At 23.7% G+C, this 57,295-nt stretch carries 68 protein-coding genes and 5 tRNA genes (1 of these 73 cut by a window edge); 67 read left to right on the top strand and 6 right to left on the bottom strand.

Going from position 1 to position 57,295, the window contains the following annotated elements:
* From rpoC to M8044_RS01050, 13 genes are all read left to right on the top strand, one after another.
* On the top strand, positions 1-4,119 hold the 3' portion of the coding sequence (gene rpoC, locus M8044_RS01110; RefSeq protein WP_273585232.1) for a DNA-directed RNA polymerase subunit beta'. It extends 27 nt beyond the left edge of the window; the window shows 4,119 of its 4,146 coding nt (coding positions 28-4,146); the start codon falls outside the window, past its left edge; the stop codon is at positions 4,117-4,119.
* A gap of 156 nt (positions 4,120-4,275) precedes the next feature.
* Positions 4,276-4,695: a 30S ribosomal protein S12 gene (gene rpsL, locus M8044_RS01105; RefSeq protein WP_273585231.1), complete on the top strand. Its 420-nt coding sequence runs from the start codon at positions 4,276-4,278 to the stop codon at positions 4,693-4,695.
* Between the two features lie 44 nt (positions 4,696-4,739).
* A complete protein-coding gene (gene rpsG, locus M8044_RS01100; protein ID WP_273585230.1) occupies positions 4,740-5,210 on the top strand; it encodes a 30S ribosomal protein S7 in 471 nt (156 codons plus the stop codon).
* A 30-nt stretch (positions 5,211-5,240) separates the two neighbouring features.
* Positions 5,241-7,313 carry an elongation factor G gene (fusA, locus tag M8044_RS01095; RefSeq protein WP_273585229.1) on the top strand — a complete coding sequence of 691 codons (2,073 nt, stop codon included), beginning with the start codon at positions 5,241-5,243 and terminating at the stop codon, positions 7,311-7,313.
* Positions 7,314-7,356: 43 nt separating this feature from the next.
* Entirely contained in the window at positions 7,357-8,547 is a 1,191-nt protein-coding gene (gene tuf, locus M8044_RS01090) for an elongation factor Tu (protein ID WP_273585228.1), read from the top strand.
* 346 nt (positions 8,548-8,893) lie between these two features.
* On the top strand, positions 8,894-10,081 hold the full coding sequence (locus M8044_RS01085; protein WP_273585227.1) for an acetate kinase: 1,188 nt from the start codon (positions 8,894-8,896) through the stop codon (positions 10,079-10,081).
* Positions 10,082-10,167: 86 nt separating this feature from the next.
* Positions 10,168-10,256: transfer RNA gene (locus tag M8044_RS01080), tRNA-Ser, on the top strand.
* A gap of 87 nt (positions 10,257-10,343) precedes the next feature.
* The gene (locus M8044_RS01075; protein WP_273585226.1) at positions 10,344-11,210 is read left to right on the top strand and encodes a thymidylate synthase; all 867 of its coding nucleotides are present in this window, start codon (positions 10,344-10,346) and stop codon (positions 11,208-11,210) included.
* Complete coding sequence (locus tag M8044_RS01070) at positions 11,207-11,701, top strand: dihydrofolate reductase (RefSeq protein ID WP_273585225.1); 495 nt, start codon at positions 11,207-11,209, stop codon at positions 11,699-11,701. Before M8044_RS01075 ends, M8044_RS01070 begins: the two co-directional genes overlap by 4 nt.
* A gap of 3 nt (positions 11,702-11,704) precedes the next feature.
* Positions 11,705-12,520: a lysophospholipid acyltransferase family protein gene (locus M8044_RS01065; RefSeq protein WP_273585224.1), complete on the top strand. Its 816-nt coding sequence runs from the start codon at positions 11,705-11,707 to the stop codon at positions 12,518-12,520.
* Positions 12,521-12,823: 303 nt separating this feature from the next.
* Positions 12,824-13,423, top strand: a complete 600-nt coding sequence (gene rpsD, locus M8044_RS01060; RefSeq protein ID WP_273585223.1) for a 30S ribosomal protein S4 — start codon at positions 12,824-12,826, stop codon at positions 13,421-13,423.
* Between the two features lie 419 nt (positions 13,424-13,842).
* Complete coding sequence (locus tag M8044_RS01055; RefSeq protein WP_273585222.1) at positions 13,843-14,604, top strand: diadenylate cyclase; 762 nt, start codon at positions 13,843-13,845, stop codon at positions 14,602-14,604.
* Between the two features lie 44 nt (positions 14,605-14,648).
* Positions 14,649-15,509, top strand: coding sequence for a DegV family protein (locus M8044_RS01050; RefSeq protein WP_273585221.1), 861 nt, complete (start codon positions 14,649-14,651; stop codon positions 15,507-15,509).
* An 8-nt stretch (positions 15,510-15,517) separates the two neighbouring features.
* Here M8044_RS01050 and mscL read toward each other — a convergent pair whose 3' ends face one another.
* Positions 15,518-15,928 (bottom strand): large conductance mechanosensitive channel protein MscL, encoded by a 411-nt coding sequence (mscL, locus tag M8044_RS01045; protein ID WP_273585220.1) that lies wholly within the window; start codon positions 15,926-15,928, stop codon positions 15,518-15,520.
* A 297-nt stretch (positions 15,929-16,225) separates the two neighbouring features.
* Here mscL and M8044_RS01040 point away from each other — a divergent pair, with 297 nt between their 5' ends.
* Positions 16,226-16,984 (top strand): hypothetical protein, encoded by a 759-nt coding sequence (locus M8044_RS01040; RefSeq protein WP_273585219.1) that lies wholly within the window; start codon positions 16,226-16,228, stop codon positions 16,982-16,984.
* 63 nt (positions 16,985-17,047) lie between these two features.
* On the opposite strand, the gene M8044_RS01035 is transcribed toward M8044_RS01040, so the two are convergent.
* The gene (locus M8044_RS01035) at positions 17,048-17,473 is read right to left on the bottom strand and encodes an Hsp20 family protein (protein ID WP_273585218.1); all 426 of its coding nucleotides are present in this window, start codon (positions 17,471-17,473) and stop codon (positions 17,048-17,050) included.
* A gap of 308 nt (positions 17,474-17,781) precedes the next feature.
* On the opposite strand from M8044_RS01035, the gene M8044_RS01030 reads away from it, so the two are divergent.
* From M8044_RS01030 to M8044_RS01015, 4 genes are all read left to right on the top strand, one after another.
* A tRNA-His gene (locus tag M8044_RS01030) sits at positions 17,782-17,857 on the top strand.
* Positions 17,858-17,895: 38 nt separating this feature from the next.
* Positions 17,896-17,970: transfer RNA gene (locus M8044_RS01025), tRNA-Gln, on the top strand.
* Between the two features lie 17 nt (positions 17,971-17,987).
* Positions 17,988-18,070: transfer RNA gene (locus M8044_RS01020), tRNA-Leu, on the top strand.
* A gap of 11 nt (positions 18,071-18,081) precedes the next feature.
* Positions 18,082-18,156: transfer RNA gene (locus M8044_RS01015), tRNA-Trp, on the top strand.
* A 116-nt stretch (positions 18,157-18,272) separates the two neighbouring features.
* Here the strand turns inward: M8044_RS01015 and nrdF are convergent.
* The 3 genes from nrdF to M8044_RS01000 form a co-directional block, all read right to left on the bottom strand.
* Positions 18,273-19,304, bottom strand: coding sequence for a class 1b ribonucleoside-diphosphate reductase subunit beta (gene nrdF, locus M8044_RS01010; RefSeq protein ID WP_273585217.1), 1,032 nt, complete (start codon positions 19,302-19,304; stop codon positions 18,273-18,275).
* A 35-nt stretch (positions 19,305-19,339) separates the two neighbouring features.
* Positions 19,340-20,338 (bottom strand): recombinase RecA, encoded by a 999-nt coding sequence (recA, locus tag M8044_RS01005; protein ID WP_273585216.1) that lies wholly within the window; start codon positions 20,336-20,338, stop codon positions 19,340-19,342.
* A gap of 72 nt (positions 20,339-20,410) precedes the next feature.
* The gene (locus M8044_RS01000) at positions 20,411-21,061 is read right to left on the bottom strand and encodes a CDP-alcohol phosphatidyltransferase family protein (protein ID WP_273585215.1); all 651 of its coding nucleotides are present in this window, start codon (positions 21,059-21,061) and stop codon (positions 20,411-20,413) included.
* Positions 21,062-21,341: 280 nt separating this feature from the next.
* Here M8044_RS01000 and rpsT point away from each other — a divergent pair, with 280 nt between their 5' ends.
* From rpsT to metG, 48 genes are all read left to right on the top strand, one after another.
* Positions 21,342-21,614, top strand: a complete 273-nt coding sequence (gene rpsT, locus M8044_RS00995; protein ID WP_273585214.1) for a 30S ribosomal protein S20 — start codon at positions 21,342-21,344, stop codon at positions 21,612-21,614.
* 114 nt (positions 21,615-21,728) lie between these two features.
* A complete protein-coding gene (gene serS / locus M8044_RS00990) occupies positions 21,729-23,006 on the top strand; it encodes a serine--tRNA ligase (RefSeq protein ID WP_273585213.1) in 1,278 nt (425 codons plus the stop codon).
* Between the two features lie 57 nt (positions 23,007-23,063).
* On the top strand, positions 23,064-25,055 hold the full coding sequence (ftsH, locus tag M8044_RS00985) for an ATP-dependent zinc metalloprotease FtsH (protein WP_425306203.1): 1,992 nt from the start codon (positions 23,064-23,066) through the stop codon (positions 25,053-25,055).
* 168 nt (positions 25,056-25,223) lie between these two features.
* Entirely contained in the window at positions 25,224-26,132 is a 909-nt protein-coding gene (locus tag M8044_RS00980; RefSeq protein ID WP_273585212.1) for an RluA family pseudouridine synthase, read from the top strand.
* A 134-nt stretch (positions 26,133-26,266) separates the two neighbouring features.
* Entirely contained in the window at positions 26,267-27,964 is a 1,698-nt protein-coding gene (argS, locus tag M8044_RS00975; protein ID WP_273585211.1) for an arginine--tRNA ligase, read from the top strand.
* 44 nt (positions 27,965-28,008) lie between these two features.
* A complete protein-coding gene (locus M8044_RS00970; RefSeq protein ID WP_273585210.1) occupies positions 28,009-28,611 on the top strand; it encodes a lambda-exonuclease family protein in 603 nt (200 codons plus the stop codon).
* A gap of 170 nt (positions 28,612-28,781) precedes the next feature.
* Positions 28,782-29,012 (top strand): acyl carrier protein, encoded by a 231-nt coding sequence (gene acpP / locus M8044_RS00965; protein WP_273585209.1) that lies wholly within the window; start codon positions 28,782-28,784, stop codon positions 29,010-29,012.
* 47 nt (positions 29,013-29,059) lie between these two features.
* Positions 29,060-31,513 (top strand): leucine--tRNA ligase, encoded by a 2,454-nt coding sequence (gene leuS / locus M8044_RS00960; protein ID WP_273585208.1) that lies wholly within the window; start codon positions 29,060-29,062, stop codon positions 31,511-31,513.
* Between the two features lie 39 nt (positions 31,514-31,552).
* Positions 31,553-32,185 (top strand): guanylate kinase, encoded by a 633-nt coding sequence (gene gmk / locus M8044_RS00955; protein ID WP_273585207.1) that lies wholly within the window; start codon positions 31,553-31,555, stop codon positions 32,183-32,185.
* Between the two features lie 3 nt (positions 32,186-32,188).
* A complete protein-coding gene (rpoZ, locus tag M8044_RS00950; RefSeq protein ID WP_273585206.1) occupies positions 32,189-32,404 on the top strand; it encodes a DNA-directed RNA polymerase subunit omega in 216 nt (71 codons plus the stop codon).
* A gap of 75 nt (positions 32,405-32,479) precedes the next feature.
* Positions 32,480-33,406 (top strand): 16S rRNA (cytosine(1402)-N(4))-methyltransferase RsmH, encoded by a 927-nt coding sequence (gene rsmH / locus M8044_RS00945; RefSeq protein ID WP_273585205.1) that lies wholly within the window; start codon positions 32,480-32,482, stop codon positions 33,404-33,406.
* A gap of 359 nt (positions 33,407-33,765) precedes the next feature.
* On the top strand, positions 33,766-34,095 hold the full coding sequence (gene rpsJ, locus M8044_RS00940) for a 30S ribosomal protein S10 (protein WP_273585204.1): 330 nt from the start codon (positions 33,766-33,768) through the stop codon (positions 34,093-34,095).
* 57 nt (positions 34,096-34,152) lie between these two features.
* On the top strand, positions 34,153-34,806 hold the full coding sequence (rplC, locus tag M8044_RS00935) for a 50S ribosomal protein L3 (protein WP_273585203.1): 654 nt from the start codon (positions 34,153-34,155) through the stop codon (positions 34,804-34,806).
* Positions 34,806-35,441 (top strand): 50S ribosomal protein L4, encoded by a 636-nt coding sequence (gene rplD, locus M8044_RS00930; protein WP_273585202.1) that lies wholly within the window; start codon positions 34,806-34,808, stop codon positions 35,439-35,441. The genes rplC and rplD overlap by 1 nt, the downstream gene beginning before the upstream one ends.
* Positions 35,434-35,727: a 50S ribosomal protein L23 gene (gene rplW, locus M8044_RS00925; RefSeq protein WP_273585201.1), complete on the top strand. Its 294-nt coding sequence runs from the start codon at positions 35,434-35,436 to the stop codon at positions 35,725-35,727. Before rplD ends, rplW begins: the two co-directional genes overlap by 8 nt.
* Before the next feature lie 51 nt (positions 35,728-35,778).
* Positions 35,779-36,603 carry a 50S ribosomal protein L2 gene (rplB, locus tag M8044_RS00920; protein WP_273585200.1) on the top strand — a complete coding sequence of 275 codons (825 nt, stop codon included), beginning with the start codon at positions 35,779-35,781 and terminating at the stop codon, positions 36,601-36,603.
* Positions 36,604-36,628: 25 nt separating this feature from the next.
* Positions 36,629-36,910, top strand: coding sequence for a 30S ribosomal protein S19 (rpsS, locus tag M8044_RS00915; protein WP_273585199.1), 282 nt, complete (start codon positions 36,629-36,631; stop codon positions 36,908-36,910).
* Between the two features lie 20 nt (positions 36,911-36,930).
* Positions 36,931-37,284 (top strand): 50S ribosomal protein L22, encoded by a 354-nt coding sequence (gene rplV / locus M8044_RS00910; protein ID WP_273585198.1) that lies wholly within the window; start codon positions 36,931-36,933, stop codon positions 37,282-37,284.
* A gap of 5 nt (positions 37,285-37,289) precedes the next feature.
* Positions 37,290-38,042 (top strand): 30S ribosomal protein S3, encoded by a 753-nt coding sequence (gene rpsC, locus M8044_RS00905; RefSeq protein WP_273585197.1) that lies wholly within the window; start codon positions 37,290-37,292, stop codon positions 38,040-38,042.
* A gap of 27 nt (positions 38,043-38,069) precedes the next feature.
* Positions 38,070-38,498: a 50S ribosomal protein L16 gene (gene rplP / locus M8044_RS00900; RefSeq protein ID WP_273585196.1), complete on the top strand. Its 429-nt coding sequence runs from the start codon at positions 38,070-38,072 to the stop codon at positions 38,496-38,498.
* A complete protein-coding gene (gene rpmC / locus M8044_RS00895; RefSeq protein ID WP_273585195.1) occupies positions 38,495-38,788 on the top strand; it encodes a 50S ribosomal protein L29 in 294 nt (97 codons plus the stop codon). Before rplP ends, rpmC begins: the two co-directional genes overlap by 4 nt.
* Before the next feature lie 112 nt (positions 38,789-38,900).
* Entirely contained in the window at positions 38,901-39,167 is a 267-nt protein-coding gene (rpsQ, locus tag M8044_RS00890) for a 30S ribosomal protein S17 (protein ID WP_273585194.1), read from the top strand.
* A 1-nt stretch (position 39,168) separates the two neighbouring features.
* Positions 39,169-39,549 (top strand): 50S ribosomal protein L14, encoded by a 381-nt coding sequence (gene rplN, locus M8044_RS00885; RefSeq protein ID WP_273585193.1) that lies wholly within the window; start codon positions 39,169-39,171, stop codon positions 39,547-39,549.
* A gap of 13 nt (positions 39,550-39,562) precedes the next feature.
* The gene (gene rplX, locus M8044_RS00880; protein WP_273585192.1) at positions 39,563-39,916 is read left to right on the top strand and encodes a 50S ribosomal protein L24; all 354 of its coding nucleotides are present in this window, start codon (positions 39,563-39,565) and stop codon (positions 39,914-39,916) included.
* Positions 39,917-39,931: 15 nt separating this feature from the next.
* Positions 39,932-40,486, top strand: a complete 555-nt coding sequence (gene rplE / locus M8044_RS00875) for a 50S ribosomal protein L5 (protein ID WP_273585191.1) — start codon at positions 39,932-39,934, stop codon at positions 40,484-40,486.
* A gap of 32 nt (positions 40,487-40,518) precedes the next feature.
* Positions 40,519-40,788: a 30S ribosomal protein S14 gene (gene rpsN, locus M8044_RS00870; protein ID WP_273585190.1), complete on the top strand. Its 270-nt coding sequence runs from the start codon at positions 40,519-40,521 to the stop codon at positions 40,786-40,788.
* Positions 40,789-40,802: 14 nt separating this feature from the next.
* Complete coding sequence (rpsH, locus tag M8044_RS00865; protein ID WP_273585189.1) at positions 40,803-41,183, top strand: 30S ribosomal protein S8; 381 nt, start codon at positions 40,803-40,805, stop codon at positions 41,181-41,183.
* 18 nt (positions 41,184-41,201) lie between these two features.
* On the top strand, positions 41,202-41,744 hold the full coding sequence (gene rplF, locus M8044_RS00860; protein WP_273585188.1) for a 50S ribosomal protein L6: 543 nt from the start codon (positions 41,202-41,204) through the stop codon (positions 41,742-41,744).
* Positions 41,745-41,765: 21 nt separating this feature from the next.
* Positions 41,766-42,119 carry a 50S ribosomal protein L18 gene (gene rplR, locus M8044_RS00855; protein ID WP_273585187.1) on the top strand — a complete coding sequence of 118 codons (354 nt, stop codon included), beginning with the start codon at positions 41,766-41,768 and terminating at the stop codon, positions 42,117-42,119.
* Positions 42,119-42,655: a 30S ribosomal protein S5 gene (gene rpsE / locus M8044_RS00850; RefSeq protein WP_425306204.1), complete on the top strand. Its 537-nt coding sequence runs from the start codon at positions 42,119-42,121 to the stop codon at positions 42,653-42,655. Before rplR ends, rpsE begins: the two co-directional genes overlap by 1 nt.
* The gene (gene rpmD / locus M8044_RS00845; RefSeq protein WP_425306202.1) at positions 42,652-42,849 is read left to right on the top strand and encodes a 50S ribosomal protein L30; all 198 of its coding nucleotides are present in this window, start codon (positions 42,652-42,654) and stop codon (positions 42,847-42,849) included. The genes rpsE and rpmD overlap by 4 nt, the downstream gene beginning before the upstream one ends.
* A 5-nt stretch (positions 42,850-42,854) precedes the next feature.
* Entirely contained in the window at positions 42,855-43,286 is a 432-nt protein-coding gene (gene rplO, locus M8044_RS00840; RefSeq protein ID WP_273585186.1) for a 50S ribosomal protein L15, read from the top strand.
* Between the two features lie 18 nt (positions 43,287-43,304).
* The gene (gene secY, locus M8044_RS00835; RefSeq protein ID WP_273585185.1) at positions 43,305-44,567 is read left to right on the top strand and encodes a preprotein translocase subunit SecY; all 1,263 of its coding nucleotides are present in this window, start codon (positions 43,305-43,307) and stop codon (positions 44,565-44,567) included.
* Positions 44,568-44,614: 47 nt separating this feature from the next.
* Positions 44,615-45,358 (top strand): type I methionyl aminopeptidase, encoded by a 744-nt coding sequence (map, locus tag M8044_RS00830; RefSeq protein ID WP_273585184.1) that lies wholly within the window; start codon positions 44,615-44,617, stop codon positions 45,356-45,358.
* A gap of 36 nt (positions 45,359-45,394) precedes the next feature.
* Positions 45,395-45,610, top strand: a complete 216-nt coding sequence (locus M8044_RS00825; protein WP_273585183.1) for a translation initiation factor IF-1 — start codon at positions 45,395-45,397, stop codon at positions 45,608-45,610.
* Positions 45,607-45,723 (top strand): 50S ribosomal protein L36, encoded by a 117-nt coding sequence (rpmJ, locus tag M8044_RS00820; protein ID WP_273585182.1) that lies wholly within the window; start codon positions 45,607-45,609, stop codon positions 45,721-45,723. The genes M8044_RS00825 and rpmJ overlap by 4 nt, the downstream gene beginning before the upstream one ends.
* Positions 45,724-45,746: 23 nt before the next feature.
* Positions 45,747-46,142, top strand: coding sequence for a 30S ribosomal protein S13 (gene rpsM / locus M8044_RS00815; RefSeq protein WP_273585181.1), 396 nt, complete (start codon positions 45,747-45,749; stop codon positions 46,140-46,142).
* 2 nt (positions 46,143-46,144) lie between these two features.
* Positions 46,145-46,558, top strand: a complete 414-nt coding sequence (rpsK, locus tag M8044_RS00810; RefSeq protein ID WP_273585180.1) for a 30S ribosomal protein S11 — start codon at positions 46,145-46,147, stop codon at positions 46,556-46,558.
* 29 nt (positions 46,559-46,587) lie between these two features.
* Positions 46,588-47,541, top strand: coding sequence for a DNA-directed RNA polymerase subunit alpha (locus M8044_RS00805; RefSeq protein WP_273585179.1), 954 nt, complete (start codon positions 46,588-46,590; stop codon positions 47,539-47,541).
* Positions 47,542-47,755: 214 nt separating this feature from the next.
* Entirely contained in the window at positions 47,756-48,112 is a 357-nt protein-coding gene (gene rplQ / locus M8044_RS00800; protein ID WP_273585178.1) for a 50S ribosomal protein L17, read from the top strand.
* Positions 48,113-48,218: 106 nt separating this feature from the next.
* Positions 48,219-49,040, top strand: a complete 822-nt coding sequence (locus tag M8044_RS00795; RefSeq protein WP_273585177.1) for an ATP-binding cassette domain-containing protein — start codon at positions 48,219-48,221, stop codon at positions 49,038-49,040.
* Positions 49,016-49,855, top strand: a complete 840-nt coding sequence (locus tag M8044_RS00790) for an ATP-binding cassette domain-containing protein (protein WP_273585176.1) — start codon at positions 49,016-49,018, stop codon at positions 49,853-49,855. The genes M8044_RS00795 and M8044_RS00790 overlap by 25 nt, the downstream gene beginning before the upstream one ends.
* Positions 49,856-49,874: 19 nt before the next feature.
* Positions 49,875-50,888: an energy-coupling factor transporter transmembrane component T gene (locus M8044_RS00785; RefSeq protein WP_273585175.1), complete on the top strand. Its 1,014-nt coding sequence runs from the start codon at positions 49,875-49,877 to the stop codon at positions 50,886-50,888.
* A 53-nt stretch (positions 50,889-50,941) separates the two neighbouring features.
* Positions 50,942-51,676, top strand: coding sequence for a tRNA pseudouridine(38-40) synthase TruA (truA, locus tag M8044_RS00780; RefSeq protein WP_273585174.1), 735 nt, complete (start codon positions 50,942-50,944; stop codon positions 51,674-51,676).
* Positions 51,677-51,691: 15 nt separating this feature from the next.
* Positions 51,692-52,315, top strand: a complete 624-nt coding sequence (gene tmk, locus M8044_RS00775) for a dTMP kinase (RefSeq protein WP_273585173.1) — start codon at positions 51,692-51,694, stop codon at positions 52,313-52,315.
* A complete protein-coding gene (locus M8044_RS00770) occupies positions 52,305-53,243 on the top strand; it encodes a hypothetical protein (protein WP_273585172.1) in 939 nt (312 codons plus the stop codon). Before tmk ends, M8044_RS00770 begins: the two co-directional genes overlap by 11 nt.
* Before the next feature lie 10 nt (positions 53,244-53,253).
* Positions 53,254-54,102, top strand: coding sequence for a 16S rRNA (cytidine(1402)-2'-O)-methyltransferase (rsmI, locus tag M8044_RS00765; RefSeq protein WP_273585171.1), 849 nt, complete (start codon positions 53,254-53,256; stop codon positions 54,100-54,102).
* 20 nt (positions 54,103-54,122) lie between these two features.
* Positions 54,123-55,682 carry a methionine--tRNA ligase gene (gene metG, locus M8044_RS00760; RefSeq protein ID WP_273585170.1) on the top strand — a complete coding sequence of 520 codons (1,560 nt, stop codon included), beginning with the start codon at positions 54,123-54,125 and terminating at the stop codon, positions 55,680-55,682.
* A gap of 65 nt (positions 55,683-55,747) precedes the next feature.
* Here metG and truB read toward each other — a convergent pair whose 3' ends face one another.
* Positions 55,748-56,599: a tRNA pseudouridine(55) synthase TruB gene (gene truB / locus M8044_RS00755; protein ID WP_273585245.1), complete on the bottom strand. Its 852-nt coding sequence runs from the start codon at positions 56,597-56,599 to the stop codon at positions 55,748-55,750.
* A 437-nt stretch (positions 56,600-57,036) separates the two neighbouring features.
* On the opposite strand from truB, the gene M8044_RS00750 reads away from it, so the two are divergent.
* Positions 57,037-57,295, top strand: a 259-nt coding sequence (locus M8044_RS00750) for a hypothetical protein (RefSeq protein ID WP_273585169.1), incomplete at its 3' end; no start/stop codon positions are given.

Here is a 57,295-nt window from a genome sequence, read left to right as displayed (position 1 = left end):
TTTAATGTTAAACAAATCACTTTGGAAACATTAAAATCTATTGGAATTAATTTTTTAAAAGATTTTAATTCTTATACTTTAAAAGATTTAAAATCTTTATTAAATAAAGATTGTTTTTTAGATATTATTCCTATTTTAAAAGATAATTGTTTACCTGAAAATTTAGAAAATTTAAATTTAACGGAAAATATTATTTTAACTTTATATAAAAATAAAATTAAAACATGCCGAGATTTATTAGAAGCCGATCCTCATTTTATATATTATTTATTTAAAAATGAAGATTCTTCTTATTGGCAAAATATTAGAGATTTTTTTATTTTGTATGAACGTAATTTTAAAATAAAACAAGATTATTTAGAAGAAATAAATCAGTTAAATTCTGAAACAAAAAAAAATGATTCATCGGAACCAACAAATAATTCATTTAATCAACAAAATAATAAACAGTCTTATTTTGATAAAAAATATGGCAATCGTGAATATGAATATTTTAAAATTCGTTTAGCTTCTCCTGATGAGATTGAAAAATGGTCTTACGGGGAAATTGTTAATTATGAAACTATTAATTATCGTACTGCAAAACCAGAAATGGGAGGTCTTTTTTGTCCAAGGATTTTTGGCCCGTCTAAAGATTTTCAATGCGCTTGTTTAAAAAAACAATTATCAATGTCCTCTAAAGTTTGTCCTAAATGTGGAGTTGAAATAACGGAACAAAAAGTACGTCGTGAAAGAATGGGCCATATTAAATTAGCTTCTCCTGTAGTTCATACTTGGTATTTAAACAGTTCTCCTAGTAGATTAGCTGTTCTGTTAGGTATTAAAGCTAAAGAATTATTAGAAATAGTTTATTATGCTTCTTATATTGTTATTTCTCCAGGTAATACTGATTTAGAAAAAAAACAAATCATTTCAGGAATACAATATGAAGAACATTCTAAAAATAGTATTAATTTTGTTGCTTACACAGGAGCTAAAGCTATAAAAAAATTGTTAGAAGAATTAGATTTAAATGCTAAAATAGCGGAATTAAAAAAACTTTTAAAATATGTTTCAAAACAAAAACGAGATAATATTATTAAAAGATTAGAAATTCTTATATCTTTTAACAAATCTGATAATAAACCTGAATGGATGGTTATGGATGTTTTACCTATTTTGCCTGCTGATTTAAGACCTATTGTTCCTTTAGATGGAGGACGTTTCGCTACTACTGATATAAACGATTTATATAGAAGAATTTTAAATCGTAATAATCGTTTAAAAAAACACAAACAACAAAAAGCTCCTACATTGATTATTAATAATGAAAAAAGAATGTTACAAGAAGCTGTAGATGTTTTATTTGATAATGTTAAAGTTAATAAAAAAAATACTTCTAATATGGAAAAAAATAAAACATTAAAATCTTTATCAGAAATGTTAAGAGGTAAACAAGGGCGTTTCCGTCAGAATCTTTTAGGTAAAAGAGTTGATTATTCAGGCAGATCAGTTATTATTGTAGGCCCTGAATTAAAGATTCATCAATGTGGAATTCCAAGAATAATGGCTGTTATTTTATTTAAACCTTTTATTTTAAATAAATTACAAGAAGTTAAAGGGATCGATAGAAGAAGCGCTACTACTTTATATGATAAGATGAATGAATATGTTTTTGAAGTTTTAGAAGAAGTTGTCAAAGAACATCCTGTTTTATTAAATAGAGCTCCTACTTTGCATCGTTTAGGGATTCAAGCTTTTGAACCTAAATTGATTGATGGTAAAGCTATTAAATTACATCCTTTGGTAACTCCAGCTTTTAATGCTGATTTTGATGGAGATCAAATGGCTGTTTATTTACCTCTTTCTTTAGAAGCTCAAGCTGAAGCTCGTTTATTAATGTTAGTTTCTAATAATATTTTAGATCCTAAAAATGGTAATCCTGTTTTATCTCCTTCTCAAGATATGGTTTTAGGTAATTATTATTTAACTATTGAAGAAAAAAAAGATCGTATTATAGGCGGTTTTAATAGTAATATCAAGACCCAGGAACATAGATATAAACACCGTAATCAAGGCAAAATATTTTCTGATTTGAAAGAAGCAGAATTAGCTTTTTATAATAAAGAAATCCATCTTCATACAAAAATTTTAATTAAAACAAGTAATGTTAATTCTTCTTTTACTAAAGAACAAAAAGAGAAATATTTGGTAACTACTTTAGGAAAATTAATTTTTAATAATATATTACCTTCTGATTTTCCTTATATTCAAGAACCAACACTTTTCAATTTAGAAGTTAGAACTCCGGATTGTTATTTTATTTCTAAAGGAGTGAATCCTGATAAAATTTTATCTGACTCATTAGATATCGAACCTTTCAAAAAAAGATTTGTTTCTATGATTATAGATCGTGTTTTTAAAAAAAGCAATATTACAGAGACATCTAAGATGTTGGATGATATTAAAGATTTAGGCTTCAAATATTCTACTATTGCTGGTATTACTATTTCTCATAGTGATATTAATGTATATTCTAAAAAAGAAAAATTATTAGATATCGTTGAAAATAAAATAATAGAAATAGAAAAATTTTATGATAATGGTTTTTTAACTCTTTCTGAAAAGAAAAATTTAGTTATTCAAGAATGGAAAACTGTTCGTGATTCAATCCAAGAAGGCTTAATGAAAGAATTTGATAAAGATAATAATTTATTTATGATAAGTGATAGTGGCGCTCGCGGTAACACTTCTAACTTCTCTCAATTATCAGGAATGAGAGGGTTAATGAATAGCCCTAGAGGAGAAATTTTAGAAATCCCTGTCAAAAATTCTTTTAAAGAAGGATTGACGGTATCTGAATTTTTCATTTCTACTCATGGAGCTCGTAAGGTTTCTACTGATACTGCTTTAAAAACAGCTGAATCAGGTTATTTAACACGTAGATTAGTTGATGTAGCTCAAGATAATATTATTACTCAAGAAGATTGTGGAAGTGATAAAGGATTTGTTATTCAATCAATTAAGAGAGATGATAAAGAAATTATTTCTTTAGGACAACGTATTTTTAGTCGTTTTGCTGCCGAAGATATTTTAGATCCTCAAACAGGACAAGTTATTCTTAAAAAGAATGAAATGATAGATAAAGAAATTGTTGAAAAAGTTATTTCATTAAAAATAGACAAAGTAAAAATTAGAAGCGCTTTAACTTGTAACTCAGAACATGGTATTTGCGGTAAATGTTATGGTTTGAATTTAGCTAATAATAAAAATGTTGAAATAGGTGAAGCTGTTGGTGTAATAGCAGCTCAATCTATTGGTGAACCTGGTACACAATTGACAATGAGAACTTTTCATACAGGCGGAGTTTTAGCAGTTTCTGATATAACTCAAGGTTTACCAAGAATCCAAGAATTATTTGAAGCTAGAAAACCTAAAGGTAAAGCAGTTATTAGCGAATATGATGGTATTGTAGAAGATATTAAAAATATAGATTCTTATTTTTCGCAAATTATTGTTTCTTCTGAACACGATAAAGATAAAAAATGTATTTATGATGTTTATTCAAATTCAGAAATTTTAATACAAAAAAATACGCATGTTTATGCTGGGCAAAAATTAACAACAGGTTCTATCGATTTGAGAGAACTATTAAGAGTTTCTAATGTAGAAGAAACACAAAAATATATTTTAGAAGAAGTTCAAAAAGTATATCAATCTCAAAGTGTAACTATTAACGATAAACATATAGAAATTATTATCCGTCAAATGTTTAAACAAATTTTAATTATTTATGAAGGCGATACTGATTTTTTACCAGGTACAGAAGTTACTCTTAAACAATTTAAACAAGTTAATCTTGAAATGTTGAAGCAAAATAAAAAATTAGCTGTAGGAAGACCAATTTTATTAGGTATTACTCGATCTTCTTTAAAAAGCGATTCTTTTCTTTCTGCTGCTTCTTTCCAAGAAACTACTAAAATTTTAATTGATGCTGCTATTAAAGGTCAATCAGATTATTTATATGGTTTAAAAGAAAATGTTATTATAGGAGGATTAATTCCTGCTGGTACAGGTATTTTAGAATCTACTAATTTTGAATATCCTTTAACTGAGAAGAAAGAAAATCATTTAGATTGAAACAATTATATTTAATATTGTTTTAAAAAATATAATTTTATTGTTTTTTGTTATAAAAAAAGTTATAATTATGTGTATAAGATTAAGCTATTATAATTTGTTTAAATTTACATATTAAAATTTTTATACATTATAAATTAAATTAAGGAGTTTTTAATGCCTACTATACCTCAATTAATAAAAAAAAATAGAGTTGATAAAGTTTATAAAAGTAAATCACCAGCTTTAAGATTTATTTTTAATAATTTAAAGCAAAAAAGTAAAAAAATTAATTCACCTCAAAAATCAGGAGTTTGTATTAAAGTTTCAACAATGACTCCTAAAAAGCCTAATTCAGCTTTAAGAAAATTCGCTAGAGTACGTTTAAGTAACAAAACTGAAGTTAATGCTTATATTCCGGGAATAGATCATTCTTTACAGGAACATAGTAATGTTTTAGTTCGCGGCGGAAGAGTTAAAGATTTGCCTGGAGTACGTTATCATATAGTTAGAGGCGCTTTAGATGCTACAGGTGTTGCCAATAGAAAACAAGGACGTTCTAAATATGGCGCAAAAAGATCTGTTGTTAAAAAATAAAGATATAATGTTTTTTTTATTTTAATAAAGAAAGGTTTTAATTAATGTCACGTAAAAAGCATATTTATAAGAAAAATATATCGCCAGATCCTATTTATAATTCTATATTAGTCACTAAAATTATAAATACTATCATGAAAGATGGCAAAAAATATGTTGCTCAATCTATTTTATATGGCGCTTTAGAAATAGTTAAAAAAATAACTCAAAGAGAACCAATAGATGTTTTTAATGAAGCTTTAAATAATGTTATGCCTATTTTAGAAGTTCGTACACGTACTATAGGAAGTCAAAATTATCAAGTACCTTCCGAAGTAAGACCAGAAAGACGTCAATCTTTAGGGTTAAGATGGTTAATTCAATATTCTCAAAAAAGAAATGAAAAAACTATGAAAGAAAAGTTAGCAAAAGAAATTATCGATGCCGCAGCTAAAACAGGAATAACAGTAAAAAAAAGAGAAGATACTCATCGTATGGCTGATTCTAACAAAGCTTTCGCTCATTATCGTTGGTAAAATCGATAAAAATATCAAGGAGTAATATTTATGGGACGCCAATTTAAAATTCATCAAATACGCAATATCGGTATTATGGCGCATATCGATGCTGGTAAAACTACAACTACAGAAAGAATTTTATTTCATACTGGTAAAATACATAAAATAGGAGAGACTCATGAAGGGGCTTCTCAAATGGATTGGATGGTACAGGAGCAAGAAAGAGGAATTACAATTACTTCTGCAGCTACTACTATTTTTTGGAAAGATAATAAAATCCAAATTATTGATACTCCTGGTCACGTAGATTTTACAGTTGAAGTTTCACGTTCTTTAAGAGTTTTAGATGGCGCTGTAGTTGTTATTGATGCACAAGCAGGAGTAGAACCACAAACTGAAACTGTTTGGCGTCAAGCTACGGAATACAAAGTGCCAAGAATTGTTTTTGTAAATAAAATGGATAAAATAGGGGCAGATTTTGCTTATGCTATTGATACTTTAAAACAAAGATTGGGCGTCAAAGTAGCTTCTATTCAATGGCCTATTGGAAAAGAAAGCAGTTTTAACGGTATCATTGATTTATTAGATATGACTGCTTTTCAATATGATAATAATTCTACTACAGAAAGCGGTAAATCAATAGATATTCCCTCAGATTTATTGGACATAGCTACTCAAAAAAGACAAGAATTAATTGAAATATTAGCTGATTTTGATGATGATTTGATGGAAATGTTTTTTCAAAATAAAGAAATTAATGCAGAATTTTTAAAAAAAGTCATCAGAAAAGCAACTTTAAGTGTTGATTTTTTTCCTGTGTTGTGTGGATCCGCTTTTAAAAATAAAGGGGTTTTAAAAATTTTAGATGCTATGGTAGATTATTTACCATCTCCTATTGATGTACCGCCTATAACAGGATTAGATATTAATGATAAAGAAATAGTTCGTAAAGCTTCTGATGATGAAAAATTTACAGCTTTAGCTTTTAAAATTATGACTGACCCTTTTGTAGGACGTTTAACTTTTTTAAGAATTTATTCAGGTGTTTTAAAAACTGGAACTTATATTAAAAATTCTTCCAAAAATGTTAAAGAACGTATAGGTCGTTTGTTGCAAATGCATGCTAATAAAAGAGAAGAAATTCAAGAAGCTAGTACTGGAGATATTGTTGCCGTTATAGGATTAAAAAATACTACTACTGGCAATACTTTGAATGAAGAAAATGATTTCATTATTTTAGAAACTATGAATTTCCCTGAACCAGTTATAGAGATTGCAGTAGAACCTAAAACTAAAAATGATCAAGATAAAATTGCTGTTGCTTTAAGCAAATTAGCTGAAGAAGACCCAACTTTTAGATGTTATATTAATCACGAAACAGGTCAGACTATTATTGCAGGTATGGGCGAGCTACATCTTGATATTATTATGGATCGTTTAAAAAGAGAATTCAAAATTCAAGCTAATGTAGCAGAACCACAAGTTTCTTATAGAGAAACTTTAACTAAAGTTGCAGAAACAGAAGGAAAATATATACGTCAATCTGGAGGACGTGGTCAATATGGTCATGTTTGTATTCGTTTTGAACCTAACGAAGGTAAAGGATTTGAATTTGTTAATAAAATTGTTGGTGGCGCTATTCCTCGTGAATATATTCCATCCGTTAAAAAAGGATTAGAAGAATCTTTGGCCAATGGTATTATTGCTGGTTTTCCTTTTATAGATGTAAAAGCAACTTTATTTGATGGTTCTTATCATGATGTTGATTCATCAGAACTTGCTTTTAAAATTGCTGCTTCTATTGCTTTAAAAGAAACCAAAAATAATGGAGGTTTAATTCTTTTAGAGCCTATTATGAATGTAGAAGTCGTAACACCTGATAATTATGTAGGAAACGTTATTGGCGATTTAACATCAAGAAGAGGAAAATTAGAAAATCAAGAAAACCGAGGTAATGCAGTTGTCATTAGATCTCTAGTGCCTTTATCTGAAATGTTTGGTTATGTTACGAATTTACGTTCTAATACCCAAGGAAGAGCAAGTTTTATTATGCAATTTGCTAAATATGCAAAAACACCAAATAGTATTACAGAAAAAATTATTAAAGATCGTAGTATTTAATATTTTAATGTTTTCAAAAAAATAATAAAAGGAGGGCTTTAAAATGCCTATAACAACATTTTCAAGAGACAAAATACATTTAAATGTAGGAACTATTGGTCATGTAGATCATGGAAAAACTACTTTAACTTCTGCTATAACTTCTTATTTACATTCTAAAGGATTAGCAGAAAAACAACTTTATGAGCAAATAGATAAAGCACCTGAAGAAAAAGAACGCGGTATTACAATTAGTACTTCACATGTTGAATATCAAACAGTCAAAAGACATTATGCTCATGTAGATTGTCCTGGACACGCAGATTATATTAAAAATATGATTACAGGAGCTGCTCAAATGGATGCAGGTATTTTAGTAGTTTCTGCTGTTGATGGTGTAATGCCTCAAACAAGAGAACATATTTTGCTTGCTAAACAAGTAGGAGTTCCTAAGTTATTAGTTTTTTTAAATAAATGTGATATGATGGATGATGAAGATATTTTAGAATGTATAGAATTAGAAATTAGAGATGTTTTATCTTCTAATGGTTTCAATGATCCGAATATACCTATAATTAGAGGTTCTGCTTTGAAAGCTATAGAAGGTGATTCAAAATATGTTCAAAGTATACAAGATTTACTTGATGCTTTAGATACATATATTGAAGATCCAGTACGTGATTTAGATAAACCTTTTTTAATGCCTATAGAAGGTGTTATTAACGTTAAAGGAAGAGGAACAGTTGCTACAGGACGTGTAGAAAGAGGACAAATTAAAATTTCAGAAGAAGTAGAAATTGTGGGAATCAAAGAAACACAAAAATCTACAGTAACTGGTTTGCAAATGTTTCATAAAAATTTAGATAAAGAAGGAGCTTTTGCAGGAGATAACATAGGTATTTTATTACGTGGTATAAATTATAAAGATATTCAACGTGGTCAAGTTATAGCTAAGAAAGACTCTGTAAAACCTCACTCTAAATTTGTAGCTAAAATTTATATTTTAACAGCTAAAGAAGGCGGAAGAACTACTTTTTTCAGAGATAATTACCGTCCGCAATTTTATTTAAGAACTGCTGATATAACTGGAGTAATTCAATTAAAAGATGGTCTTAAAATAGTTAATCCTGGTGATTTAGTGGAACTTATTGTTACTTTGATTCACCCTGTTGCGATAGAAAAAGGCACAAGCTTTTCTGTACGTGAAGGCGGAAGAACTATCGGAGCTGGAACAGTTATCGAAATACTTGAATAAAAATGTTTGGATTTAATAAATTTTTTATATTTATTTAATTTACTTTTTTATTTCAAAATATTTTAGATTTTAAAATAAAAATAAAAAAACACTGATATATTAATTTATAGAGGTGTTTTTTATTTTATGGTATTTTTTTTATATAATTTTAATTATTTAAATTATTATTCTTAAATTTGTCATACTTTTTATAATCATATAGTGTTTTTAGAAATTAAATAGAAAAATTATTTTATAAAAAATTCATTAATTATTTTAAAATAATTATATACATTAATAAAAAATATTTTGTTATTATTTCATTTATATTATAAACAAATTGTGGAAACGGATTTTTTATGTTCTTATGAAAATTATATCAATTAATTCAGGTAGTTCTTCTTTAAAATTTAAATTGTTAAATATGCCTGAAGAGAATGTTTGTAGCATGGGATCAATTGAAAGAATTGGTTATAATGATGCTATTTTTACTCTTGAATTCCAAGATAAAAAAATAAAAAATATTTTATCAGTTAAAGACCATCAGCAAGCTATAGAATTAATATTAGGATCTTTGATAAAAAATAAAATTATTAATTCTTTAGATGATATTGAAGGAGTAGGACATAGAATTGTTCAAGGTGGTGAAATTTTTCAAAATTCAGTTATTTTGACAGATGAAAATATCGATAAAATAGAAAGTTTGAATGATTTAGCTCCTTTACATAATTTTGCTAATGTTTTAGGAATTAGATTATTTAAAAAAAAATTATCTAAAAAAGTATTACAAGTAGGAGTTTTTGATACTACTTTTCACCAAACTATACCACAACAAAATTTTTTATACGCTGCTCCTTATGAATGGTATCGAAAATATAAATTAAGAAAATATGGTTTTCATGGTATTTCTTATCAATATGTTTCTAAAAGAGTTGAACATCTTTTAAATAATTCTAATTTAAAAATGATAGTTTGTCATGCAGGTAATGGTGTTTCTTTGGCTGCTATTCAAAATTGTCAATCTGTAGATACATCTATGGGATTTACGCCTTTAGAAGGAGTTCCTATGGGAACTAGAAGCGGAAATATTGATCCAACTGTTGTTTCTTTTATTGCTAAAAAAGAAAATAAAACTAATCCAGAAATTTTAGATATTTTAAATAAAAAATCTGGCATGTTAGGTGTTTCAGAAATATCTAATGATTGCCGCATTTTAGAAGAACAATTATTGCAAAACAACAAAAATGCTATTTTAGCTTTTCAAATTCAAATCAAAAGAATAGTAGATTATATAGCTAGTTATTATGTTTTATTAAAAGGCATAGATGTTTTAGTTTTTACTGCTGGAATAGGGGAGAATTCTTCTTTCTTCCGTCAAGAAATAGTTAAAAGATTAGAAGTTTTAAATATTCATTTAGATTTAGAATTAAATAAACAAAAAGGCGAAAGAATTATTTCTAGTAAAAATTCTCATGTTAAAGTAATGGTTGTCCCGACTAATGAAGAAATAACAATTGCTCGTGATGTTTTTGCTTTAATTCAAAAACAAAATTAAAGATTGATTTTTAAATTTTATAATTATTTTTATTTATCTACTTTAGTTTTTTAACTAAAGTAGATTATTTTATGTTTTGACAAAATGGAGGAGTACTCAAGTGGTTTAAGAGGCTCGCTTGGAAAGCGCGTAGATCTTTATAGATGCAAGGGTTCGAATCCCTTCTCCTCCGCCAAATAAAATTTTTTTATTTTATTTTTTAATTTATTTTTATAATATCTTTTTTTAAAATAAAAAAATTTTAAAAGAAAGGATATTTTTAATGCATCAATATTTAGATTTATGTTTTTTAATATTAAAAAAAGGTATTACAAGGATAAACAGAACTTCGATAAAAACCAAAGGAATTTTTGGTCACCAAATGCGTTTTAATTTAAATAAAGGTTTCCCTTTATTAACTACTAAAAAATTATATTTAAAAGGCATTGTTCATGAATTATTATGGTTTATTAAAGGTGACACTAATATTCGTTATTTAGTCCAAAATAATGTTAATATTTGGAATGAGTGGCCTTATAAAAAATATACTCAATCTCTTAGTTTTAAAGGGGAAACTTTAAAAGAATTTATTCAAAAAATTAAAGATGATGAATTGTTCGCTTCTAAACATGGTCAATTAGGACCTATTTATGGTGCACAATGGCGTAATTTTTATGGAGCAGATCAATTAAAAAAGATTATTCAAGAAATTAAAAAAAATCCTTTATCTAGACGTTTAATTATTTCTGCTTGGAATCCCCCTTTAATAAATGAGATGGCTTTACCTCCTTGTCATGTTATGATGCAATTTTATGTTGAAGATAATAAACTCTCTTTGCAATTATATCAAAGAAGTGGAGATGTTTTTTTGGGAATTCCTTTTAATATCGCTTCTTATTCTTTATTATTGATGATGGTAGCACAAGTAACTAATTTACAACCATATGAATTCATTCATACTTTGGGCGATGCACATATTTATGAAAATCATTTAGAACAAATTAAAATTCAAATTCAACGTAAACCTTATCCTTTGCCTCAAATTATCTTAAATCCTAATATTCGAGATATAGAAAATTTTCAATTTTCAGATTTTAAATTAAAAGATTATATTTGTCATGATGTTTTAAAAGGAGAGGTGGCAGTATGATTAGTTTAATTTCAGCTTTAGATTCTAATTTTTTAATCGGTAAAGGTGATAAATTACCATGGCATTATCGCGAAGATCTTTTATTTTTCAAAAACAAAGCTTCAAATAAAAATGTTTTAATGGGTTTCAAAACTTATCAATCTTTAAAAAGTTATTACAAAAATAAACCTTTGCCTTTTAAAAAAGTTTATGTTGCAAGTTGTTCATTTATTTCTATTCCTGATGTTATTGGAATTTTAGATTTAAAAAAATTTTTAAATAAATACAAAAATAACAAAGAAGAAATTATGGTGATAGGCGGCAGCCAAATTTATCGACAATCTTTGGATTATGTTAAAGTTATGTATATCACTCATATATTAAGAAGATATCAAGGTGATTATTTTTTTCCTCGTTTTGATTCTTCTAAATATTTTATTAAAGAGAAGAAAATCAAACCTGAATTAATTTTTGTTACTTATATAAGAAAAAATAGATGTGAAGGGTTTTAAAATATGTTTTTTAGTTTTCTTTTTATATTATCTTTTTTGTTTTTTTGGTTGTTTCCTTTGAAATTGATAGGTATTTTTCGATTTTCTTGGCTTTATCAATTGTTATTTTATATTATAAGTTTTTGTTTAAGTGTTGTTTTAACATGGATCTTTGTTTTCATTTTTTTATTTTTAGTTATGTGGTTTACTAAAAATTTAAGAGTTGATCATCCTTTTAGAAAAAAAATTATTGCTAGTATGTCTAAATTGATTAGAAATTTTTTTAGAATCAAAGTTAATGTGTATAATAAAGATTTAGTTCCTTTAGAAGGTAAGTTAATTCTTTATTCAAATCATAAAACTAATTTTGATCCTTTTATTATCGCTTCTATTTTTCCAAGAACAATTTCTTTTTTACCTAAAGATGAATTATATCATGGTAAATTTGGATGGTTTTTAAGTTATTATTTTAATATGTCTAATTGTATAAAAATTACGAGAGGCAATAATAGAGAGACGATTCAAAATATTTTAAAAGGAATCAATAACATTAAGAAAAATTTAGCAATGGTTGTATTTTATGAAGGGGGAATTAAAAATAAAACTAGTGATAGAATTATTCATTCTTTAGATGGATCTTTTCATATCGCTCTTAAAAGTCAAGCTAATATTTTACCTATAACTTTAAAAGGATCTTGCGCTATGAGAGGTAAATGTTGGTTTCGAAAAAAACAAGTAGATATTTTCATCCATTCACCTTTGCATTTTGAACATTATAAAACAAAAGATACTAAAGAAATAAATAAAATAGTTACTGATATAATTAATTCTGTTTTATAAATAAAAATTTATATTTTATTTTTTTTTATTAGTTTTTACTGTTTGTTTTTTATATAAGTTATTTTTATTGTTTTTTTTATTTTTATTTTATGATTCATTTTTAATATGATAAAATAGATATTATTATGTTAAATTTATAATTTTTATTATTATATTAAAATTGTGATTTATGAAAAATATAAATTAAAAAATTTTACAAATTCAATTATTATTCATTAAAATTTATTAATTTGATTATTTGCAAAAATCAAAATAAATAAATTATTTATGTAAATTTTTAAATAAGGAGTTTTATCTAAAAAAATGTCTCGTTATACAAATCCAAGTTGGAAACTTTCTCGTCGTTTAGAATATTCTTTGTCCGAAACAGGAAAAGAATTAGTATCAAAGGGAAATCATTTAAATAAATCTAGAAAGAAACAAAATAAAAGTAATTTTAATATTCAATTAAAAGAAAAACAAAAAGTTCGTTTTGTTTATGGAGTGTCAGAAAAACAATTTAAGAGATTTTTTCAGAATTCAGCTAAATTAAAAGGTGTTCATGGTGAAAATTTTTTAATTTTATTAGAATCTCGTTTAGATAATATTGTTTATCGTTTAAATTTAGCTAAAACTAGAGCACAGTCTAAACAATTAATTTCTCATGGTCATATTTTAGTAGATTCTAAAAAAGTAGATATTTGTTCTTATTGTGTTAAACCAGGACAGCAAATTTCTATTAGAGAAAAATCTAAAAATTTAAATATTATTAAATTTTCTTTAGAAAATAAAACACGTAATAAAGCTGAATATGTTTCTTTAGATGAAAAAAACTTAGTTGGTAAATACATTAGATATCCTAAAAGAAATGAATTTTTAACAGATATTAATGAACAATTAATTGTCGAATTCTATAATAAATAATAATAATTTTTTTTCTTTTTTAAATTTTAATTATTTTTTTTAAAAGATAGTTATTGTTTTTTTTATTTAGGTAGTCTCGCGTTTATAAATTATTTTATTTTTAAATTTAATATTTTTATTTATTATTAATATAATTTAATTTATTTTTTGATAATAAAAAAAATATGATGCTCAATCATATTTCTTTTTATTTTTTTAATTTATAATATGTAAATATTTTAAAAAATTTAAAATTATATTTTTTAATTTAGATCAGACATAATAATTTTTTGAAATTATTATTTAAGACAAAATAATTGTTTTAATATATAAATTAATTTCATTTTTATATATAAGATGTTATTGATATAATTTATATTATAATTTTAGTTCAACTTTCTAAATTATAAAATAATTGGAAAAGGCTTTTTTGATAAAATATGGATTTGATAAAAATTATTTTATTGTCTATTTGTTTACTTTGTTTAATCTATATTTCTTTTCGAATTTTCGTTAGTCAATATGAATTTTTTAAAATTATTTATTCTTTCCTTTTGGCGCTTTGTTTGTGTTATGTTTGGGAAATTAATTTCTCTCCGCAAGACAAAAATTTATTAACAAAATTAATAGGTTTTGATATTCGGATTCCTATAATTAATTTTATTTTATTAGCTCCTGTTATTATAAAAGCTCCTTATTTAAGATATTATTTGCATAAATGTACTAAATTTTGGCATAAAAATAAAAAATTTGCCATGGTAAGTCATAATACTCAAAAACAAATTTTAGAAGCTGTTTTGGAAATATCTGAAAAAAAAATAGGCGCTTTAATAACTATTGAAAAGCATAATTCTTTAGAACAATTTGCTCAAAAATCCATTTTAATTGACGGTAAAATCTCTAAAGAACTTTTGATTAATATTTTTATACCTAATACTCCATTACATGATGGAGCTGTTATTATTCGAGGTGATAGGATTTTATCTGCTGGAGCTTATTTTATGTTATCAGAAAAACAATATTTTAAAAAAACAACAGGTTCTAGACATCGTGCTGCTTTAGGCATTAGCGAAAATACTGATAGTATGACTATTATAGTTTCAGAAGAAACAGGAAATATTTCTATCGCTTTAGAAGGTATTATGTTAAAAATGAAAGATGCTAATCAAATTCAAGAATATTTAGTTACTTTTATGATTTAAAATATTTTTTATTTTTTTTATATTTTGATAGAAAGAATTATAATATGAATGTAAAAAAAATAGGTTTTGTAGTGGATTCTACCGTAGGCGACAACATAAATGTTAATTTCTTATCTGATATTTGTGTTGTACCTTTATCTATTATTATAGATAATAAAGAATTTACAGAAAAAATAGATAATTCATTTTTGTTAGAATGTGTTCGGCAAAAAAAACAAGTTACTACGAGTCAACCTAGTATACAATTGTTTATTGAAGCTTTCAATAAACAATTAAAATTAGGATATGAACATATAGTATGTGTTACAATATCTCGAAATTTTAGTGGTACTTTTAATAGTGCTTATAAAGCTAAACAAATTTTAAATAATGATAATATTACAATAATTGATTCTAGTATTATTGGGCCAGGAATGTTATTTATTTTAAAGAGAATCCGTGAATATGTTTACAATACAAATTTAGAATATAAAGAAATTTTTGAAAAAGTTGATAAAGAACAAAAATTAGGTAGTTGTTATTTTTCTTTAGAAAATTTAAAACAATTAGTTATTAGCAAAAGAATCAGCAAATTTAAATTTTTTATCGGAAGTTTATTAAAAATTAAACCTATTTTAAAATTTCAAAAAGGACTCATAACGATTGAAAAAAATGTTAGATTATGGAAAAATTATTTTCTTTATTTAATAGAATGTATTTTAAAATTTAAAAATTTAGTTTCTAAACCTATAGAAGTTCAAATAATGTATGTCCAAGATGATTCTTATTTAAAAGAATTAACTAAAAAAATTCAACAATTAAATGATCCTGATATAAAAGTTTCTATTTATGGACCTATTTCTCCGATACTTGCTATTCACTTAGGATCTAAAGGATTTGGATTTTATTTAAATATTTTAACTTAAATATAATTTTATTTTTTTTCTAATAATTCTTTGATTTCTTTAAGAACTTTTATTTTTTCTGTTTCAAGTGATTCTAATTTTTGTTTTTCATTAGAATCATTTTTTTTTATAATTTTTTGATAAAAAAAAGATAAGAATGTATATATAACTAAAGAGACTAATAAAAATTCAAATAAATTTTGAAGAAAATTACCATAATTAATTGTAATTTCATTATTTAATGATAATTTCCAAGATTTTATATATTGACGATTTAATAATAAATTTATTGGAGGCATTATAATATCTGTTGATAAAGAACTAATTACTTTAGTAAATAATTGACCCATAATAAAAGCGATAGATAGTTTGATTATATCTCCTTTATTTATAAATTCTTTAAAACCGCTTTGAAATTTTTTTATATTTTTTAATTGCATTTCAATTAACTCTTTCTTTTTATTTTATAAGTAGAACAAAATTAATATATTATATATTAATTTTTTAATAAATTTTTTTTCTTTTTTTATATTTATTTTATAAATATAAAAAAATTATCTTAATATGATAGAATTATATGTATAGTTGGATTTTATTTATAATATTTATTTATAATATTTATTTATAATATTTATTTATTTTATATAATACTTGTAATGTCCATATTAATAATATTAACTAAATTTATTGAATATTTTTTATTTAATGTTAATAAGATAAAAGGGGAAATATTAATATTGAAATTTCAATATTTGTTGGAATATTTTAAAGAAATTTTTTCAGGTAAAGCTACGTTTTTACAGTATTTTTTATTTGTTATAATTATTTTAATTTTTATTGGCCCTATTTTATTTATATTATTTAAAGCTATTTATTTTATATTTTTTATTATGAAATGTAATTTAGATTTTATAAAAACATTTGTGAGCTCAAATAATAAAAGTTCAGCAGATAATTCAGATTCATCAGAGAATCCTAAAATTTCTATAAATAATCATTCATCACCTGATAAAAATAATTTAAGTTTAATTGAATTAAAAATGATGGAGTTTAATCAAAGAGACAATAATCAAATTCAACAAAATAATTTTTTGCGTTTAGAAATGGATCAAAAAATAAATCAAAATAAAATGGAAGAGAAATTCGAAATATTGAGATTAGAACAAAAAATGTTTTTTTTAGAAAAAGAAATTCAAAGATTATCTAATCAGAATGATGCTAAAAATCAAAATTCTCATTTTTCAAAAGATGATAATTATGATACAAACGATGAATTAATTAGAAAAAAAATCCCAGATTACCTAAAACAAATATTTGAAAAAATTTCGGATCTTGAAAATGTTCAATTATTAATGTTAAATAAAATGATGACGAATAATAATGATAATTCTTACTATGATCCTGATAAAAATGTTTTATATGTAAACCCGAAAGACTTAGATTTTTTTAAACTTTTTTTAATAAGTAAAAATAAAGAAAAAAAAAGGCTAAATTAATTTTTATTATTTTTTTATGAAAATAATTAAAAAAAAAATCAAATAATAATTTGATTTTTTTTATTATTTTAATTCTAAATATTCTTTAGGTTTAATTTTTTCTTCTTTTTTGTTAATTTTTATAATTAATAAACCATTTTCTAGTTTACCTTCGATGTCATCCATTGTAAATTGCTCGCCTAAATTAAAACTACGTCTAATAACGCCTCTTATTATTTCTTTTTTAAGATAATTAAAACGAATCTCTTCTTCTTTTGGTTCATCTGAAGGCGAAGTTTCTAAAATTAAGTAACCGTTTTCTAAATAAATTTTAATTTCTTCTTTTTTAAAACCAGGCACTTCAGTGATTAAACAATAATGATCATCATATTCTTTTATGTCAGTTCTCATTAAAAAATAAGAATTATCAAATAATGAATTTTTTTTAAAATCCTCAAATAAATTTTCTAATAAATTTTGGTTTTTATTAACTAATTCAATAACAGACATTATATCAACTCCTTTTAATATAATAAAATTAATATACAAAATTTTTTATGGAATTTAATTCAATATCTACAAATCATTCCTATATCATAATAAAATTCAATAATAAATTTTATTACGATATAAGTGCAAATAAATTATAACATTTTTTTTAAAAAAAATAAATAATTTTTTAAAAAAATAATCTTTTTAAAAAAATTTTTTTAATTTGGATAAATAATAAAATAATGTATAATAATAAATGTTATAAATATTTTATTTATAATAAAAATATATTTATTATTAAGAATATATAATTATTAAATAAAATGGCGGTTGTGGCGAAGTGGTTAACGCAGCGGCTTGTGGCGCCGTTATGCGTGGGTTCGATTCCCATCAACCGCCCCATTAATTAAATTTAATTATATAGATTTATTTTTTTATGAAGGCCCATAGCCAAGCGGCAAGGCAACGGACTTTGACTCCGTCACTCGTTGGTTCGAATCCAGCTGGGCCTGCCAAAATATAAATATAAATTGCGGGTGTGGCGGAATGGCAGACGCACTAGACTTAGGATCTAGCGCTTAAGGCGTACAGGTTCAAGTCCTGTCACCCGTACCATTTTTTAAAAAAGGGATATGATGTTAATGGTAGCATAATGGTCTCCAAAACCAATCGTTCGGGTTCGAATCCTGATATCCCTGCCAATATCATTAAATAAATAAATTGATTTTAATGTCAAAATAAATAAAAAAAGAGAGAGTTATGTTCAGGTATATTCTCTCTCTTTTTTTATTTATTGCTTTTCTTTTATGAAATTTAATTAAAAGATAAAATCTTCATCTTTAAGACTTTCGGATATCATCTTTTGATAACCATTACCTTTCATTGAGAAATTATCCATTGTTTTAGTTTCAGTATTAAGACCATTAATAATAACAGGATTTATTTCTTCTTGAGGAAATTTTTGATTAAAACCTAAATTTAAAAGTGCTTTATTAGCGTTATAACGAACAAAAGCTTGAACATCATCTACTAATTCAACTTGTTTATAAAGTATATTTGTTAAACTATTTTGTTCTTTATATAAGTCATCAAGAAAATCATTTAACCATTTCTTTAAATTTTGTTTTTGTTGCGAAGAAAAATTATTATATAAATCTTTCGCTAATCTACCAATATATGCTCCATGAACACTTTCATCTCTAATAATCAAATTAATTATTTCTCCAGCTTGCATTAGCATGCCTTGACCATAAAAGTACAATGGATAATAAAAACCAGAATAAAATAACCAAGTTTCTAAAAAAACAGAAGCAACCATAGCTTTCCATTTCATAATATTGATTTTTTCATTATTTAAATTTAAGGAATGAGGTTGATTTTCTAAAATATTTTTTTCTAATTCTTCATAAACATTAACAATTTTTTTCAAAATATTTTGCAAATTAACTTGTTTTTCTCCCCAATTAAATAAATCTTCAATTTCTTTTTGATTTAAAAAAGTCATGAAAATATTGGAATAACTTTTAGCATGAACTGCATTTTCCATTGCTCCCATAAAATTCAAAGTAGCTTTTTTTTGATGTTCATAAGGTAAACAGGAACGTAAAATTGTAGGCATTCCGATATCACCTTGATAAGTATCTAAAAAAGTTAAAATTAATAAATTTTTAGAATAAGTGTCTTTTTCTTTTGGTGTTAATTTTTGCCATATATGTAAATCGCTTTGTAAACTTATATCTTCTGGACGCCAAAATTGACTTAAATTTTGTTCATAAAAATGTTGAGTGTATTCGTCTTCAGGTTGATTCCAATTAGCACCTTTATATTTTATATTATTATTGAATTCCATATATACAAGACTCTTTCTATTTTATTTTTATAAATTTAAATTAAATTATAATGTTTTTTAATTTTTGTTTCTAATTCGTCACTGATTTTATTATTTTTAATTAAAAATTCTTTTGTTTTTTCTCTACCTTGTCCTATTTTTGTATTTTGATAAGAAAACCAAGAACCATTTTTTTCGATGAAACCTAAATTAACTGCTAAATCTAATAATTCTCCTATTCTAGAAATTCCTTTTCCGTACATTATTTCAAAATTAGCTACTTTAAAAGGAGATGATACTTTTGATTTTACAATTTTAACATTGGATCTGATGCCTACAACTTTATTATCTTCTTTAATAAATTCAGATTTTCTCACATCTAATCTTAAAGAAGCAAAATATTTTAAAGCTTTTCCTCCTGGAGTCACTTCAGGACTTCCAAAAATAATACCTACTTTTTCTCTTAATTGATTAATATAAATAACTGTAGTATTAGTTCTAGATATAATAGGAGATTGTTTTCTCATCGCTTGCCCCATCATTCTAGCTTGAAGACCCATAAAAGAATCACCACTTTCGCCTTTTAATTCAGCTTCTGGAGCTAAAGCGGCTACCGAATCGACAACTATTAAACTCATTATTTCGCTTTTAATTAAAGATTCTACAATATTTAAAGCTGCTTCTCCTGAATCAGGTTGAGATACAATAAAATTATCTATATTTATTCCGATTTTTTTTGCATAATTAATATCTAAAGCATTTTCGACATCTATAAAAGCTACATTTCCGCCTTTTTTTTGAGCTTCAGCTATAGCGTGTAATGCTAGAGTTGTCTTGCCTGAACTTTCAAGACCATAAATTTCAATAATTCGACCTTTAGGAAAGCCTCCTATTTCTAAGGCTATATCTAAATTTAAAGAACCAGTAGGAATAGATTCTATTTTATCGATTTTTGTGGCATTTAGTTTCATTATGCTTCCTTTTCCAAAGCGCTTTTCAATATCTTTCAACATTTGCTCTAAAGTATTTTTGTTTGTTTCTGTCATATTATTCATTTATTTTCACCTTTATGGTAGTAATTTATTTTATAATTTTAATAATTATAATTTATATTATTATTTTTTAAATTAAAAACTTTTTTGAATAAATTTAAAATTTTTTATTATATAATTCGATCCAGAATAGATAATTAAAATAATATTTATAATCAAACAACATTTAATTAAATTTATTATTTGATCTTCTTGAATAATTATTTTACCGATTTGTTTTGAAAATAGTATTAATAAAATAGAACAAAAAGTAAAAATAGTTTTTAATTTACCCAATATAGAAGCAGTTATAATTTTTTTTTGTTCAACGGCTATTAAACGTAATCCCATTACTACAAAATCTCTTATAATATTTGTGAGCAAAGCAATTAATATAAGATTTCCGATTGTTTTGTTATTATTATTATCATTAAATAATTTGTAATTTGATCCTTTATTACATAATGTATAAATATAAAAAAAAGAAACAATTACTAATAATTTATCAGCTATAGGATCAAAAAATTTACCAAAAATAGTTTGTGTCTTAAATTTTTTAGCTATATATCCATCTAAAAAATCTGTAATAGATGCTAGAATAAAAATTATACTGAAATTAATTCTATGATCAACATCGTTAGAATTCAAATTTTTATGTTTTAAAAATAAAAAAGGTAACATAAAAAAAACTAAAAAAATTCTAAAAAGAGTAATTAAATTAGCTGATATTTTTATTAATTTTTTCATTATTTAATCTATTATATAACTTTCACAATTATTAACTTATTATATTAATTTATTATATTAACTTATTAATATTAATTTAATAATATCATATTTATATTATATATAAAAATATAGTGTAATTTATTTATAATTATATATAAGATTAAAATGTAATTAAAAATATTTTTTTATTTTTTTAATTATTTGATTGTATATTATTTTTATTATAATTGAAATTATTACTATAAAATAGTAATGTGTGTGTAATAATAAATTTTATAAAAAAAAGGATATTTAAAATATGGCAAACATTAAACAACAAAAAAAACGTATTAAAACTGATGAAAAACGTAGATTATTCAGAAAGTCTTTTAAATCATCTGTTAAAACTTTTATAAATCATTTTAATAAGAGTATTAATTCTTCTGATAAAGATAAAGCTAATATTTTCTTTAATCTTATTAATAAAAAATTAGATAAAGGACAATCAAAAGGCGTATATCACAAAAATTTTGTATCTAGAAATAAATCTCATTTTTCTAAACTATTAAATAGTATTTCTTCTGGAAGATAAAATTTATTAGTTAATTATGAATTTATATTTTAAATTTTAGATTTAAAATTTTTTAAATGAATTTAAAATAAAATGCATAAAAATACACTTAACTTGATAAAGGATTTTTTGTCTATGTTGGATTTTAAATTTGTTCTTAGTAATATGAATTTAGTTTGTGATAAATTAAAAAAAAGAGGAATAGACTCATTTTTTTTAGAACAGCTTATTCATCTAGATAAAAATAGAAAAAACTTAATTTATGAAATAGATAAATTAAGATTTCGTAAAAATAATTTAACAAAAAATATTACTGAATTAAAACAAAATAATAAATTAGATTATGATTTTTTAAAAAAAGAAAAAATTTTTAAAAATAATTTAAAAGAATTAGAAAAACAATATATTGAAGTAAAAAAAAATATTTCAGATATATTATATAATATTCCTAATTTACCGCATGATTCAGTTCCTTTTGGGACTGATGAAAAAGATAATATTGAAATATCTCGTTTTTCTGAACCTAAAAAAATGTCTTTTTGTCCTAAAGATCATATTCAATTAGGTATAAATTTAGATATTTTAGATTTTGAAAAAGGAGTTAAAATTACAGGTAGTAAGTTTGTTGTTTTAAAAGGTCTTGGCGCTAAATTAGAAAGAGCTTTGATTAATTTTATGATTGATACTCATATATTAAGGGGTTATACAGAGATTTTTCCTCCTTTTATTGTTAATGAAGAATCTATGTTTGCTTCGGGACAACTACCTAAATTTCAAAAAGAACTTTTTCAATTAAAATCAAATAAACAAAATTGGTATTTAAATCCGACAGCTGAAGTACCTATGATTAATTTACATCGTAATGAAATTTTGAACACGAATCAATTACCTTTGAAATATGTTTGTTATACTACTTGCTTTAGGCAAGAATCTGGTGCGGCTGGCACAAAATCTAAAGGACTTTTAAGGCAAAAACAATTTAATAAAGTAGAATTAATTCAATTTGTGGAGCCTCAACATTCTTATTTAGCTTTAGAAAAAATATTGGAAGATTCTGAATATATTTTGAAACAATTAAAATTACCATATAGAGTTGTTGTTTTATCTACTGGTGATTTGGGTTTTAGCATGAGTAAAACTTATGATATTGAAGTATGGTTGCCAGGACAAAATAAATATTGTGAAATAGCTTCTATAAGTAATGCTGAAGATTTCCAATCTAGAAGAGCTAATATTAAATTTATGAGAGACAAAAATGATAAAAAACAATATTTACATACCTTAAATGGTTCTGCTTTAGCTATAGGACGAACAATGATGGCTATTATGGAAAATTATCAAGATGAAAAAGGTAATATTGTTATACCTCAAGTTTTACAGAATTATATGCAAAATATAGAGTTAATTAAATAAAAGAATAAAATAATTTATTTTTTTATATTTACAATTTATTTATAAGGATAAAATATTGTGAAACAATTGAAACAATTTTTTAAAAAAATTAATTTTTTTTATATTATTTTTATGATTTTAGTGGTTGGATTAATATTATCTTTTGATAATATAATTAATAAAAAAGACAATAAAGATCCAATGTTAATTAAAGATAAAAAGGAGGAAATTCAGTCAATAAAACCTTATTTGGTTGGTCTAGGTTATTATGATTTAGAAGTTACGTATAATAATGACAAAAAAGAAACTTTTTATAATGTTTCTAAAACGGATTTCAACAAAATAAAAGAAGAAATTAGAGACGAGAAAACAAACATAATACTTTCAGGTAATTATATACGTGATGAATTACATGGTTTTAAACCTTTTGTTAGATCTTCAAATATTTGCTTTATATTATTTTTATTTTATTTAATGATTAAATTTATGTCTAATACAGCAAATCAATTTTTAGAACAGTTTGGTGATAAAGGTAAAAAACAACAAAGTAAAAAATTTAGGCAATCAACATTAAATTTTAAAGATGTAGCTGGCGCAGAAGAAGAAAAAGAAGAATTACAAGAATTAGTAGATTTTTTAAAACATCCTAAAAAATATGTTGCAATGGGCGCTAGAATACCTAAAGGAGTTTTATTAACTGGTCCTCCTGGTACAGGAAAAACATTATTAGCTAAAGCTCTTGCGGGCGAAGCTAATGTTCCTTTTTTTGCAGTTTCAGGTTCAGAATTTGTAGAAATGTTTGTAGGATTAGGAGCTTCACGTATTAGATCATTATTTAAATCAGCTCAGTTACATGCTCCTTGTATAATTTTTATAGATGAAATCGAAACTGTTGCTCGTAAAAGAGGTTTTAGCCATGGTAACACTGAACAAGAACAAACTTTGAATCAATTATTAATTGAATTGGATGGTTATAACCAAAATCAAGGAGTTATTGTTATAGCTGCTACAAATCAACCTGATTTTTTAGATCCTGCTTTAGTAAGGCCAGGTAGATTTGATCGTCGTTTTATTGTTAATTTACCAAGTTTAAAAGATAGAGAAGCTATTTTAAGATTACATTCTCAAAATAAAAAAATTTCTCCTGATGTTGATTTAGGAGATTTAGCTAGATTAACATCTGGTTTTAGTGGAGCTCAATTAGAAGGTATTTTAAATGAAGCAGCTTTATTAGCTACTAGAAATAATGCTTTTGCGATTGATAAAAAAATTATTAGTGAAGCTGTAGATCGTATTTTAATGGGATTAGCTAAAAAAAGTATAAAGTATTCAGAAAAAGAAAAAAAGATGGTTGCTTATCACGAAGTAGGCCATGCTGTTATTGGCTTAAAATTAGCAGATGCTTTAAAAATACAAAAAGTAACGATTATACCCCGAGGCAATGCAGGCGGTTATAATTTATTCTCTAACGAAGAAGAAAGTTTTTTTTCATCTAAAAAGAAATTATTAGCTGAAATTACTTCTTTATTAGGAGGGAGAGCAGCAGAAGAACTTTTTTTAGATGATATTTCTAATGGCGCTTATCAAGATTTAAAAATGGCTACTAATATTGCAAAAAAAATGGTTACTGTATTTGGAATGAGTGATTTGGGATTAGCTCAATTTGAAGAGGGCAATACTTTTCATAAAAATTTTTCAGATCCTAAAGCTTTAGAAATTGATCAAGCTATTCAAAAAATTATTTTTAATTGTTATGAATCAGCTAAAAAAATAATTTCTGAAAATAAAGAATTATTTTTGAGAATTGCAGAGTATTTATTAGAAGTTGAAACTCTTAGTAAAAAAGATATTCAAGAAATATTAGAAACAAATAAATTAAGTTGGTTTGATGAACAAAAACGAAAAGAAAAAATTTCTAAAGATGAATTAAATAAAGATGAATCAAAACAGGATGATTCAAAAAAAGATGAATCAAAACAAGACAATTCAGAACAAGATGATGTATCGAATTTAGAAACATTTTTAGACGAGTATAATGATGATGAAGACGCAGATAAAAACAATAAATAAATTTTTATTAAACAATTGTTTATTGTTCAAAAAACAATTTTTTGTTTAATTAAATATTTTGATATTTAGAGATAAAAATGTATTTATGTGTTTTACATGGTACATTTTTTTCTTTTATTTTTGTTAAAGAATAATTTCTAATAAAAATTGGAAATTGTTAGGTGAATTATGAAAATATTTGTTGTTCATGATAAAGAACAAAATATAAGGTTGGATTTATTTTTGACACAAAAATTAAATATTAGCAGAAATTATTGTTATTCTTTGATTAATTCTGGTCAAATTATTATTAATAATAACAAAGTTTTAAAAAAAAGTTATTTATTAAAAATCAATGATGTAATACAAGTTCCTTCTATTATTAATAATGAATCTTCTAGTAATATTATTGATCCTATTAATTTAAATTTGAAAGTTATTTATGAAGATCAATATTTAGCTATTATTGATAAACCTTATAATTTAATAGTCCATCCTTCTCCTAGTTATTCAGGGATTACTTTAATTAATGGATTATTTTATCAAATTAAAGATTTTAAATTTGAAAAAAATAATATGAGACCAGGTATTGTTCATCGTTTAGATAAAGATACTACAGGTTTACTCATTATTGGCAAAACAGAAGAATCAGTTTTAAAAATTCAAAATTTAATTAGAAAAAGAGAAGTTCAAAGAATTTATTGGGCTTTAATTAATGGTTGTTTAAAATATGATCATGGAGTTATTGATTTGCCTATTAAAAGAAATGAAAGTAATCGTTTAAAAATGGAAGTTTCTCGACAAGGAAAATCTTCTGTAACTCATTTTAAACTTTTAAAGAAATTTAAAAATTTTTCTTTATTGGAATTAAAATTGGAAACAGGAAGAATGCATCAAATTAGAGTTCATTTATCTTATTTAGGTTATCCTATTTGCGGGGATTGTTTATATTCCACGAAGAAACAATTAATACAAAAACAGTTATTACATAGTAAAAAATTAAAATTTATTCATCCTTTTACCCAAAAAAAATTACAATTTGAAATCCCTTTACCTTTTCATTTTCAAAATTTTTTAAATGAGATAGAATTAAATTAAATAAGAATTTTTTATATTCATCAATATAATATTAAATATAAAAATATATTGAATAAATTTTTTGACCAAAATACAAAAATTATATATTTTTAAATAAAATTAAAAATATAAAAAGTAATCGAAGGTATTTTTTTATGTATTTGCAAAAAATCAAAAATAAAATAGAGCAAATTTTAAATGATAAATATTTTATATCAATAGTTTTAAAATCTAATTTTGTAGATGAGACATTTGATTTTTGTTTGCCTTTGTTTAACTATTCTAAAATTTTAAAAAAAGATTTAATGGAAATTTTTTATGATTTTCAAAAAGATTTAATGATATTACAACAAATACAAAAAATTTTTTTCCAAAATGGTTTTTTAAATATAAAATTAAATAGAAAAAAAATATCTCAAGGAATTTTGTTAAATGTTTTAAACAGCGGAGAAAGTTATTGTCAAAAAAAAGATAATAATAAAACAATAGTTTTAGATTATTCTTCGCCGAATATAGCTAAAAATTTTTCTATTGGACATTTACGCTCTACAGTGATCGGCAATGCTTTAAAAAATACTTATCAAAAATTAGGTTTTAAAACTATTAGCATTAATCATTTAGGTGATTGGGGTACCCAATTTGGCAAAATGATTTTAGCTTATCGAAATTGGGCTAAATCAGAAAATATGTCTAAAGATCCTATTAATGAATTACAAAGAGTTTATATTTTATTTCATCAAGAATCAAATAAAAATAAAAATTTAAATAATGAAGCGAGACATATTTTTTATCTTTTGGAAAATAAAGTTAAAGAAATAACTGATTTATGGAAATATTTTAAAGAAATTTCTTTAAAAGAATTTCATAAAATTTATGATTTATTAGGAATTGCTTTCGATTATTATATAGGAGAGTCTTTTTTTCACGATAAATCAATTGAATTATTAAAACATTTAAAAGAAAAAAAATTACTTTTATTAGATAAAGACGCTTATATTATGCCTTTAGATGAAAATATACCGCCAGCTTTAATACAAAAAAAAAATGGAAGTACACTTTATTTAACTAGAGATATAGCGTGTCTTTTATATCGTTATCAAAAATTTAATTTTCATAAATGTTTGTATGTAGTAGGTAATGAACAAAAATTACATTATAAACAATTAAAAGCAGTTGCTAAAAAAATAGGTTACGATAATTTAGAATTGGAACATATTAATTTTGGTTTAATTTTATTCCAAAATACTAAAATATCCACAAGACAAAGCAATGAATTTAAATTGATAAATATTATTGATAAAGCGATGTTAGAAGTTCAAAATATAATAAGAGATAAAAATGTTAGTCAAGAAAAATTAAAGGAAATATCTCAAAAAATAGCTATTGGTGCTATTGTTTTTAATGATTTAAAAAATGATCGTCATTTGGATATAAAATTCGAATTAGATCAAATGTTAAAATTTGAAGGCAATACAGGTCCTTATTTACAATATACGATAGTTCGCTTTAATTCTATTATTAAAAAAATTGATTTGCATGATAATGAATTTATATATGATAATATAAATTTTTCTGAATATTATGAACAGTTTCATTATTATATTTTAATTAGATTACTTGATCAATTTGATTCAATATTAGAAAAAGTAAAAGATTTAAATATGCCTAGCGTTTTAGCAAGATATCTTTTTCAATTAGCTAAAAATGCTAATAAATTTTATGAAAAAGAAAAAATTTTGAATATCGATGACCCTAAATTACAATATGCTAATATTTTATTAATTAAAGGGATTATGATTGTTTTAAAAGAAGGATTAAAAATTTTGGGAATACCTATTTTAGATGAAATGTAAATCAAAATTTAATTTAATTTTTAGAATAAGAAAGGTTTTTTTATATGAATAGTTTCGACTTAAAACAAAATTCTGCTGATTGGCATAAACATAGAAAAAAATATATTAATGCTTCTGAAGTTTCAATAATTATGGGTTTAAATCCTTTCGAAAATAGACAAAGTCTTTTCAAAAGAAAACTTTTTGATGAAAAAATAAAAGATAACGATTTTATGCGTCATGGCAGAACTTTAGAATCTAAAGCTAGAAATTTTTTTAATGATATTAATAAAACAGAATTTAAACCTTTAGTTTTTGTTAAAGAATTTCTATCAGCATCTTTAGATGGTTGGAATGTCGAAACTAAAAGTTTGTTAGAAATTAAATGTCCTGTATCTTTAAATTCTGAGACTTGGCAAAAATTTTTTGTTTATGATGAGATTCCTATTTATTATTATGCTCAAATGCAAACACAAATGTATTGTTCTAATGCTAAACAAGCTTTTTTTTTAGTATTTCAAAGTTATCAAAATGCAAAAGTTAAAAAGATTCCAAGAGATAAAAGTTTTATTGAAAAAATGTATAAAGAATGTTTAATTTTTTATAAACTCTTACAAGAATCGAAAAATATTTTAAATAAATTAAATAATAATGAAATTCAAAGTTAAAATATTTTTGTTATATTTATAATATTTTTTTATATTATTTTATTATATATAAATTACATAAAAAAATATTATATAATTGTATGTAGTTATTGTTTTATTTATATAATTTATTATTTAAATAAAATAGACATTTATATATTATTTTAAATTATTTTATTAGAGGAATTCACATGGTTTTAGATAAGATTAAAGAAATTATTTCAACAAAAAAACATTTAAATAAAGATCAAATATCTTTAGATAAAAGATTAAAAGAAGATTTAAATTTAGATTCTTTTAGTGCTGTTGAAATAGTTATTGAATTAGAAAATTCTTTTGATTTAAAAATTAGTGATGAGGTTATGCAACAATTTAAAACTGTAAAAGATGTTGTTGAATATATTGAAAGTAATTTATCATAATTTAATTATTTTTTTTGATGTAATAATATAGAATAAAAGGTTTTTTTATGTTAATTTATGATTTTCGTAAAATAGAATTAAAATGGCAAATTCATTGGAAAAACAATAAAAACTTTAAAACAAGTTATGATTTTGGTAAAAAAAAATTTTATTGTTTAGATATGTTTCCTTATCCTTCTTCTTCTGGATTGCATGTTGGTCATATCGAAGGTTATACCGCTAGTGATATAGTTAATAGATTCAAAAGAATGCAAGGTTATAATGTATTACATCCTTTTGGTTGGGATTCTTTTGGATTACCTTCTGAACAGTATGCTTTAAAAACAGGCAAAAATCCTAAATATTTTACTTATGAAAATATAAATAATTTTAAAAAACAAATACAAATGTTGGGTAAAGGAGTTGATTGGGACAAAGAATTATCAACTTCTGACCCTTCTTTTTATAGTTGGACACAATGGATTTTTAAAAAACTTTATGAAAAAAAAATAGCAGTTTTAAAAGATGTTGAAGTTAATTTTTGTCCTGAATTAGGAACAGTTTTATCTAATGATGAAATTATTGTAACAGAAAAAGGTATTTTTTCTGAAAGAGGAAATTATCCTATTGTTAAAAAAAAAATGAAACAATGGGTTTTAAAAATTACTCATTTCCTCGATAGGCTTTTAAAAGATTTAAATTTATTAGATTGGCCTTCGCAATTAAAAGATATTCAAACAAATTGGATAGGCAAAAAAAAAGGTTTTATTTTTTCTTTTTTTGTTTTATCTAACAAGAATTACGTTTTGGAAGTTTTTACTACAAAACCAAGTACTATTTTTGGAGTTAGTGCTTTAGTTTTATCTCCTGAGCACCCTTTAATAAATGATTTAACTAAAACAGATTTTGTAGAAAGCCTAAATTTATATTTATACCAAACTAAACAAAAAACAGAATTAAATAGACATATGAATAAAGATAAAACAGGAGTTTTTATTGGTAGTTACGCTATTCATCCTTTTACTAAGAAAAAAATTCCTATTTGGGTATCCGATTATGTATTTCCTTATTATGGTACCGGTGTCGTTATGTCTGTTCCTTTTTGTGATGAAAGAGATTTTTCTTTTGCTAAAAGACATAATTTAGAAATAATTCCGATTTGTAAAATTTCCGAATCCACTAATGATGTGGATTGTTTAAAAAATAATTCAAAAAATTTTCATTTAATATCAGAAACAGATATATTAACAAATAGTTCTTTTTTGAACGGATTTACTTTTAAAGAAGCTAATGATAAAATTATAGATATATCTGAGAAAAATAATTTAGGTCGTATTCATTTTACTTATCAAATGCGTGATTGGATTTTTTCTCGTCAAAGATATTGGGGAGAACCTTTTCCAGTATATTATGATGAAAATCAAAATGTTTATTTAGAAGATGATAAGTTACTTCCTTTAGAATTACCTTTGATAGATAAAATTAAAGTTTCAGGGGATGGACAATCACCTTTATCTAAGATTATTTCATGGTTATATTTTGAAAAAGATGGAAAAAAATATAAAAGAGATTCTAATACTATGCCGCAAACAGCTGGTAGTTCATGGTATTATATAGGTTATATTTTAAAAAATTCTTTGGGTATGGATGTTTTAAATAGCCCAGAATCTAAAAAAATTTTAGATTATTTTTTGCCTGTAGATCTTTATATCGGTGGTAAAGAGCATGCAGTAGGTCATTTGTTATACGCTCGTTTTTGGCATAAATTTTTATATGATTTGGGAATCGTTTCTACTTTAGAACCTTTTAAAAAAATCGTTAATCAAGGAATGATTTTAGGTCAAGATAATTTGAAAATGAGTAAATCTAAAAATAATAGTGTTAACGCTTCTTTAGTTTTAGAAAAGTACGGCGCAGATGTTACAAGATTGTATATCATGTTTTTAGGACCTTTAGAAGATGATAAAGTTTGGTGTGAAGATGGTTTTAAAGGGATTCAACGTTTTTTAAATAGATTCTATAATATGTTTTCTCTTTTTTTAGTAGATGAAGAATGTTCTAATTTAGAACCTTTATTAAACAGAACTATTAAAGTAGTTACTGAAGATTATGAAAAATTAAAATTTAATAAAGTTATTAGTCAATTGATGATTTTTACTAATTATGTTTATAAAGAGAAGAAAATAAATTCTAATCAAATTAGAATTTTGTTACAATTATTAAATCCTCTCGCTCCTCATTTAACAGAAGAATTGAATGTGATATTTTTAAAGTGTAATGAAGAATTAGTTTATTCTTGTTGGCCTTCTTATAAAGAAATATCATGTTTAGATAAACAAATTGAAATTGTTATTCAAATAAATGGCCATTTCAAAACTAAAGTTTTTATTTTGAAAGATGAAGATCAGGTTACAGTTCTTCAGAAAACTTTAAAAAATTCTAAAATTAATTCTTTAATTAAAGACCGTTCAATTTTAAAAGTTATTTACATTAAAAACAAATTATTAAATTTAGTTGTTTAAATTTTAAAAAATTTCTAAAAATTATAGAAGGGTTTTTATATGGACTTATATAAGAAAGGTTTGATGATAGTAATTTCAGGTCCATCGGGAGTTGGAAAAGACGCAATTAAAAAACAATTGTTAAAGAAAATTAATAATGATTTGTTTTATTCTATTTCTTATACTACAAGAGAACCTAGAAGAGGAGAAAAAGAAGGCAAAGATTATTTTTTTATAAACAAAGAAGATTTTAAGAATAAAATTAGAGAAAATTTTTTTATAGAATATAATATATTTTTAAATAATTATTATGGAACCGCTTATAAACAAATTTTACAAAAATTAGAAGAAGGTAAAAAAATTCTTTTAGAAATAGATATTGAAGGAGCTTTAAAAATTAGGGAACATAAAGTTAATAAAGATTGTGTTTTTATTTTTATCGCACCTTCATCTAAAGAAGTTTTATATAAACGTTTAAAAAAAAGAAATACCGAAACAGATCAAGAACTTAACAAAAGAATGTTGAGAGCTGATGAAGAAATGAAATTAGCTTATAAATATGATTATATCGTGATTAATGATGAAATCGATAACGCTGTAAACAAAATTATTTCTATTCTTTCAGCTGAACATTCTAAAACTAAAAATATCATTAATTTTTATTTAAAAGAAATCTTACAAAAAGGAAATTAAAGTATGTTGGTAGAAAAAAAAGAAGGTTTAAATAATCCTTCTATTGATAAATTATTAAAACGAATTGATTCTAAATATAAATTAGCTTATTTATCTAGTAAAATTGCTCATGTTATAGAAGATTTAAAATTAGATGTTTCTGATGTCGAAGGTAATAAAATATTAAGTAAAGCTTTATCAGAAATTATTAATGGTAATTTTAAAATTATTTTTAAGTAAAATAAATCATTTTAATTAATAAAAATGTAAACTTTATTATTTTTTTAATCGAAATGATAAAAAGAGGTTATAAAATTGTTATACAATAAACATGTTTCGGTTTTAAGCGATGAAGTGATAGAATATTTAAATATAAATCCTAAAGGTATTTATGTTGATGCTACTTTAGGCGGTGGCGGTCATAGTCAATTAATTTTAAATAAAATTAATAAAGGTCGTTTATATTCTTTTGATTGTGATTTATTTGCTATTAAAAAATGCCGCAAAAAGTTCGAGAATAATAACAAAATAATTTTAATTAATAATAATTTTGCTTTTTTAAAAGAAGAATTGTCAAGACATAATATTTCTTCTATTGACGGTATTGTATTTGATTTAGGTTTATCTTCTTTTCAGATCGAAGATCATACAAGAGGTTTTAGTTATTTACGTGATTCTTTTTTAGATATGAGAATGGATTATAGGCAAAAAATAAATGCTCATTACATCGTTAATAACTATAATTTTTTTGAATTGAAAAAAATTTTTTTATTTTATGGCGAAGAATCTAAAGCTGCTTTGATAGCTAAAGAAATTATTAAAAAAAGACCTTTGAATAATACTTTAGAATTAGTTTCGATTACTGATAAATTTTATCCTTTTTATAGAAAAAATAAAAGAGGCCATAGTGCTAAAAGAATTTTTCAGGCTTTAAGGATCGAAGTTAATCAAGAATTAAAGTTTTTAGAGGTATCATTACAACAAAGCCTTGAATTATTAAAACCTAATGGTAGAATTGTTGTAATTAGTTTTCATTCTTTAGAAGATCGTTTAGTTAAAAATTTTTTTAAAAAAAATAGTCAATCTGATATTCATCCAAAAATTCCTATTTTAGAAAAAAACATGCCCCTTAAACCTTTAAAAATTATTAATAAAAAAATTATTTATCCTAGCGAAGAAGAAATAAGAATAAATCCCAGAAGTTCTTCTGCTAAATTAAGAGTTGCTAGTAAAAATTTTTAAATATTATTTGTATTATTTTTTTTGAATAATTTGAGAGCTAAATATTTGTTTAATATTATTTTTATTAATTATTTTATTTGATTATTTTATTGATTTAAATTTCTATATTATTGTTTATAATATATTGATGAAAAATAAAAATTTTTTTTAATATATGACGTTATTTTAATATATAATTAAAATGATTGTCTTTTTTAATATTTTTTTCTCCTTACAAAAGAAAAATATAAAATTTATTTATTGATTTATTAAAAAAAACTTTTTATTGAAAAAATATTTTTTTTATTAAGCGCAAAAAATATAAAAACATGTTTTTATATTTTTTTTGAATAATATTATTATGAAAGGTGTTTATAAAAATGGCTAAAGGTCAGGAAATTGTTAAAATCATTTTAAAGACTTATGATCATCTTTTAATTGATCAAGCGGCAAAGAAAATTATTGATAGCGTTTCTAAAATAGGAGCAAAAATTAAAGGTCCAATACCATTACCAACAAGAAGAGAAATTTTTACTGTAAATCGTTCTCCTTTTGTTAATAAGGATAGCAGAGAACAATTCGGACGTTTTACCCATAAACGTTTAATTCAAATTATTGATCCTGATTCTCAAATAATAGATGCTTTAATGTATATTAATTTACCCTCCACTGTTAATATTTTTTTAAAAAAAAATTTAAAAAAAATTTAAAATGAATATTTTATTTTAAGAAAATTATTTTATTTTTAATTTAAGAAAGAGGATGAAATGGCTAAAGGAATTTTAGGAAAAAAATTAGGTATGACTCAGATTTTTGATGAACAAGGGGTTTCAATACCTGTTACTGTAGTTGATGTTTGTGATAATGTTGTTTTGCAACAAAAAACTGTTGAAAAAGATGGTTATCAATCAACTCAATTAGGTTTTTGCTCTAAAAAAGATAAATTAACAACAAAACCTCTTTTAGGACACTTTAATAAAGTTAATGCTGAGCCTAAATATTTTATTAAGGAAATTTCTTTTGCATCAAATGAAATTAATGAGTTAAAAGATTTAAAAGAAGGACAAATTTTAGATATAAATTTATTTGCTCCAAAAGAAATTATAGATGTAACAGGTATTAGTAAAGGTAAAGGTTTTTCAGGTTCTATTAAAAGACATAATCAAAGTCGCGGTCCTGAAAGTCATGGTTCTAGATATCATAGAAGACCTGGTTCTATGGGACCTATTAAAGGTAATATTACAGGTAAAAAATTACCAGGGCAATTAGGCCATGAACAAGTAACTTTACAAAATTTAAAACTTTATAATGTTGATTCAGATAGAAAATTATTTTTAATTGAAGGAAGTATTCCTGGTCCTAAAAAAAGTTTTTTAGTTATAAAATCTGCTGTTAAAAAAAATCATAAGGAAGTTTTATAATGTCTAAGTATAATGTTTTAAATCAACAAGGAGAACTTATATCAGAGATAAATTTAAATGAAAATATTTTTGGTATTAAGTTGAATCAACAATCTTTATATGATGTTGTTTTACAACAAATGGCAGCAATGAGATTAGGCAATCATTGTACTAAAAATAGAGCTGCTGTTTCTGGCGGTGGTAGAAAACCTTGGGCTCAGAAAGGAACAGGAAATGCTCGTCATGGAACTATTCGTTCACCTTTATGGAGAGGCGGAGGAGTAGCATTCGGTCCTAAACCAAGAAAATATAGTTTTAAAAATAATACTCAAGTTAGAAGACTAGCTTTTTTATCTTCTTTAACTTTGCATAAAGAAAAAAATAATTTAATAATAATCGACTCTTTTGATATGGAGAATCATAAAACAAAAACATTTCAGAATTTTTTAGATAAAATTAAAGTTAAAAAAGATAAAGTTTTAATAATAGTTGATGAATTAAATAATAATTTAATTCGTTGTACTAATAATTTATCTCAAGTCACTTTAGAAAGTGTTTCACATGTTAGTGTTTATCAGATTTTAAATACAAAACATCTTATTTTAACTAAAAAGGCTGTTGATGTTTTAGAAGAGGTGTTTATAAAAAATGATTAAATATTATGATTTAATTCAATCTCCTATTATTACTGAATCAACTAATAAAAAAATGGAAACTCATAATGAATATGCTTTTAAAGTAAAAAAAGATTCTAATAAAATAGAAATTAAGAAAGCTATAGAAAAAATTTTTCAAGTCAAAGTAGCTTCTGTTAATATTATTAATGTATTGCCTAAATTTAAAAGAAAAGGCAAATATCAAGGTTATACTTCTGCTTGTAAAAAAGCGATCGTTAAATTGATTCCAGGTCAAAGAATAAAAGTTTTTAACGAAGATAAATAATAGAAAGAATTTATTTTCATTTGTTCAAATCTAAGAAAGGTTTTGTTATTCATGGCTATTAAAAAATATAAGCCTACATCTAATGGACATCGTAATATGCGATTACAAGATTTCAAAGAACTTACGACTTCTATACCTGAAAAAAGTTTATTAGTACCTAAAAAAAGTACAGGTGGCAGAAACAATCAAGGTAAAATAACAGTAAGACATCGAGGCGGCGGAGTTAAACAAAAATATCGTATTATCGATTTCAAACGTAATAAAGAAAATGTACCTGGTAAATTATCTACTATAGAATATGATCCTAATCGTAATTGTAATATTTCTTTAATTCATTATGTAGACGGAGAAAAAAGATATATCTTGACTCCTAAAGATATAAAGATAGGTGATATAATAAATTCAGGAAAAAAATCTGATATTAGAGTAGGAAATACTTTGCTTTTGAAGGATATTCCTGAAGGTTTTTTGGTTCATAATATTGAATTAAAACCTGGTAAAGGAGGTCAAATAGCACGTAGTGCAGGTACTTCAGCTCGAATAGTTAAAAAAGAAGATAAATATGTTGTTTTAAATTTATCTTCCGGACAAACAAGAAAAATATTAGCTGAATGTAAAGCTACAATAGGAGTGCTAGGTAATGAATTTTTCAAATTGATTCGTAATGGTAAAGCAGGTAGAACTCGTTATTTATCTATAAGACCTAGAGTTAGAGGTGCAGCGATGAATCCTAATGATCACCCTCATGGCGGTGGAGAAGGAAGAGCACCTATCGGACGCAAAGCTCCTATGACTCCTTGGGGCAAAAAAGCTCTTGGTGTTAAAACACGTAAAAAAAATAAAAATTCTAATAAATTAATTTTAAAAAAATCGTAAAAAATAGATTTGGAGGTGTATAAATATGACTCGTTCGATTAAAAAAGGTCCTTTTTGTGATAAATCCCTTTTATCTAAAATAATGAAACAAAGTAAGAATAAAAATAAAAAAATTATTCAAACTCATTCTCGTTCAAGTGTAATTTTACCTATTTTTATTGGGCATAAAGTTGCTGTTTATAATGGTAAAGAGTATATTATTTCTTCTATTACAGAAGATATGGTTGGTCATAAATTAGGAGAATTTTCGCCTACTCGTGTTTTTCGTGGTCATGCTAAAGGTGATAAGAAAAATCAAAAAAAATAATTTAAAGAAGGTATTTATATATGAAGGTTAAAGCGGTAGCAAGTCAAATACCTGTTACGCCTAGAAAAGTATGTTTGGTTGTTGATTTAATTCGTGGTCAAAAAATTAAAGAAGCGGAAGCTATTTTAACTTTAAATTCAAAATCAGCTGCTCCTATTGTTTTGAAATTGTTAAAAAGTGTGGTAGCTAATGCTGTTCATAATTTTAATTTAAATAAAGATGATTTATATGTAGAAGAAATATTTGTTAATGAAAGTATTTCTTTACCTCGTTTATTTCCTAGAGCTAAAGGAAAAACAGATAAAAGAAAAAAGAGAACTAGTCATATCAAAATATTTGTTTCTAAATGTAAAAAAGAAACTCAGGAGATATAATATAAATGGGTCAAAAAAGCAATCCTAATGGTTTAAGATTAGGAATTATTCGCACTTGGGAATCTAAATGGTATGCCGAAGATAAACAAGTTCCTTCTTTGGTTTGCGAGGATTTTCAAATTAGAAATTTAATTAAAAATCATTATCCTAAAGCAACTATTTCTCAAATAGAAATAAAACGTTTAAAAAAAACGAATGATGAAGTTATTGAGATCGAACTATATACTTCTAAAATAGGTTTGATTCAAGGTCCAGATAATAAAAATAAAAATAGTTTAGTTAGTAAAATAGAAAATTTAATTAAAAAGAAAATTCAAATTAATATTTTTGAAGTAAAAGCTGTTAATAAAATTGCTGTTTTAGTAGCTCAAAATATAGCAATACAACTACAACAAAGAGCTTTTTATAAAGCTGTTCAAAAATCAGCTGTTCAAAAAGCTTTAAGAAGCGGCGTTAAAGGTATTAAAATTATTATTACAGGTCGTTTGGGTGGAGCTGAAAAAGCTAGACAAGAATCTATTTCTATGGGCGTCGTTCCTTTAAACACTTTGAGAGCTGATATTGATTATGCTTGCGAAGAAGCTCATACTACTTATGGTGTCTTAGGGGTTAAAGTGATTATTAATCATGGTGAAGTTTTGCCTAATAAGACTATTTCTGATACTAGACAAATATTTGCTTCTCAATATGATAATAAAAAACATTTTAATAAGAAGAATTTCGCTGAGAAAAAATATTTTAAAAAAAATACGTCTTAATATAATAAAAGGGGTAAAAAAATCATTATGTTAATGCCAAAAAAGACTAATAAATCTCGTCTTCGTCCTCATCGTATAAGTTATGAAGGCAAGGCGAAAGGTAAAAATAAAATTATTAATGGTAATTATGGTCTAATTGCTAAACAAGGATCATGGATTACTAGCCAACAGATAGAATCTGCTCGTATCGCAATGACTCGTCATATGAAAAGAGAAGGAAAAGTTTGGATCAATATTTTCCCTTATTTGTCCTTAACAAAAAAACCTTTAGAGGTTAGGATGGGTTCTGGTAAAGGTAGTCCTGAACTATGGGTTGCAGTTGTAAAAAAAGGAAAAATTCTTTTTGAAGTAAAAGATGCCAATAATTTAGATAAAGCAGAAATAGAAGCTTTAAGATTGGCTTCTCATAAATTACCTATTACTACAAAAATAGTTAAAAGAGGCCAGGAATCATGACAATTAAAGAAATTCGTAAAATGTCTATAGATGAAATGAATAAAAAATATGTTTCTTTAAAAAAAGAATTGTTTGATGCTAGGATACAATTAAATTTAGTTAAATTAAAAGATACATCTCGTATTCGTAAAATAAAAAAAATCATTAGACAAATTAAGACGATTATTCGAGAAGAAGAAATTTCCAAAATTAAAAATTTAAACAAAAATATAAAATTAAAAAATGATTCTGTTTTGGATAAAGATACTGAAAAAGATATTCAAAACGATACATCTTTAGAAAAAAATTAATTTTTCTTTTTAATTATGATTTGTGTTTGATAATTTGTGGATAATCTAAAAACATTCACAAATTTTTCATTTTATAACTTAAAAAATATTTTTATAAAAGAGGTTGAAGAGTATGCGTAATAATAATAGAAAAGTTTTTTCAGGTGTTGTTGTTTCTGACAAAATGCAAAAAACAATTATTGTTTCAGTTGATTATTATAAAAAAGATCGATTATATGATAAAAAAATTAAAAAAACTAGTAAATTTTATATTCATGATGAAAATGAAATTGCTAAATTAGGAGATCTTGTATCTTTCGAGGAAACTAGGCCTATTTCTAAAAATAAAAAATTTCGTTTATTAAATATTATTTTGGGCAAAGATAAGGTAAAAAAATAATATGATTCAAATAAATAGTCGCTTAAAAGTAGCTGATAATAGCGGTGCTAAAGAAGTTTTAGTTATTAATATTCCAGGTTCAAGTAAAAAACGTTATGCCCAGATAGGGGATGTGGTTGTAGTTTCTGTTAAAAAAAGCATTCCTTCTGGTATGATAAAATCAGGTGAAAAATCTAAAGCTTTAATTTTACGCACTAAACAAGGTTTAGCAGGTAAAAATGGTTCTTATATTAAGTTTGATGATAATGCTGTAGTTATTATTAAAGATGATATGACTTTAAAAGGAACAAGAATTTTTGGACCTGTAGTAAAAAATCAAAAATTAAAGGATAGTAAATTTTCTAAATTTCTTTCTTTAGCTGAAAAAGTTTTCGTAATATGAGGGATTGTAAGTGATGTATATTAAAACAGGAGATATAGTTGCTATTATTTCAGGCAAAGATCGTTTTTGTGTTGATGAAAAAGGTAATAAAACTAAAAATATTAAAACTGGAAAAGTAATAAAAATTTTTTTTAAAGAACAAAAAGTTTTGGTTGAAGGCGTAAATATAGTTTCTAAACATAAAAGTTCTTCTAAAGATGGAGAAAAAGGAAATATAGTTAAAGAAGAAATGCCTATTCATATTTCCAATGTGGCTTTGATTGATCCTGAGAAAAAAATTCCAACTCGTGTTGGTTTTCGTTATGAATCAGGCAAAAAGGTTCGTTATGCTAAAAAAAGTGGCACTTTGATAAATTTTCATAATTAAGAAGGTAGATATTAAATGAAAAAACAAAGTATTGAAAATACCACAAAAAATTCATTTTTTGCTTTAAAAGAAATTTTTAATTTTAAATCAGTTATGCAAATTCCTAAAATTGATAAAATAGTTATTAATATGGGTGTTGGCGCTGAAGCTGTTGCTGATGTAAAAATTATAGATGATTTTTACGAACAATTAACTTTGATTAGTGGTCAATTACCTGTTGTTGTGAAAGCTAAAAAATCAATTTCTAATTTTAAATTAAGAGAAGGCATGCCAATTGGATTAAAAGTTACTTTAAGAGGTTATAAAAAAGAATTTTTTTTAAATAAATTAATTAAAATAGTTTTACCTAGAGTAAGAGATTTTAGAGGTCTTAGCCCTAAATCTTTTGATGGTAGAGGTAATTATGCATTAGGGATAAAAGAACAGATTGTTTTTCCTGAAATTGATCTTGATATAGTTAAAAAAGTTTGTGGTATGGATATTTGTATTGTTACTACAGCTAAAAATGATGAAGATGCCAAAAAATTATTAGAGTTTTATGGAATGCCTTTTAAGAAAAAAAATGTATAATAGATATAAAGCGACAAAATAAGGAGTTTTTAATGGCTAAAAAATCTAAAATTGTTAAAAATAAAAAACAAAAAGAATTATTTTTGAAATATATAGAAAAACGTCTTGAATTAAAACACAAAAGAGATTATGAAGGTTTATCACGACTTCCTGTACAATCTTCTCCAGTACGTCTTAAAAATATAGATCAAATTGATGGGAGACCAAGAGGGTATATGAGAAAGTTTGGGATATCTAGAATTAAATTTCGTGAATTAGCTAATAAAGGTGAAATACCTGGCGTTAAGAAAGTAAGTTGGTAAGGGAGAGATTAATAATGATGATAAAAAATCCTATCGCTGATTTATTAACAAGAATAAGAAATGCTAATATAATGTTTTACAATAAAGTTTCGGTACCTGCTTCTAAATTAAAAATAGAACTTTTAAAAGTTATGAAAAAAGAAGGTTTTATTCAAGATTTTCGTGTAGAAGGATCTTCTAAAAAAAGTATTATTATTTATTTAAAATATCATGACAAAAAACAAAGAGCTATTTTAGGTTTAAAAAGAGTATCTAAAAATGTTTCTGTTAAAAAAATACCTAGAGTTTTGAATGGTTTAGGAATAGCTTTGATTTCCACTTCAAAAGGTATTTTGACAGATTATGAAGCTATATCAAATAATATAGGTGGGCAAGTACTAGCTTATATTTGGTAATTATATAAGGAGATTATAATGTCGAGAGTGGGCAAAAAACCTATTTTTATTCCTGAAGGAATAAAGGTGGAACTTAAAGAACAAAATTTAATATATATTACATCTTCTAAACATCATTTAAAATATCAAATCAATCCTCTTTTAAATATTGATATTCAAGATAAATTGATTAAAGTTTCAAGACCTAATGATCATTTTTTTACGAAAAAAATTCATGGGACAACTAGAGCTTTATTATTTAATATGATTTCAGGTTTAACTAATGTTTTTGTAAAAAAAATTGAAATCGTTGGTCTAGATTATTCTGCTAAAAAAGAAGGCTCTAATTTAATTTTTAATTTAGGTTTTTCTCATGTTGTTACTTTACCTATTCCTTCTGGTATAGAAATAGAAGTTATAAAAAATAAAGAAATTATTGTTAAAGGTATAGATAAACAATTTGTAGGAGAAATAGCAGGCAAAATATTAAAATTACGTAAACCAGAACCTTATAAAGGTAAAGGTATGCGTTTATTTGGCGCATATGTTCATCGTAAAGCAGGAAAAAGTGCTAAAAAATAAGAAAGGACATTTATTTATATAATGATAAATAAAGAATCATCAAAAAAATTGCGCCAAAAACGTCATTTACGTTTAAGAAAAAAAATAATAGGTACACCGGATAAACCTCGTTTAAATGTTTTTTGTTCGAATAAATATTTTTATGTTCAGATAATCGATGATCAAAATAAAGTTACTTTATGTAGTGTTCATAGCAAAGAATTAAAAGCTAACGTGGTTAATACAAAAGTAGCATTAGATGTTGGTAGGGTTATTGCTCAAAAAGCTTTAAAGCAAGGAATCAATAAAGTTGTTTTTGATCGTAATGGACGTTTATATCATGGACGCATAAAAGCTTTAGCAAATATCGCAAGAGAGGAAGGATTAATATTTTGATAAGCGCGAATATCCAAAGAGATAAATTTAATCCTAGAAAAGTAAATAATATTTTTCAAGAGAAAGTAATTCTTATTAATAGAATTACTAAAGTTGTAAAAGGTGGTCGCCGTTTACGTTTTTCTGCTTTAGTTGTTGTTGGAGATAAAAAAGGTAAAGTTGGATTCGCAAGTGCTAAAGCTCAAGAAATTTTAGATGCTATTAAAAAAGCTTTAGAAAAAGCTAAGAAAAATTTAATCCAAATTTCTTTTTCTGGCACTACTATTCCTCATGAAGTTGTTGGTAAGTTTGGAGCATCTAAAACTTTATTAAAACCTGCTGCTAAAGGAACAGGAATTATTGCTGGCGGAGCAGCTAGGACTGTTTTTGAATTATTAGGAGTTAACGATATTTTAGCTAAATCTTTAGGATCAAGAACTCCTATCAATGTTTTAAGAGCTATAATGAATGGATTACAAAGTTTAAGAACTGCAAAGGATATTGAAAAAATTCGTGGTATTAATTTAATTTCCAGATTTAAAGGTAAAAATAAATGATGAAATTAGAAATTACATTAAAAAAAAGTTTAATTGGCAGAACACCTAATCAAGTTAAAAATGCTAATATTTTAGGTTTAAAAAAAATTAATCAAAAAGTTATAAAAGAAGATATTCAAGTTGTTAGGGGAATTCTTAAAAAAATTAATCATTTAGTTTTGATTAAAGAAATTTGTAGCAAAGAGAGCGATTAAAAAAAATGTTACATTTGATAAAACCAGTTAAAGGTGCTAGAAAAACAATTAAACGTTTAGGACGTGGTCCTGGAAGCGGAAATGGCAAAACTTCAGGCAAAGGTCATAAAGGTCAATTAGCTCGTTCTGGTGGCGGCACTAGATTAGGATTTGAGGGTGGCCAAACACCTTTTGCTCAAAGAATTCCAAAAAGAGGGTTTCATAATTTTAATCAAGTTAAATATCATATAGTTAATTTGAAAGATTTAGAAATATTTGAAAATGGCACTTTAGTAACAAAAGAATTATTATTGAAAAAGAAAATAATTAAAAACGATAAATTACCTGTTAAGATTTTATCTAAAGGCGAATTTACTAAAAAAATAATTGTTCAAGATTGTAAAATGTCTCAGAAGGCAAAAGATATTATTGATAAAAATGATAATAGTAATACATAGAAATAATAAGGTAATTTTATGATGTTGAAATTGATTAGTTTTTTAGAAGATAGAAAAAAAATAATTAAAAAATGTTTTTTTACTTTGTTTCTTGTTTTTATTTATGTTATTGGTACTAAAATTTTTATCCCTTTATTAGGTGAAGATTTTTATTCGGTTTTATCATTAAAAAAAAAATCTAGCGAAAATGATTTTTTGTTTTCAAATAATTCTTGTTCTCTTTTAGCATTAGGTGTTATCCCTTATGTTACTGCTTCTATAATAATTCAATTTGCTCAAAAAGTTTTTCCTTTCTTTCAAGAATGGCAAAAACAAGGAGATAAAGGTAAGTATAAAATTAATATAGTAACTAGAGTTTTAACAATTTTAATTGCTATAGCTCAAAGTTTTTTAATGTTACAACAAAATCCGATTTATTTGGCTAAATTATTAACGATAAAATACGAAGATTGGATTGTATTTCATTTTATTGTTATTTTCTTTTCAGTAGTTGGCGTTTTTATTTCTATTTGGTTAGCTGATTTAATAACTTCTAAAGGAGTAGGCAACGGGATTTCTCTTTTAATAGTTATAGGGATAATTGATAAATTATTTAATACTTTTAAGTATTTATTAGATTACAATAATCCGTTTTTGTATCAACGTTTGTTAGTATTATTTTCTTTTTTTATTTTATTAATATTAACTATTTATTTATCTTTAGCTTATTTAAAACTTCCTATTAATTATGCTGTTGACCAACATAATGATAAAATAGATAATCATATTCCTTTTAAATTAAATACATCTGGTGTTTTACCAATTATTATTGCTGATACTTTTTTAAATATAACTAATTATATAAAAATATTTTTTCCTAAATCCATTAATTTTATTAATTTTTTTATTGACTCACGTTCTTATTTAGGAATATATTTTTTTGTTTATCTTTTATTAGTTATGTTGTTTTCTTTCTTTTCATCTTTTATGACCATTAATCCTACGGAAATTTCAGAACATTTATCGAAACAAAACGCTTATTTAAAAGATGTTCGACCAGGCTTACCTACTGTTAAAAAATTAACTTATGAAATATTTAAATTAACTTGTATTGGGAGTTTTTTTCTAACTTTTTTAGCTGCTGCTCCTGATGTAATTAGTTTTTGTTTTAATAATGAAATATCTCGAAATATTAAATTTGGCGGAACTAGTCTTTTAATTGTTGTTGGCGTTGCTATAGAAACTATACAAAATATTAAAAAAGAAAAGAATGTAAAAAATACTTATAGTAAAATTTTTTAAATTTACAAAAAGTGAATCATATATAAATTAGAGGTTATTTATTTTTTATGTTATCAATTAAATCCTCTCATGAAATTACTATAATGAGAAAAGCAGGCCAAATTTTATCCTGCATAAGAACAGAATTATTAAATTTTTTAAAAATAGGTGTTTCTACTTTTGAATTAGATATGATCGCTTTCGAATTAATGAAAAAAAATGGAGTTGTTTCTGCTTTTAAAGATTATCAAGGTTTTGGTGGTCATATTTGTATTTCTGTTAATGAAGCTGTAGTTCATGGATTACCTTCTAAAAAAAAAATTTTAAAAAACGGAGATATAGTAACTATTGATTTAGGTATTAAATATAAAGGTTATTTTGTCGATTCGGCTTATACTTATATTTTAGGAACAGTTCCTATGAAAGTAAAAAGATTTATCGAAAATACTGAAAAAGCTTTATATTTAGGAATAAATCAGATAAAACCTGGAAACAAAATTTCAGATATTTCTTATGCTATTGCTGAAATAGGCCGTATTCATAATTATGGTATAATAGAAGTTTTTTCAGGTCATGGTATAGGTACTAGACTTCACGAAGAACCTTATATTTTTAATTTTAAATTTGTAGATAAAGATTATATTTTAGTACCAGGAATGACTTTCTGTGTTGAACCTATGTTTACTTTAGGAAGCAAAGAAGTTAAAATATTAAAAGATGGTTGGACCGCTATTACTTCAGATTTAAGCTTAAGTGCTCATTTTGAACATACTATCTTAGTAACTGATGAAGGATATGACATTTTAACATAAATAAAAAAAAATTAATTAAGGAAAGTATTAAAATAAATGGTTAATGATAATAAAGTTTCCGATGCTATAGTTATTGCTGCATTACCTAATGCAACTTTTAAATTAAAACTTCCTGATGATAGAGTTATTATTGCATATATTTCTGGTAAAATAAGAACTCGTAGAATAAATATATTAGTAGGTGATAAAGTGCAAGTAGATTATAAAGGTCGTATTATTTATCGTTTAAAAAAGGAGAGTACTCATCAATGAAGGTTAGAGCTTCTGTTAAAAAAATTAGTCCTGATGATATTATTGTACGTCGTAAAAAAAGGGTTTATGTTATAAATAAAAAAAAACGTCGTCATAATCAAAGGCAAGGTTAAAAGTAAAGGAGTTGTTTGGAAGAATGGCCAAAATGTTAAAAACATTTCCTAGTAATAAAAGAATACTTATTGTTTTAAAAAATAATTTTTATGGCATTGGGCTTTCTACTGCCAAAAAAATATTGAATAAATTAAACATTGAGGAAAATGTTAGAATTGGTGAATTGAATGAAAATCAATTATCTATTATTAGAAATGAATGTAATAAATTGAATATAGAAGGTAATCTTAGAAGAGAGATCGCTTTAAATATTAAAAGATTAAAAGAAATAAGATGCGACAGAGGCATTCATCATTGGAGAGGTTTACCTGTTAGAGGTCAAAAAACTCGAAATAATGCTAAAACAGCTAAAAAAAGCCGTAAAAAAGTTGTTGCAGGAGATAAAAAATTCAATAAAGGGGCAGGTAGAACAGTTTAATTATGTCTCAAAAAAATATTTCAAATGTTAAGAAAAAAAGAAGAACTAAATTAAAAAAAAATAAAATAAATGTTCCTGTAGGAATAGCTCATATTCAAGCTACTTTTAATAATACTATTATAACTATTACAGATTTAGAAGGTAATACTGTTTCTTGGTGTAGCGGTGGCTTAGTAGGTTATAAAAATAGTAAAAAATCTACTTCATATGTTGCTCAACAAGTGGCTAAAAAAGTTTCTTCTTTAGCAAAAGAAAAAGGAATGAAACAGATTGAAGTTTTTGTAAAAGGTCCTGGAGTAGGAAGAGAAACTTCTATTCGTTCTTTACAAGAATCTGGTTTAGAAATTACTGCTATTAGAGATGTTACACCTATACCACATAATGGTTGTAGACCGCCTAAACGTCCTCGTGGATAATAACTAATTTATAAAAAAGGATTATTATAATGAAAAAATTAAAATTTATAAAACCTAATTTTCTAATTCAACAAGAAGAACCAGATTTATCTTTCGGGAAGTTTGTTATTCAACCTTTAGAAAGAGGTTTAGGAATTACAATAGGTAATTCTTTAAGAAGAGTTTTATTATCTTCTTTGCCGGGGGCTGCTATTGTAAATGTTAAAATTGAAGGTGTAGATCACGAATTTAGTGTTATACCAGGTATTTATGAAGATGTTATGTCTATTATTTTAAATTTAAAAAAAGTTGTTATTAGAGTGAATTCAGAAGAAGAAGATTTTGAAGAGAAATTAAAAATAGATGTTGTTGGCGAAAAAGTAGTAACAGCTGCTGATTTTCAACCTATTGCAGGCGTTGAAATTTTTAATAAAGATCAAATAATAGCCACTTTATCTAAAGATATTCCTTTTAAAATAGAAGTTACTATTAAAAAAGGTATTGGTTATGTATCTGCTGATGATAATAAGAGTTATATTAAAAATCAATTCGGAGTTATTGCAATTGATTCTTTATATAGTCCAGTTGCAAAAGTAGCTTATAATGTAGAACAAAAAATAAATAATAAAGAAGAATTAATTATAGAAATTGAAACAAATAAATCTATTTCTCCTAAAGAAGCTTTATCTACGGCATCTAAAATTTTGATTGATCATTTTAATATTTTAACTGATTTGAATCCACAGATTCGCAATAAAAATTTTATTTATGAACCTAAGATAGAAAGTTATAATCATGCTTTAAATTTAAAAATCGATCAATTAGAGATATCAGTAAGATTATTTAATAGTTTGAAAAAATCAGGTATTAACACAGTTCAAGAATTAGTTAAACAAAACGAAAGAGATATTTGTAAATTAAATAGTTTAGGTAAAAAATCTTTTGAAGAATTAAAACAAAAAATGAAAGAATTAGATTTACATTTTAAAGATAGTAATAATTAGATTTTTCTATTTTTTAAATATCATATATGATGATATTTTTTTATTAATAAAAAAATTTTGAATTTATTTATGTAAATTTATTTAAATAAATTTTTAATTTTATTTTTAGAATTCTTTATTTATAATAAAAAAATTATAGCTTTTTTATAAATAAAGAATTAAACAAAAACATTTACAATAATTAAAAAAAGGTGTAAATATATATAGTGATATTATGGCTTATAGTAAATTAAGATGTGATTCATCTCATAGAAAATCTTTATTAAAAAATTTAGTTGCTAGTTTAATTATAAATGAACGTATATTTACTACTGAATCTAGGGCTAAAGAAGTCAGAAAAGTAATTGATAAATTAATTACCTTAAGTAAAAAAAATACTTTAAATTCTAAAAGATTAGCTTCAACTTTTTTATTTAATAAAAAAATTGATTCAAATACAACGGTTTTAAAAAAATTATTCCAAGATATATCTCCTAAATATAAAGATAGAATAAGTGGTTATACAAGAATTATTAAAAGTGAATGCCGTAGAGGCGATTCAGCTCCGATGGCTTTTATTTTATTTGTTTAATGTTTGAATAATATTTTTTTATTATATTTATAAATATTTTGTTATATATTAATTAATAAAAATATTAAAAATTAAACAAAAAATGGTTAAATAGGAAATTATTAAAATGATAATTGTTAAAAATTTAAATTTTAATTATAAAGATAAAAAAATTTTAAACAATTTGAATTTTGAAATTACTAAAGGAACATGGGTTTCCTTAATCGGAGATAATGGTTCAGGAAAAACTACTTTAGCTAAACTTTTAATCGGCTTATTAAGTCCTAATAAAGGTCAAATTTTTATTAATAATGAGGAATTGACAGAAGATAATTTATTAGAAGTACGTTCTTCGATGGGTATTGTTTTTCAAAATCCTGATTATCAATTTGTAGGTTTTGATGTTGAAAATGATATTGCTTTTGGTTTAGAAAATAAATTGTTGCCTCGAGAACAAATTCGTAAAAAAATTGATGAATATTCTAGTATGTTGAATATTCGGCATTTATTACATAAAAAACCTCAAGAATTATCTGGAGGACAAAAACAAAAAGTAGCAATAACTTCTGTTTTAGCTATGGAACCAGATATTATTATTTTTGATGAACCTACATCTTTTTTAGATCCTCAAAGTTCCAAAGAAATCTATGATATTATTCAAAATATTCATAAACAAAAAAATAAAATTTTGATCACTATAACTCATGATTTGTCTTTTGCTTTTCGAAGTGATGCAATTATGGCATTAGATAAATATTATTTATGGAAATATGATAAAATTTCAAATTTATTAAAAGATTTTTCTTTTTTAAAAAAATATTTTAATTATTTACCTTTAGGAATGAAGATTTATTATGAATTACAAAAAGATAAAGATTTATCTAAAATAAATCCAAAAAAATTACAAGAATTAAAGGATTGTTTATGGCAATACAATTCAAAAATGTAACTTTTTATTATAATAAAAAAGAAAAACCAGCTTTAGACGATATTAATTTAAATATAGAATCTAAAGATGATTTTATAGCTATAATAGGTAAAATAGGTTCAGGAAAATCTACTTTAGTTCAATTAATGAATGGTTTGTTATTGCCTTCTAAAGGATATTTAGATATTTTCGGAGAAAAAATAGATAAAAAAGTATTACCACAAAATTTAATTTCTTTGAAAAAAAAAATAGGATTGGTTTTTCAATTTCCGGAAAATCAGATTTTCGAAAACACTATTTTAAAAGATGTTATGTTTGGGCCTAAAAATTTTAATAAAAATGATGCAGAAGCAAAAGAGCAAGCTATAAAAGCTTTAAAACAAGTAGGAATAACTGAAGATTTATTTGAAAATTCTCCTTTTAAATTATCCGGAGGACAACAAAGAAAAGTTGCAATTGCTGGTGTTTTAGCTTTAGAACCATCTATTTTAATTTTAGATGAACCTACTAGAGGATTGGATGTTTATAGTAAAAAAGATATTATGAATGTTTTAAAAAAAACAAATCAAGATAAACGCAATACTATTATTTTTATCACTCATGATATGGATTTAATAGCTGAATATGCTAATAAAATTATTTTATTAGATGAAGGTAAAATTATTTTTTTCGGCCCTAAAGAAGATTTTTTTCAAAATTATAATTTATCACAATTCAGTTTATCTGAACCGCAAACTTTTAAACTTTTAAAATTTTTAAATCATGAATTAGGTATTCCTTTTGAATATAAATTTTCTTATGAAGATTTATTAAAATATCTTAAACAAAATTTATAATAAAGGTTGTAATTTTTTTATGGAAATGATTAATAAAAAAAATGATAAATATGAATCTACTTTAGAAAGAAAATCTTTTATATATAAAATTAATCCTTCTATAAAAATTATTTTATTTATTTTTATTTTTAAAATTATTTTTAGTTTAAATTTAGATTTAAATTCTGAATTAACATCTTTTAAAATATTGTTTTATATTTGTTATTTTATATTTTTTCTTTTTATTTTTTATTTATTATTGAATATTGTTCCTAATTTTTTTAGAATATTAATAAGGCAAATTTTGAGTTTCAAATTTTTTGTTTTTTTAAGTTTTTTTCTTAATTTGTCTAGTAATCCTAAAACAGAAAATTTTTTTTCTTTTTCTATTTTTCCTAATAATTTGGCTTTATTTTTATTTCTTATTTTATTTCTATATTTAATATCGTTTTTTCTTTTTACAAATAGAGTTTATAAAAATATTTATTTTATTTTTATGTTTGTATTTTTTTGTTTATTACCTTCTTTTTTACATAAAGATCAAGAATTTTTTTTGAAATTATATTATAATAAAAAAATTCTTTTAAATATTTTTTTTATTTTTATTCGTATTTGTTTATTTTTTATGGTTAATTTTTTAATTAGCAAAACAACTTCTTTCGTCGAAATAAAAGATGGTTTAGAATTTCTTTTAAAACCTTTCAAAATAATTAAATTTCCTGTTGAAATGTTTTCTCTTATGATGTCTTTAATTTTTTTGTCTATGCCTTTTTTGATAGAAGAAAGTCAAAAAATTATAAAAGCTCAGTTATCTAGAGGCCTTAATTTTTATACTAAAAATATTTTAAAAAAAATTTTATATTTAGTTTCAATATTAATTCCTATTCTTATTTTATCTTTTAAAAAATCCTTTGCTTTAGCTAACGCAATGGAAACTAGAGGATATGTTTTGGGCAAACCTAAAACTAAATTTAATGTTTATAAAATAAAAAGATATGATATTTTTATATTTTTTTTATTTTTGTCTTTTTTTATATTTAGTTTTTATGCTTAAAAAAATATTATTTTTGAATTTATGAGAAAATAATAATAAAGAGGTTTTTTTATTTGGCAAAATTTATTTATAAATTAATTTTGAGTTATGATGGGACTAATTATCATGGTTATCAAAAACAAGTTAATGCGATAACAATTCAATCAGTTCTAGAATATTTTTTATTTAAAATTACTAAACAAAAAATTTTAACTATAGCAGCTAGTCGTACTGATAAAGGGGTTCATGCTGAAGGACAAATTCTTCATTTTAATACTGATTTTTGGATTGAACCTGATTCTTTAAAAAAAGCTTTAAACAAAGTAATGCCCAACGATATTAAAGTGTTAAATATTGAACTTCCAAAGTCTCTTTTTCATGCTCGTTATGATGCAAAATCTAAAATTTATAAATATGTTTTTTCTAAAAAAAAATTAAATCCTTTTAATTGTCGTTTTCAAGTATATATTGAAAATATTGATTTTGCTCTTATTGTTGAAGCTCTTTCTTTATTAGAAGGTGAAAAAGATTTTGCTTTATTCACTAGTAATAAAGATTCTAAAAAAAACACAGTTAAAATAATTTATAAAGTTTCTTATGAAGAAAATGAAAATAATTTTATTTTATTTTTTCATGGAAAAGGCTTTTTGAAGCAAATGATTCTTTTTTTAGTAGGTTTTTTGATTTTGATAGGTCAAAGAAAAAAAAATTTAAAAGATTTATTGAATATGTTTAAAATTCAAAATAATAAAAAATTCTCTTTTGTAGCTCCGGCTAAAGGTCTTTGTTTAACAAAAATTTTTTATTAAAAAAGGAAAATGATAATGTTTATTTCTTTTGAAGGTTGCGAAGGTACAGGAAAAACAACTTTATCTCGTTTTTTATTTAAAAAAATGAGCGAAAAATATTCAGTTCTTTTGACTAAAGAACCAGGTGGATGTTTGTTTAATATTGAAATTAGAAAAATTTTAATGAAATATTATAAAAGAATTGATTTTTATACAGAAGCTTTATTATATGCAGCCGATAGAACAGAACATTTAAGACAAGTTATTATTCCTGCGTTAAAAGAAAATAAAATTGTTATTTGTGATCGTTATCTTGATTCATCTATGGCTTATCAAGGGTATGCTAGAAAATTAGGTATAGATTTTATTAAACAAATTAATTTGTTAGCTATGCAATATTTACCTAAAATAACTCTTTATTTAGATTTAAATCCGATAGTCGGACTTCAAAGATTAAAAACTAAAAGACAAAATAAAATAGAATATTTTGATTTGCAACCTGATAATTTTCATGAAGAAGTTAGAAAAGGTTATTTAGAACTTTGTAATCAATATCCTGATAGAATTTATAAAATAGATGCTACTCTTCCTTTGGATAAAATTCAAGAAATTATTGAGCAGAAAATTGATCAAATTATTGAAAAAAAATATGAAAAATAAAAACAATTTATTACAGAAATTTAAAATTATCATTCAAAATCAAAAATTAACTCATCTTTATTTAATAGAGAGTAATAATGATGAAGATAAAACAACTTTTATGTTTGAATTGGTATATGATTTTTTAAAAAACCAAAATTCTGCTGGTTTTTTAAACAAAGCACTTATACAAACTTTTTCTTATCCTAATTTTTATTATTTAGATTCTAATGGCATAAATATAACAAAAGAACAAATTTTAGAAATGCAATTATATTTTAGTAAAACTTCTTTGGTACAAGAAAGAAAAGTTTATGTGATAGATGGCATAGAAAATATATCTTATAAAACATCTAATAGTTTGCTTTATTTTTTAGAAAATCCTATTAATGAAAATACTTTAGGTATTTTATTTACAAAGGATCATCATCTTGTCCTTTCTACTATTTTATCTCGGGCTCAGTTTTTTTCTTTAGATGATGAATATAATTATGATTTAGTTGCAAAAAAATATTTAAATGAATTAGATAAAACTTTGATTTCAGTTTTACAAAAAAATCGTAAAATAGAAATAGATAATTATTTTCATGATTTACAAGAGTTTTTTTTATTTTTTTTAAACAATTTACCTGAAAAAACAGTAGTTTCTAAATTATATTTTCATAGTCGTTTTTTAATTCGAAATAAATATTTTGTGAATGATTTTTTATGTCTTTTGGTAAGTTTTTTTTCAGATTTATGTTATAAAAAAAATCATTTTTTTTATATTTGGTCTAATTTTTTATTAGATCATTTGTTTTATAATAAATTATCTATGCAATTAACTTTAGATATTTTAAATTTTTTAATTAAAATAGAGCAAGATCAAAATATTTTGGAACATCGTTTTTGTTTTATAGGTTTATTAATTAAAATAGAGAAAAAATTAGAATCTTATAAGAAAGTTTAATTTTAAATATATGGTGATTATTCAAAAAACTTTTGTTGAAAAGAAAAATCTTTTATATTTGGTAGCAACACCTATAGGAAATATGTCAGATTTGAGTTTTAGAGCTTTGGAAATTTTAAAAACAGTTGATTATATTTTGTCCGAAGATACTAGAATAGCTTCTAAAATATTAAATTTTTATAATTTTAAAAATAGATTGATTTCTTTGCATAAATATAATGAAAAAGAAAGACTTCAAAAAGTTTTATTTTTGTTAAAAAAACAAAAAAATTTAGCTTTGATTAGTAATGCTGGTACTCCTTTGATAAGTGATCCAGGTTTATTTTTGGTCCAAGAAGTAAAAAAAGCTTGTTTTAATGTAACTATTGTGCCCGGTCCATCTGCTTTTTTATCTGCTTTTGTTCTTTCTTCTTTTGAGACTCCTTTTCTTTTTTTAGGTTTTTTACCTAAAAAAAAAGAAATGAAAAAAAAACTTTTATTAAAATATCGTTTTTTTGAAGGTTCTTTGATTTTATATGAATCATCTAAAAGAATAAAAGATACTTTAACCTTGATTCATGATTGTTATGGTAATAGAAATATTTCTCTTTCTAGAGAATTAACTAAAAAATTCGAAACTATTATTAACGGTTCTTTATGCGAAATTTTAAAAGAAGAATTATGTTTAAAAGGTGAATATGTTTTAGTGATAGAAACTAATAAACAAAATCATTTATATGAAGATTTAACTTTAGAAGAGCATGTTTCTTTTTTCTTAGAACAAGGTTATAGCGAAAAAGAATCTTTAATTCAAGTCTCTAAAGCACGTAAAATATCTAAAAAAATAATTTATAATAAAATTAAAGTTCAAAAAAATTAAAAAGGGTTGCGTAAAGTTGAATGAATGCATTATCTAAGAAAAAAAATTTTTATATTGCTACTTCTATTGTTTATGCTTCTGATATTCCTCACATTGGTAATATTTATGAAATGATTTTAGCTGATGTAGTAGCAAGGTTTAAAAAATTAGAAGGTTATAATGTTTATTTTCAAACAGGTTCAGATGAACACGGACAAAAAATAGAAAAAAAAGCATTACAAAAAAATTTAAAGACACAAGATTATGTTGATCAAATTTCTGATCAAATTAAAGCCATTTATAAAAAAATGAATATTGAATATGATTTTTTTATTAAAACAAGTGATCCATTACATAAAAAAAGAGTTCAAAATATTATTCAAAAACTTTTAAAAAAAGGTGATATTTATTTAGGTGTATATGAAGGTTGGTATTCTGTTAATGAAGAAAGTTATATTTCAGAAAAAGATTTAATTGATGGAAAAACAGTTAACGGAGAAATACCTATTTGGATCAAAGAAGAAGTTTATTTTTTTAAATTATCTAAATATCAAGATCAATTATTGAAATATTTAAATAATGATCCTCATTTAATTTTACCTTCGAATATTAAAAAAGAAATTTTAAATCTTTTAAAATCACCTCTTACTGATTTATCTATTTCTAGAACTTCTTTTAAATGGGGTATTGATTTAACTTTTGATCCAAAACATGTACTTTATGTTTGGATAGACGCTTTAAGTAATTATATTACAGGTTTGAATTATCCTTTTTTTAATAATGACACAAGTGATAAATTTAAAGAATTTTGGCCTTGTGGTCTTCATGTTATAGGCAAAGATATTATTAGATTTCATTTGATTTATTATCCTATTTTATTAATGGCTTTAGATTTACCTTTGCCGAAAAAATTTTTAATTCACCCTTGGATTTTATTCAATGATAAAAAAATGTCTAAGTCTTTAAATAATGTTTTATATGCAGACGATTTATTAAAAATTTTTTCTGTAGATGCTATTCGCTATTTTGTTTTACATGAAATCCCTTATAATTCTGATGGCGTTTTAACTTATGATCTTTTATTTCAAAGATATAATACTGATTTAGTTAATACTATAGGAAATTTATTAAGCCGTACTTTAGGTATGATAGTTAAATATAAAAACGGAAAATTAAGAAAAAATTTAAATCCCGTTAAAGAATTCGAAGTTATTGATTTATCTAAAGAAGCTTCACAAACTTTGTTATCTGTCCGCCGTTTTATGGAATCATATAAAATAGGTGATTCTTTAGAATGTATATTAAAATTATCTCGTTTATGCAATAAATATATTGATTTGACACAACCATGGAATTTAAACAAAGATAAAGATAATTTAGATAAATTAGATTTTGTTTTATATAATTTAGTAGAAACAATACGTTTTATAGGCGTTTTATTACAACCTTTTTTACCAGAAACATCTAATAATATTTTAAAACAAATTAAATCTGAATCAAATAATTTTGAAAGTTTACAAAATTTTGGCATTACTCAAGATAAAGAAATCAAATTAGAAACAAAATTATTTCAACGTTTAAATCCAGAAGAATTTATTTAATTTTTAATTGATTTATAAAAAATATTTTTTTATTTTTATTTTATTTTTGTGTGAAGCAAAAAATTTTAAAAAAAATATTTAGGATAATATTTATTTTTTTCTTTGGGGATATAATAAGCGATCCAATTTTTATTTTGATTTAAAACAATAAAAGGTTTTTGAGTTATAATTTGTCTTTCATCTAATATAATACCATTTTTAACTAATTTAATTAAGTAATCATTTAAAATAATTTTTTGTTCTTTTCTAAAGAGTATTTTAATGTCTATTAAATGTTTGATGTCGATTGAATCAATGTTATGAGCATCTTTAAGATTATAAGGGCCTACTTTAATTCTATTTAAAGTTTTTAATGAACCATATACATTCATTTTAGACGCAATATCCCTGATTAAACTTCTTATATAAGTACCTTTCGATACTTTAGTTTCAAAATGGATTGAATCATTTACTAAAGCAGAAGTTATTTTTAAATTTTTAATGTTAACTTCTCTAGGCGGAATATCTATTTGAATATTTTTTCTTGCTAAATCATACATTTTATTTCCTTTGATTTTGATGGCCGAAAACATTGGTGGTGTTTGCAAATATTTTTTTTTATTAAAGAAAGCAAAACTTTTTTTTATTTGTTCTAAATATAAAATATTTTCTTTTTTATAAATTAATTTACCTGTTATATCTAAAGTATCAAAATGTTTATTAAAAATCATACTACCTTGATATGTTTTATCTAATTTTTCGAATAAAAAAGATAATTTAGTCGCTTTGTTTATTAAAATAATTAATAATCCTTCGGCTAATGGATCTAAAATTCCAGTATGACCGACTTTCATAAAATTAAATTTTTTTTTAATTTTATGAACTACATCATGGGATGTCATTCCTTTTTCTTTATTAATTAAAAAAAAACCTGTTATATCTGACATATTAAAATTATATCTTTCTGTTGGATTGATGAAATTATAAAAAGTTGTTTGTATAAATTATTATTTTATCTACCTTTTTTTATCTATCTTTTTTTAATATTTTACGTAATAAAAAAAATTAGAAATAACTAATTATAATTATAAACAATAAAAGTTTATTCGAATTTATTTAGCTATTAATTTTTATTGTTATAAAAAAAATATAATAAAAAAACAAGTAAAAATCTTATTAAACGGAATTGTTATAAGTGTTAAACTTGTTTTTTTATGTATAATTTTATAATTAGGTTGAAGCTCCATTCGATTTATACAATTTTAAGTTAAGTTTTAAGTCAAACTATTTTTTTATAGTTAATATAAAAAAATGGTTTGGCTTATTTTTTTATTTAAAGAAATTAGTTAAAACCAAAAAAGGAGATTTTAAAAAAATGAATAAATATTTAAATAGTTTAAAAGAAATAATTAATTTTTTAATCAAACAACCTTATTTTAAGATTTATTTATTATTCAATAATCAAAAAACCAATTATAACCTGGATAATCAAACTTTATATTTAAATTATTCGGATCTTTATGAAACAACAGTGCTTTTAAAAAACATTAAAAATCCACCTTTTAAAATTCAAATGAATTTAAACATGGATAAAAAATACACTTTTGATCTCCAAAAGAAAATTTTATATCTGA

Source organism: Columbia Basin potato purple top phytoplasma (genome assembly GCF_028595955.1).
Taxonomy (GTDB): Bacteria; Bacillota_I; Bacilli_A; order Acholeplasmatales; family Acholeplasmataceae; genus Phytoplasma.
The sequence above is the reverse complement of the archived record's forward strand: the minus strand, read 5'-3'. Positions and strand labels throughout refer to the sequence as shown.

What these genes read in the sequence shown, in the direction of transcription:
- rplX (WP_273585192.1), top strand. Translation starts at nt 39,563, where the DNA reads ATGTATATTAAAACAGGAGATATAGTTGCTATTATTTCAGGCAAAGAT.
- M8044_RS01085 (WP_273585227.1), top strand. Translation starts at nt 8,894, where the DNA reads ATGAAAATTATATCAATTAATTCAGGTAGTTCTTCTTTAAAATTTAAA.
- rpmD (WP_425306202.1), top strand. Translation starts at nt 42,652, where the DNA reads ATGATGAAATTAGAAATTACATTAAAAAAAAGTTTAATTGGCAGAACA.
- rpsS (WP_273585199.1), top strand. Translation starts at nt 36,629, where the DNA reads ATGACTCGTTCGATTAAAAAAGGTCCTTTTTGTGATAAATCCCTTTTA.
- rpsL (WP_273585231.1), top strand. Translation starts at nt 4,276, where the DNA reads ATGCCTACTATACCTCAATTAATAAAAAAAAATAGAGTTGATAAAGTT.
- M8044_RS00785 (WP_273585175.1), top strand. Translation starts at nt 49,875, where the DNA reads ATGGAAATGATTAATAAAAAAAATGATAAATATGAATCTACTTTAGAA.
- tuf (WP_273585228.1), top strand. Translation starts at nt 7,357, where the DNA reads ATGCCTATAACAACATTTTCAAGAGACAAAATACATTTAAATGTAGGA.
- M8044_RS00970 (WP_273585210.1), top strand. Translation starts at nt 28,009, where the DNA reads ATGAATAGTTTCGACTTAAAACAAAATTCTGCTGATTGGCATAAACAT.
- rpsD (WP_273585223.1), top strand. Translation starts at nt 12,824, where the DNA reads ATGTCTCGTTATACAAATCCAAGTTGGAAACTTTCTCGTCGTTTAGAA.
- rpmJ (WP_273585182.1), top strand. Translation starts at nt 45,607, where the DNA reads ATGAAGGTTAGAGCTTCTGTTAAAAAAATTAGTCCTGATGATATTATT.
- M8044_RS01035 (WP_273585218.1), bottom strand. Translation starts at nt 17,473, where the DNA reads ATGTCTGTTATTGAATTAGTTAATAAAAACCAAAATTTATTAGAAAAT.
- M8044_RS01075 (WP_273585226.1), top strand. Translation starts at nt 10,344, where the DNA reads ATGCATCAATATTTAGATTTATGTTTTTTAATATTAAAAAAAGGTATT.
- argS (WP_273585211.1), top strand. Translation starts at nt 26,267, where the DNA reads ATGTATTTGCAAAAAATCAAAAATAAAATAGAGCAAATTTTAAATGAT.
- rplW (WP_273585201.1), top strand. Translation starts at nt 35,434, where the DNA reads ATGATTAAATATTATGATTTAATTCAATCTCCTATTATTACTGAATCA.
- rplP (WP_273585196.1), top strand. Translation starts at nt 38,070, where the DNA reads ATGTTAATGCCAAAAAAGACTAATAAATCTCGTCTTCGTCCTCATCGT.
- serS (WP_273585213.1), top strand. Translation starts at nt 21,729, where the DNA reads ATGTTGGATTTTAAATTTGTTCTTAGTAATATGAATTTAGTTTGTGAT.
- tmk (WP_273585173.1), top strand. Translation starts at nt 51,692, where the DNA reads ATGTTTATTTCTTTTGAAGGTTGCGAAGGTACAGGAAAAACAACTTTA.
- M8044_RS00790 (WP_273585176.1), top strand. Translation starts at nt 49,016, where the DNA reads ATGGCAATACAATTCAAAAATGTAACTTTTTATTATAATAAAAAAGAA.
- rpsC (WP_273585197.1), top strand. Translation starts at nt 37,290, where the DNA reads ATGGGTCAAAAAAGCAATCCTAATGGTTTAAGATTAGGAATTATTCGC.
- nrdF (WP_273585217.1), bottom strand. Translation starts at nt 19,304, where the DNA reads ATGGAATTCAATAATAATATAAAATATAAAGGTGCTAATTGGAATCAA.
- recA (WP_273585216.1), bottom strand. Translation starts at nt 20,338, where the DNA reads ATGAATAATATGACAGAAACAAACAAAAATACTTTAGAGCAAATGTTG.
- M8044_RS00980 (WP_273585212.1), top strand. Translation starts at nt 25,224, where the DNA reads ATGAAAATATTTGTTGTTCATGATAAAGAACAAAATATAAGGTTGGAT.
- rpsG (WP_273585230.1), top strand. Translation starts at nt 4,740, where the DNA reads ATGTCACGTAAAAAGCATATTTATAAGAAAAATATATCGCCAGATCCT.
- rplO (WP_273585186.1), top strand. Translation starts at nt 42,855, where the DNA reads ATGTTACATTTGATAAAACCAGTTAAAGGTGCTAGAAAAACAATTAAA.
- M8044_RS01000 (WP_273585215.1), bottom strand. Translation starts at nt 21,061, where the DNA reads ATGAAAAAATTAATAAAAATATCAGCTAATTTAATTACTCTTTTTAGA.
- M8044_RS01065 (WP_273585224.1), top strand. Translation starts at nt 11,705, where the DNA reads ATGTTTTTTAGTTTTCTTTTTATATTATCTTTTTTGTTTTTTTGGTTG.
- gmk (WP_273585207.1), top strand. Translation starts at nt 31,553, where the DNA reads ATGGACTTATATAAGAAAGGTTTGATGATAGTAATTTCAGGTCCATCG.
- secY (WP_273585185.1), top strand. Translation starts at nt 43,305, where the DNA reads ATGATGTTGAAATTGATTAGTTTTTTAGAAGATAGAAAAAAAATAATT.
- rplR (WP_273585187.1), top strand. Translation starts at nt 41,766, where the DNA reads ATGATAAATAAAGAATCATCAAAAAAATTGCGCCAAAAACGTCATTTA.
- rpsN (WP_273585190.1), top strand. Translation starts at nt 40,519, where the DNA reads ATGGCTAAAAAATCTAAAATTGTTAAAAATAAAAAACAAAAAGAATTA.
- rplC (WP_273585203.1), top strand. Translation starts at nt 34,153, where the DNA reads ATGGCTAAAGGAATTTTAGGAAAAAAATTAGGTATGACTCAGATTTTT.
- leuS (WP_273585208.1), top strand. Translation starts at nt 29,060, where the DNA reads ATGTTAATTTATGATTTTCGTAAAATAGAATTAAAATGGCAAATTCAT.
- M8044_RS01055 (WP_273585222.1), top strand. Translation starts at nt 13,843, where the DNA reads ATGGATTTGATAAAAATTATTTTATTGTCTATTTGTTTACTTTGTTTA.
- rplV (WP_273585198.1), top strand. Translation starts at nt 36,931, where the DNA reads ATGAAGGTTAAAGCGGTAGCAAGTCAAATACCTGTTACGCCTAGAAAA.
- rplD (WP_273585202.1), top strand. Translation starts at nt 34,806, where the DNA reads ATGTCTAAGTATAATGTTTTAAATCAACAAGGAGAACTTATATCAGAG.
- M8044_RS00795 (WP_273585177.1), top strand. Translation starts at nt 48,219, where the DNA reads ATGATAATTGTTAAAAATTTAAATTTTAATTATAAAGATAAAAAAATT.
- metG (WP_273585170.1), top strand. Translation starts at nt 54,123, where the DNA reads ATGAATGCATTATCTAAGAAAAAAAATTTTTATATTGCTACTTCTATT.
- rplF (WP_273585188.1), top strand. Translation starts at nt 41,202, where the DNA reads ATGTCGAGAGTGGGCAAAAAACCTATTTTTATTCCTGAAGGAATAAAG.
- rpsH (WP_273585189.1), top strand. Translation starts at nt 40,803, where the DNA reads ATGATGATAAAAAATCCTATCGCTGATTTATTAACAAGAATAAGAAAT.
- rpsT (WP_273585214.1), top strand. Translation starts at nt 21,342, where the DNA reads ATGGCAAACATTAAACAACAAAAAAAACGTATTAAAACTGATGAAAAA.
- M8044_RS00770 (WP_273585172.1), top strand. Translation starts at nt 52,305, where the DNA reads ATGAAAAATAAAAACAATTTATTACAGAAATTTAAAATTATCATTCAA.
- rplN (WP_273585193.1), top strand. Translation starts at nt 39,169, where the DNA reads ATGATTCAAATAAATAGTCGCTTAAAAGTAGCTGATAATAGCGGTGCT.
- map (WP_273585184.1), top strand. Translation starts at nt 44,615, where the DNA reads ATGTTATCAATTAAATCCTCTCATGAAATTACTATAATGAGAAAAGCA.
- acpP (WP_273585209.1), top strand. Translation starts at nt 28,782, where the DNA reads ATGGTTTTAGATAAGATTAAAGAAATTATTTCAACAAAAAAACATTTA.
- rplB (WP_273585200.1), top strand. Translation starts at nt 35,779, where the DNA reads ATGGCTATTAAAAAATATAAGCCTACATCTAATGGACATCGTAATATG.
- rpsJ (WP_273585204.1), top strand. Translation starts at nt 33,766, where the DNA reads ATGGCTAAAGGTCAGGAAATTGTTAAAATCATTTTAAAGACTTATGAT.
- M8044_RS00825 (WP_273585183.1), top strand. Translation starts at nt 45,395, where the DNA reads ATGGTTAATGATAATAAAGTTTCCGATGCTATAGTTATTGCTGCATTA.
- M8044_RS01050 (WP_273585221.1), top strand. Translation starts at nt 14,649, where the DNA reads ATGAATGTAAAAAAAATAGGTTTTGTAGTGGATTCTACCGTAGGCGAC.
- rpsM (WP_273585181.1), top strand. Translation starts at nt 45,747, where the DNA reads ATGGCCAAAATGTTAAAAACATTTCCTAGTAATAAAAGAATACTTATT.
- rplQ (WP_273585178.1), top strand. Translation starts at nt 47,756, where the DNA reads ATGGCTTATAGTAAATTAAGATGTGATTCATCTCATAGAAAATCTTTA.
- rpsK (WP_273585180.1), top strand. Translation starts at nt 46,145, where the DNA reads ATGTCTCAAAAAAATATTTCAAATGTTAAGAAAAAAAGAAGAACTAAA.
- rpoZ (WP_273585206.1), top strand. Translation starts at nt 32,189, where the DNA reads ATGTTGGTAGAAAAAAAAGAAGGTTTAAATAATCCTTCTATTGATAAA.
- mscL (WP_273585220.1), bottom strand. Translation starts at nt 15,928, where the DNA reads ATGCAATTAAAAAATATAAAAAAATTTCAAAGCGGTTTTAAAGAATTT.
- rpsQ (WP_273585194.1), top strand. Translation starts at nt 38,901, where the DNA reads ATGCGTAATAATAATAGAAAAGTTTTTTCAGGTGTTGTTGTTTCTGAC.
- rpmC (WP_273585195.1), top strand. Translation starts at nt 38,495, where the DNA reads ATGACAATTAAAGAAATTCGTAAAATGTCTATAGATGAAATGAATAAA.
- rplE (WP_273585191.1), top strand. Translation starts at nt 39,932, where the DNA reads ATGAAAAAACAAAGTATTGAAAATACCACAAAAAATTCATTTTTTGCT.
- M8044_RS00805 (WP_273585179.1), top strand. Translation starts at nt 46,588, where the DNA reads ATGAAAAAATTAAAATTTATAAAACCTAATTTTCTAATTCAACAAGAA.
- fusA (WP_273585229.1), top strand. Translation starts at nt 5,241, where the DNA reads ATGGGACGCCAATTTAAAATTCATCAAATACGCAATATCGGTATTATG.
- M8044_RS01070 (WP_273585225.1), top strand. Translation starts at nt 11,207, where the DNA reads ATGATTAGTTTAATTTCAGCTTTAGATTCTAATTTTTTAATCGGTAAA.
- rsmI (WP_273585171.1), top strand. Translation starts at nt 53,254, where the DNA reads ATGGTGATTATTCAAAAAACTTTTGTTGAAAAGAAAAATCTTTTATAT.